This window comes from Streptomyces mesophilus, assembly GCF_040300965.1.
Lineage (GTDB): Bacteria > Actinomycetota > Actinomycetes > Streptomycetales > Streptomycetaceae > Streptomyces > Streptomyces mesophilus_A.
The window spans coordinates 109,210-151,075 of record NZ_JBEPEW010000003.1; the positions used below are offsets into that span (position 1 = coordinate 109,210).

The 41,866-nt window shown below is 69.9% G+C and carries 42 protein-coding genes (1 of these 42 cut by a window edge); 23 read left to right on the forward strand and 19 right to left on the reverse strand.

Annotated features, from left to right (window positions below; translation table 11 throughout):
- Positions 1–197 carry the start of a peptidoglycan-binding domain-containing protein gene (locus tag ABT367_RS02275; RefSeq protein ID WP_352248654.1) on the reverse strand. Its footprint begins 292 nt before the window's first position, so only the first 197 of its 489 coding nucleotides appear in the window; its start codon is at positions 195–197; its stop codon lies beyond the left edge, outside the window.
- Positions 198–456: 259 nt separating this feature from the next.
- Between ABT367_RS02275 and ABT367_RS02280 the strand changes: the two genes are divergently transcribed.
- Positions 457–1,425 (forward strand): helix-turn-helix domain-containing protein, encoded by a 969-nt coding sequence (locus ABT367_RS02280; protein ID WP_352248656.1) that lies wholly within the window; start codon positions 457–459, stop codon positions 1,423–1,425.
- A gap of 75 nt (positions 1,426–1,500) precedes the next feature.
- On the opposite strand, the gene ABT367_RS02285 is transcribed toward ABT367_RS02280, so the two are convergent.
- The 5 genes from ABT367_RS02285 to ABT367_RS02305 all read right to left on the reverse strand — a co-directional run bounded on the left by ABT367_RS02285 (position 1,501) and on the right by ABT367_RS02305 (position 6,656).
- On the reverse strand, positions 1,501–2,439 hold the full coding sequence (locus ABT367_RS02285; protein ID WP_352248658.1) for a TIGR01777 family oxidoreductase: 939 nt from the start codon (positions 2,437–2,439) through the stop codon (positions 1,501–1,503).
- Between the two features lie 82 nt (positions 2,440–2,521).
- On the reverse strand, positions 2,522–3,937 hold the full coding sequence (locus ABT367_RS02290) for a NarK family nitrate/nitrite MFS transporter (RefSeq protein WP_352248660.1): 1,416 nt from the start codon (positions 3,935–3,937) through the stop codon (positions 2,522–2,524).
- Between the two features lie 73 nt (positions 3,938–4,010).
- Complete coding sequence (locus ABT367_RS02295; protein WP_352248662.1) at positions 4,011–4,688, reverse strand: VOC family protein; 678 nt, start codon at positions 4,686–4,688, stop codon at positions 4,011–4,013.
- A 196-nt stretch (positions 4,689–4,884) separates the two neighbouring features.
- Positions 4,885–5,313 carry a hypothetical protein gene (locus ABT367_RS02300; protein ID WP_352248664.1) on the reverse strand — a complete coding sequence of 143 codons (429 nt, stop codon included), beginning with the start codon at positions 5,311–5,313 and terminating at the stop codon, positions 4,885–4,887.
- Positions 5,314–5,450: 137 nt separating this feature from the next.
- The gene (locus ABT367_RS02305; RefSeq protein WP_352248666.1) at positions 5,451–6,656 is read right to left on the reverse strand and encodes a mandelate racemase/muconate lactonizing enzyme family protein; all 1,206 of its coding nucleotides are present in this window, start codon (positions 6,654–6,656) and stop codon (positions 5,451–5,453) included.
- Positions 6,657–6,792: 136 nt separating this feature from the next.
- Between ABT367_RS02305 and ABT367_RS02310 the strand changes: the two genes are divergently transcribed.
- The 8 genes from ABT367_RS02310 (at position 6,793) to ABT367_RS02345 (ending at position 15,550) form a co-directional block, all read left to right on the forward strand.
- Positions 6,793–7,941: a GntR family transcriptional regulator gene (locus ABT367_RS02310; RefSeq protein ID WP_352248668.1), complete on the forward strand. Its 1,149-nt coding sequence runs from the start codon at positions 6,793–6,795 to the stop codon at positions 7,939–7,941.
- A 117-nt stretch (positions 7,942–8,058) separates the two neighbouring features.
- Entirely contained in the window at positions 8,059–9,384 is a 1,326-nt protein-coding gene (locus ABT367_RS02315; RefSeq protein WP_352248670.1) for an ABC transporter substrate-binding protein, read from the forward strand.
- Positions 9,385–9,419: 35 nt separating this feature from the next.
- Positions 9,420–10,361 carry a carbohydrate ABC transporter permease gene (locus tag ABT367_RS02320; protein WP_352248672.1) on the forward strand — a complete coding sequence of 314 codons (942 nt, stop codon included), beginning with the start codon at positions 9,420–9,422 and terminating at the stop codon, positions 10,359–10,361.
- 22 nt (positions 10,362–10,383) lie between these two features.
- Positions 10,384–11,238, forward strand: a complete 855-nt coding sequence (locus ABT367_RS02325) for a carbohydrate ABC transporter permease (RefSeq protein ID WP_352248673.1) — start codon at positions 10,384–10,386, stop codon at positions 11,236–11,238.
- Between the two features lie 65 nt (positions 11,239–11,303).
- Complete coding sequence (locus ABT367_RS02330; RefSeq protein WP_352248675.1) at positions 11,304–12,344, forward strand: Gfo/Idh/MocA family protein; 1,041 nt, start codon at positions 11,304–11,306, stop codon at positions 12,342–12,344.
- Positions 12,341–13,120 carry a sugar phosphate isomerase/epimerase family protein gene (locus ABT367_RS02335; RefSeq protein WP_352248677.1) on the forward strand — a complete coding sequence of 260 codons (780 nt, stop codon included), beginning with the start codon at positions 12,341–12,343 and terminating at the stop codon, positions 13,118–13,120. The genes ABT367_RS02330 and ABT367_RS02335 overlap by 4 nt, the downstream gene beginning before the upstream one ends.
- Before the next feature lie 57 nt (positions 13,121–13,177).
- Positions 13,178–14,089 (forward strand): polysaccharide lyase, encoded by a 912-nt coding sequence (locus tag ABT367_RS02340; protein WP_352248679.1) that lies wholly within the window; start codon positions 13,178–13,180, stop codon positions 14,087–14,089.
- A 153-nt stretch (positions 14,090–14,242) separates the two neighbouring features.
- Positions 14,243–15,550: a carbohydrate-binding protein gene (locus ABT367_RS02345; protein WP_352248681.1), complete on the forward strand. Its 1,308-nt coding sequence runs from the start codon at positions 14,243–14,245 to the stop codon at positions 15,548–15,550.
- An 87-nt stretch (positions 15,551–15,637) separates the two neighbouring features.
- Here the strand turns inward: ABT367_RS02345 and ABT367_RS02350 are convergent, their stop codons facing one another.
- Positions 15,638–17,401 (reverse strand): cation:proton antiporter, encoded by a 1,764-nt coding sequence (locus ABT367_RS02350; RefSeq protein ID WP_352248683.1) that lies wholly within the window; start codon positions 17,399–17,401, stop codon positions 15,638–15,640.
- 2 nt (positions 17,402–17,403) lie between these two features.
- A complete protein-coding gene (locus ABT367_RS02355) occupies positions 17,404–18,048 on the reverse strand; it encodes a CoA-transferase (protein ID WP_352248685.1) in 645 nt (214 codons plus the stop codon).
- A 222-nt stretch (positions 18,049–18,270) separates the two neighbouring features.
- On the opposite strand from ABT367_RS02355, the gene ABT367_RS02360 reads away from it, so the two are divergent.
- Entirely contained in the window at positions 18,271–19,506 is a 1,236-nt protein-coding gene (locus tag ABT367_RS02360; RefSeq protein ID WP_352248687.1) for an LLM class flavin-dependent oxidoreductase, read from the forward strand.
- Between the two features lie 106 nt (positions 19,507–19,612).
- Positions 19,613–22,138 (forward strand): polysaccharide lyase family 8 super-sandwich domain-containing protein, encoded by a 2,526-nt coding sequence (locus tag ABT367_RS02365; protein WP_352248689.1) that lies wholly within the window; start codon positions 19,613–19,615, stop codon positions 22,136–22,138.
- Here the strand turns inward: ABT367_RS02365 and ABT367_RS02370 are convergent.
- From ABT367_RS02370 to ABT367_RS02380, 3 genes are read right to left on the reverse strand one after another with little or no spacing between them, the layout of a single operon-like run.
- Positions 22,119–22,772 (reverse strand): histidine phosphatase family protein, encoded by a 654-nt coding sequence (locus ABT367_RS02370; RefSeq protein ID WP_352248691.1) that lies wholly within the window; start codon positions 22,770–22,772, stop codon positions 22,119–22,121. The two genes, ABT367_RS02365 and ABT367_RS02370, sit on opposite strands and share 20 nt — an antisense overlap.
- A 46-nt stretch (positions 22,773–22,818) precedes the next feature.
- Positions 22,819–23,352 carry a S1 RNA-binding domain-containing protein gene (locus ABT367_RS02375; RefSeq protein ID WP_352248693.1) on the reverse strand — a complete coding sequence of 178 codons (534 nt, stop codon included), beginning with the start codon at positions 23,350–23,352 and terminating at the stop codon, positions 22,819–22,821.
- Positions 23,353–23,385: 33 nt separating this feature from the next.
- Positions 23,386–23,871, reverse strand: coding sequence for an NUDIX hydrolase (locus ABT367_RS02380; RefSeq protein WP_352248695.1), 486 nt, complete (start codon positions 23,869–23,871; stop codon positions 23,386–23,388).
- Between the two features lie 146 nt (positions 23,872–24,017).
- On the opposite strand from ABT367_RS02380, the gene ABT367_RS02385 reads away from it, so the two are divergent.
- The 4 genes from ABT367_RS02385 (at position 24,018) to ABT367_RS02400 (ending at position 27,191) form a co-directional block, all read left to right on the forward strand.
- A complete protein-coding gene (locus ABT367_RS02385; RefSeq protein ID WP_352248697.1) occupies positions 24,018–24,824 on the forward strand; it encodes a hypothetical protein in 807 nt (268 codons plus the stop codon).
- Positions 24,825–24,951: 127 nt separating this feature from the next.
- The gene (locus ABT367_RS02390) at positions 24,952–25,827 is read left to right on the forward strand and encodes a hypothetical protein (RefSeq protein ID WP_352248699.1); all 876 of its coding nucleotides are present in this window, start codon (positions 24,952–24,954) and stop codon (positions 25,825–25,827) included.
- A 108-nt stretch (positions 25,828–25,935) separates the two neighbouring features.
- The gene (locus ABT367_RS02395; protein ID WP_352248701.1) at positions 25,936–26,487 is read left to right on the forward strand and encodes a DinB family protein; all 552 of its coding nucleotides are present in this window, start codon (positions 25,936–25,938) and stop codon (positions 26,485–26,487) included.
- A 191-nt stretch (positions 26,488–26,678) separates the two neighbouring features.
- On the forward strand, positions 26,679–27,191 hold the full coding sequence (locus ABT367_RS02400; RefSeq protein ID WP_352248703.1) for a hypothetical protein: 513 nt from the start codon (positions 26,679–26,681) through the stop codon (positions 27,189–27,191).
- Positions 27,192–27,392: 201 nt separating this feature from the next.
- Here the strand turns inward: ABT367_RS02400 and ABT367_RS02405 are convergent, their stop codons facing one another.
- Positions 27,393–27,698 carry a DUF1330 domain-containing protein gene (locus ABT367_RS02405; protein WP_352248705.1) on the reverse strand — a complete coding sequence of 102 codons (306 nt, stop codon included), beginning with the start codon at positions 27,696–27,698 and terminating at the stop codon, positions 27,393–27,395.
- A gap of 201 nt (positions 27,699–27,899) precedes the next feature.
- Here ABT367_RS02405 and ABT367_RS02410 point away from each other — a divergent pair, with 201 nt between their 5' ends.
- On the forward strand, positions 27,900–28,787 hold the full coding sequence (locus tag ABT367_RS02410; protein ID WP_352248707.1) for a LysR family transcriptional regulator: 888 nt from the start codon (positions 27,900–27,902) through the stop codon (positions 28,785–28,787).
- A gap of 139 nt (positions 28,788–28,926) precedes the next feature.
- On the opposite strand, the gene ABT367_RS02415 is transcribed toward ABT367_RS02410, so the two are convergent.
- Complete coding sequence (locus ABT367_RS02415) at positions 28,927–29,898, reverse strand: zinc-binding dehydrogenase (RefSeq protein WP_352248709.1); 972 nt, start codon at positions 29,896–29,898, stop codon at positions 28,927–28,929.
- A gap of 120 nt (positions 29,899–30,018) precedes the next feature.
- Between ABT367_RS02415 and ABT367_RS02420 the strand changes: the two genes are divergently transcribed.
- Positions 30,019–30,945, forward strand: a complete 927-nt coding sequence (locus ABT367_RS02420) for an aminoglycoside phosphotransferase family protein (RefSeq protein ID WP_352248712.1) — start codon at positions 30,019–30,021, stop codon at positions 30,943–30,945.
- Positions 30,946–31,066: 121 nt separating this feature from the next.
- On the forward strand, positions 31,067–32,401 hold the full coding sequence (locus tag ABT367_RS02425; protein WP_352248714.1) for an LCP family protein: 1,335 nt from the start codon (positions 31,067–31,069) through the stop codon (positions 32,399–32,401).
- A gap of 36 nt (positions 32,402–32,437) precedes the next feature.
- Here ABT367_RS02425 and ABT367_RS02430 read toward each other — a convergent pair whose 3' ends face one another.
- The 4 genes from ABT367_RS02430 to ABT367_RS02445 all read right to left on the reverse strand — a co-directional run bounded on the left by ABT367_RS02430 (position 32,438) and on the right by ABT367_RS02445 (position 35,938).
- Complete coding sequence (locus ABT367_RS02430; RefSeq protein ID WP_352248716.1) at positions 32,438–34,210, reverse strand: SpoIIE family protein phosphatase; 1,773 nt, start codon at positions 34,208–34,210, stop codon at positions 32,438–32,440.
- A 137-nt stretch (positions 34,211–34,347) separates the two neighbouring features.
- Positions 34,348–34,824, reverse strand: a complete 477-nt coding sequence (locus tag ABT367_RS02435; RefSeq protein ID WP_352248718.1) for a macro domain-containing protein — start codon at positions 34,822–34,824, stop codon at positions 34,348–34,350.
- A gap of 28 nt (positions 34,825–34,852) precedes the next feature.
- Positions 34,853–35,470 (reverse strand): DinB family protein, encoded by a 618-nt coding sequence (locus ABT367_RS02440; protein WP_352248720.1) that lies wholly within the window; start codon positions 35,468–35,470, stop codon positions 34,853–34,855.
- A gap of 66 nt (positions 35,471–35,536) precedes the next feature.
- Positions 35,537–35,938, reverse strand: coding sequence for a VOC family protein (locus tag ABT367_RS02445; RefSeq protein ID WP_352248722.1), 402 nt, complete (start codon positions 35,936–35,938; stop codon positions 35,537–35,539).
- Positions 35,939–36,080: 142 nt separating this feature from the next.
- Here ABT367_RS02445 and ABT367_RS02450 point away from each other — a divergent pair, with 142 nt between their 5' ends.
- The gene (locus ABT367_RS02450; protein ID WP_352248723.1) at positions 36,081–37,472 is read left to right on the forward strand and encodes a cytochrome P450; all 1,392 of its coding nucleotides are present in this window, start codon (positions 36,081–36,083) and stop codon (positions 37,470–37,472) included.
- Between the two features lie 34 nt (positions 37,473–37,506).
- Here ABT367_RS02450 and ABT367_RS02455 read toward each other — a convergent pair whose 3' ends face one another.
- Positions 37,507–37,995, reverse strand: coding sequence for an isochorismatase family protein (locus ABT367_RS02455; protein ID WP_352248725.1), 489 nt, complete (start codon positions 37,993–37,995; stop codon positions 37,507–37,509).
- 33 nt (positions 37,996–38,028) lie between these two features.
- Complete coding sequence (locus tag ABT367_RS02460) at positions 38,029–38,499, reverse strand: ester cyclase (protein WP_352248727.1); 471 nt, start codon at positions 38,497–38,499, stop codon at positions 38,029–38,031.
- 169 nt (positions 38,500–38,668) lie between these two features.
- Between ABT367_RS02460 and ABT367_RS02465 the strand changes: the two genes are divergently transcribed.
- From ABT367_RS02465 to ABT367_RS02480, 4 genes are all read left to right on the forward strand, one after another.
- Entirely contained in the window at positions 38,669–39,106 is a 438-nt protein-coding gene (locus ABT367_RS02465) for an NfeD family protein (protein ID WP_352248729.1), read from the forward strand.
- Between the two features lie 137 nt (positions 39,107–39,243).
- Complete coding sequence (locus ABT367_RS02470) at positions 39,244–40,332, forward strand: SPFH domain-containing protein (protein WP_352248731.1); 1,089 nt, start codon at positions 39,244–39,246, stop codon at positions 40,330–40,332.
- Positions 40,333–40,465: 133 nt separating this feature from the next.
- Positions 40,466–41,035, forward strand: a complete 570-nt coding sequence (locus tag ABT367_RS02475) for a peroxiredoxin family protein (protein ID WP_352248734.1) — start codon at positions 40,466–40,468, stop codon at positions 41,033–41,035.
- A gap of 6 nt (positions 41,036–41,041) precedes the next feature.
- Positions 41,042–41,866: cytochrome c biogenesis CcdA family protein (locus ABT367_RS02480; RefSeq protein WP_352248736.1), on the forward strand; the 825-nt coding region annotated here is incomplete at its 3' end.

Genomic DNA, 41,866 nt, shown 5'->3' on the forward strand with positions numbered 1-41,866 from the left:
TTGTTCATGTAGCAGCTGACCGTGGTGGCCGACTTCGGGATCATCATGTAGTACGAGTAGCCGGCCCTCGGCTTCATCTCGACCTGGCGGGTGCACTTGGGCGTCGCGGCAGCCGCCGACGTCGGTGTCAGGGCCACCACGCCGACCGACAGCATGGTCGCGGACAGCAGGCTTGACGCGAGTTTGCGAGTTCCCATGAACGATCCAACTTCCTTGTGAGGACAGGCCGCGGCGCACCCGGTGAATGCCTTCTCCGGGTGCGCTCCTGGACCTTAAGGTCACCGCGGGCTGCGGACTTGGCCGTCCGTGCAGGGAACTTGGTCAGGGGCGCACGGCTTCAACTCGGTGCCGTACCAAGGGAGTAGGTCGGGTGAGCGTCAAGGAAGCCGTTGCGCGGTACGAGAGACGCCCGGCAGACTGAGGCGACGATCACCGAGCCGAACGAGGGTCTGCTGGATGAGCCCGGTCCTGGACACTTCGTTCATAGCGCCGCGAGACCGGGAGGCAGTGGTCCGGGACGCGGTGTGGGAATCCCTGGTGGCGGTCGACATCGACCACGGTCCGGCGGCCGAGGACATCTCCGTCCGCATAGGGCTCGGCGCCGTCGGACCCCTCAAGTTCTGTTCCGCGCGGGCGTCCGCGGTCACCGTGCGCCGTACGGAGCGGCTGGCGCGGCAGGACGAGGAGCCGGCCGTCTTCCTCGGCCTCCAGGCCACGGGCACCAGCCTGGTGGTGCAGAACGGCCGCGAGTGCGTGCTCCGGCCGGGGGAGCTGGCCGTCTACGAATCGATCTCTCCGTACACGCTGCTCTTCGACGAGGGAGTCGACCACCACTTTCTCCGTTTCCCCCGTGCGTTACTCGCGCTGCCGGACCGGCTGCTGCGGGACACCAGCACGGTCACCCTGGGGTCCGACAACCCGCTCGCGGGCCTCGCCTACACCTACTTCTCCCAGCTGGCCGTCAGCGACCGGCTGCACCAGGCCGGGCAGGCCCACAGCGTCGTCGAACCCAGCGTCGAACTTCTGCGTGCCCTCCTCACGACCCAGCACGGCAACTCCGGCCTGGCGGCAGCACCGTTGGAGGCGACGCTCAGCCTGCGGATCACGCAGTACGTACAGGAGCATCTTGCCGATCCGGACCTTTCGGCGGCGCGGATCGCCGCCGCGCATGACATCTCGGTACGGCACCTGTACGCCGTGCTCGCCCGCTCGGGCATCAGCCTCGGGGACTGGATCCGCAACCGCCGCCTGGCCGCATGCCGACGAGAGCTGGCCGGCCCGAACGGGCGGCTGCGTACGGTCGCGGCGATCGGGCGGAGCTGGGGCTTCACGGACGCGACCCACTTCAGCAAGGCGTTCAAACGCGCCTACGGAATCTCCCCCCGGGATTGGCGCGAGCGGAACCGCCCCGGCTTCCGCGCTTGAGGATCTCCGCGAACCGGTTCGACGTAAGGATCTCCGCGAACCGGTTCGTCGTGGGGCCCCCGAGCCGGTTTCCGCTCAGGCCCGCGCCTGTGCGGCCAGCTCCGCGGCCGCCGCACCCCACTCGGGCTGCTCGAACGTGAAGCCCGCGTCGAGCAGCCGGCCGGGTGTCACCCGGCGGCTCTTGAGCAGAAGTTCGGTGTCCGAGCGCAGCACGAACGCGCCGAGTTCCGCCATCGCCTTCGTCGCCGGAAGCCCGACCGGCACCCGCCAGGCGGTCCGCAGCTCCCGCATGAACTCCCGCTGGGGGAGCGGCACCGGCGCGGCCAGGTTCACCGGTCCGTCGATGTCCTCGCGCCCGACGAGGAACTCCACCGCGCGGACGAAGTCCCGCTCGTGGATCCACGACACGTACTGCCGCCCGCCTGCGACCGGACCGCCGAGTCCGAGCCTCACCATCCGCGACAGCACCGAGAACACACCGCCACGGTCCGGGCTCATCACCATCGCGGCGCGCAGCGCGACCTTCCGCGTGTGCGGGGTGGCGGCCGCCTCCTGGGTCTGCTCCCACCGCTTGGCGATCTCGACGCTGTACGCCCAGTAGTCCGGCACCCCGTCCTCGGCGCCGCCGATGACGCCCTGTGCCTCGTCGTTGGCGGCATCGAAACGGTGGGCGTAGATCGTCGCCGTACTCATCTGCAGCCAGACCCGCGGCGGCCGCTCCGCGGCCGCGATCGCCTCACCGACCACCTTCGCGGAATCCACCCGGGAGTCCATCATCGCCCGCAGATTCGCCTCGGTGTAACGGCAGCTCACGCTGCGGCCCGCCAGGTTGATCACGACGTCGCTGCCGTCGATCTCCTTGACCCACGGTCCTGCCGTCCGCCCGTCCCAGGCCACTTCATCCGGCCCGTCGGGGCTTCGGCTGAGCACCACCACGTCATGGCCCGCCGCCTTGAGAGCCCGCCGCAGCATCGCGCCGACCTGCCCGGTTCCCCCTGGAATCACCACGCGCATGAAAACCCCCTCGGTATGGGCCCGAGCCTATCCGAGGGGGTTGAACATGTTCAAAACCGGGGTGGGGTCGCTGATGCCAGGGTCAGCTCGGTGCCTCGGCGCCCTTGCGGGCGTAGAACCACCAGCAGACCGCCAGGCATGTCGCGTAGAACCCGATGAAGCACCACAGGGCGCTGGTCACGGGGAAGTTGGCGAACATCGCGGGGATGAAGAAGAAGCCGTACGCGGCGATCGCCGACGAGAAGCCCGTGACCGCACCGGCCTCCATCTCGGACTGCTTGAGCGCCGCCGCCTGGGCGTCCGGGCCCTTGCCCTCGGCGCCCTTGGTGTGCCAGTCGCGGAAGATCACCGGGATCTGGCGGAAGGTCGAGCCGTTGCCGATGCCGGAGAAGAAGAACGCGCACAGGAAGCCGATGTAGAAGGTCCAGAAGCTGCCCTGGTCGCCGCTGTGCGGCAGCGCGAAGATCACCACGACCAGCGAGGCGGCCATGCCGACGAACGAAAGGAGCGTGACGCGTGCGCCGCCGACCTTGTCGGAGAGCGAGCCGCCGAGCCAGCGGGTGAGGGCGCCGATCGCGGGGCCGATCCAGGCGTACGTGGTGGCCTGGTAGCCCTGCGCCTGGAAGTTGTCCTTGATCAGCAGCGGCAGACCGGCGGCGAACCCGATGAAGGAGCCGAAGGTGCCGACGTAGAGCCAGGTCATCAGCCAGTTGTGCTTGCGCTTGAAGATGATCTTCTGCTGGCTGAAGGGCGCGGCGGCGACCTTGAGGTCGTTCATGAAGAACCATGCGAGCAGCGCCATGATCACCAGAAGCGGGACCCACAGGAACGCGCCGTTCTGGAGCCATACGTCGGTGTTCTTGGCGCTGTCGTGCTGCGGACCGCCCGCGGGGGCGCCGAGCACTGCGGCGGTGATGACCAGCGGGGCGACCAACTGCACGATCGAGACACCGAGGTTGCCCAGGCCGCCGTTGAGGCCGTTGGCGGAACCCTTCTCCTTCTTCGGGAAGAAGAAGCCGATATTCGCCATCGAGGAGGCGAAGTTGGCGCCGCCGATGCCGCAGACCGCAGCGATCAGCGCGAGCTCCCAGTAGGGCGTGCCCGTGTCCTGGAGGGCGAAGCCGAGCCACAGCATCGGGGCGACCAGGATGATCGTCGAGAAGGCGGTGAACTTCCGCTCGCCGAAGATCGGCCCGATGAAGGTGTACAGGATGCGGAAGGTGCCGCCGGTGATGCCGGGGATCGCGGTCAGCCAGAACAGCTGCGACTTCGAGAAGCCGAAGCCCACGTCATTGAGCTTGACCACGGTCACCGACCAGACCTGCCAGACGACGAAGCCCAGCATCAGGGCCGGGATCGAGATCCAGAGGTTGCGGTTGGCCACCTTGCGGCCGGTCGACGCCCAGAAGCCGGTGTCCTCGGGACGCCAGTCACTGATCGTGGAGCCGGGCTTGTAAGTGTCGGCCTCGATGACCTGGCCGGGGCTCGGGGTGCTCATTTCTTCACGGTATGAGCGGGTTTGCCCAGGTGGTGTGTGGTGTCGGCCGAATGGGTTACGCGGCCTCGGCCCGTCAGCCGCGCCCGGTCGCGCAGGCCACGCAGGCTTTGTTGCCCTCCGGGTCCGCCAGGACGGTGTACGAGGGTGCCTCGGAGTCGTCCACCACGGTGCCGCCCGCGGCCAGGGCGGCCGCGATGCGCTTCTCGACGACCTCGGGCGCCAGCCATACGTCCAGGTGCCAGCGCTGGCGGGGTGTCTCGTGCGGGGAGGTCTGCTGGAACCACATCGCGGGGAGACGGTTCAGGGGATCGAAGACCGAATCGTGGACGGTGTTCGCCGCGTCGCCGGTGAGCAGCGCGGCCCAGAACGGGCCCGCGGCCGTGTGGTCGGCCGAGTCGAGGGCGAGCTCGACCTGGGTCACATCCGCGGGCGCAGCCCGCAGCAGGAACTTGGTGGCAAGGCCCGTGATCAGCCGGGCCAGTTCGAGATCCTTCGCCGTGATCCAGCGCCCGCCGGCGGGGTCCACCGTGTAAAGGAAGAGGTCGACGCAGCCGTTGCCCAGTCGGATCTCCGGCACCGGATGACCCGCGGTCGCGGCCACTTGGGCGACGGCCGAGACGAAGGAGGCGGCGACCGTCGGGTCCTCGCCCTCGGTCACGTAGCGGGCCGCCAGGGGCTGGGCGAGCCGACGCCAGTCGCCCAACTCGTCATGGATCGCGGACAGGACTTCCGGGGTGGTGAGAGCCTCCATGGCGCTCATGCTGTCAGTGCCACCACCGCGGAGGCCAGGGGTGGATCGCACTTGCCGCGATCCACGGCGCCGGCCCGAAGCGCAGCGTGAAGGGCGGAGCCGCAGCCGGCCGCCGTGCCGGCCGAGTCGTCAGTGGTGACCGTCCCGGCCGGCGCCCCGAGCTGTGACCTCCGTCGTGGGAGGCTGTCGGTGCAGGTCAGGACCTCGTGGCGTCGCTGCAGTACCAGGAACCGTAGCGGCTTCCGCCGACGCTCGTGTAGCGCGCCTCGCAGGCGCGGACATAGCTGTTCTCGGCGATGTCGTAGTTGCACTGGCGGATCGGGGAGCCGTTGTCGCCGATGCTGGTGGTGTCGTAGCAGCCGGTGCGGATGTCCTGCCATTCCGGGGCTTGGCAGTCGTAGCCTGAACAGACAAGTTCCTGGATCTTGCCGTAGACCGCGTAGCCGTCGGCGTCCGTGTCCTGGATGTACAGCCAGTCACCCGACGGGTAGAACGTCGTGGTGCCCCACGACTTGACGATGCTCACGTTGAGCCCGCTCGCCGAGGCAGCGCCCTGCATGCCCACCACCATGCCCAGGCTCGCCACAAGCCCCAGGACCACTTGCGTCACACGCCGCATCTTCATCAGAATCCCCTCCCGTTTCAAGAATCGAACAGAGGGGATCCCATCGCAGCGGAGATCATTCTGTCAACGGCTTTGCTGCGTGGGCGAGTTGAGCCCTCTGCCTCGCGTCGCGCGCCGGGGCGAGAGGCAACGGCGGCCTACCGCGCGCCTGCCGTGATCCGCCGCCGCAGGAGCCCGTCGAACGGGTAGACCGCCTGTCCGCGCACCGCCTCCTCGTCCACCTCCACCCCGAGACCCGGCCCCGTCGGCACGCCGGCGACACCGTCGCGTACCTCCACCCCGGAGCCCGCGACATAGGTGGACCGTATGAACTGGCGGCCGTTGAGGTCGGCCGGACGGTCCATGCCGAAGGCGGCGAACAGGTGCAAGGACGCGGCAAGGCCCAGATCGGAGTCCGTGAGTCCGGAGCCCGCAAGGCCGATCCCGCAGTCCTGCGCCAGCGCGCACAGCCGCCGGGACAGATGCAGACCGGACGTGCGCTGCACCTTGGCCACGGCGATGTCCAGCGCCTGCAGATGGACGAAGGCGGCCAGGTCGCTGGGGTGGACCAGGCTTTCGTCCACCGCGATCGGGATCTCGCTGCGCTCGCGCAACCGGCGCAGGCCCAGCGGGTCATTGGCCCGCAGCGGCTGTTCGAGCAGGTCGATCTCGTACGGCTGGAGGCGGCGGGAGAGGTGCAGAGCCTGGTTCACGGTGTAGCCCTGGTTGGCGTCCACCCACAGTGGCGCGGTGGGTGCGGCAGCACGTACGGCTTCCACCCGCCGGATGTCCTCCTCGAGGGGGGCCGTGCCGACCTTGATCTTGAACGCTCCGTATCCGGAGTCGAGTCCCTCGGCCACCTCGTCGGCCGCGGTGGGCGGATCCCCGGAGACGATCCACGCCAGCGGCACCCGGTCGATCTGCCGCTGGCCCCACAACTCCCCGATGGACAGGCCGAGCAGCCGGCCGACGAGATCGTGCAGGGCGAGATCGAGCGCAGCCTTGGCGAGCGGAGTGCCGGTCGTGTAGCCGGGGTTGATGGCCCGGTCGAAGACGCGGTGGGCGCCGGCGATGTCCCACACCGGCCGGTTCAGGAGCGGCGGACCGAGATAGCGCTCGATGGTCGCCACGATGCTCTCGACCGTCTCGTACGTCCAGGTCGGGGCCGGGGTCGCCTCGCCCCACCCGACGGCGCCGCCCGCGCCGATGCGGACCAGGACGCGGGGGTGCGTACCGCCGCGCCGCGTCACCACCCCACCGGAGATCACAAAGTCCCGCAGGGTGGGCAGAGGCAGCACAAAACACTCGATGCTTTCGATGACCAGCCCCTGCAATGCGCTGGCGGGCGTGGCTATGGAGGTCAACAGTCCTCCTTCTTCGAGGAATGAATTCATTCCTTGTTTTAGCAGGTCAGAAGCGGTGTCAGGATGCAGAGAACCATGAAAGGAATTAGTCCACAAGCATTGACGGCCAAGAAATGACTGGTGCATCATCCCGGCCATGACAGCAAGCAGTGAGCGGAATTCATTCTCCAAGGGAATGAAATCCGAGGTCGTCGCGGAGGCGCTGCGACAGCGGATCTCCGACGAAGGCTGGGGTATCGGCACCAAGCTGCCCACCGAGCCGGAACTGGCGGAGTCCTACGCCGTGGGTCTCAACACCGTGCGCCGCGCGGTGGGTGTCCTGGTGGACGAGGGGATCGTCGTGCGCCGGCAGGGCTCGGGCACATATCTGGCGAGCCTGCCGCCCACACCGCGACGACGGCTGCTCGGTGTCCTCGTCCCCTCGACGTCGTACTACTACCCGCAGGTCATCGAGGGGATCGAACGGGCGGCGACCGCCGCGGGCGCCGGCGTCATCCTTGCCAGCTCCGAGAACCGCCTCGCCCTGGAGGCGGAGCAGACCCGCCGGCTCCTCGACAACGGCGTCGACGGACTGATCCTGGTGCCCAATCTGAACCTCGCGGACGATCCGCAGGCGCACGTGGACGCCCTGCACCGACTGCCCGTCCCCTATGTCCTGGTCGAGCGCCGGCCGCCGGCCCCGGCTCCCGACGACCCCACGTCGTACGTGGCCACCCATCACGTGGGCGGCGTCTACGCGGCGATACGGCATCTCACCTCGCTCGGCCACACCCGGATCGGCTACCTGGGCCGGCTGCGCACCGGCACCGCCGCCGTGATCACCGAGGGCTACGGACTCGCCGCCGCTGCCCTCGGCGTGGACCCCGTGCCCGAGGCGGTCGTCCGGCGCGTGGAGTGGACGAGTGAGGAGATCCAGGCCTACGCGGCCATGTGCCGTGGCAGCGGCGTGACCGCCGTGTTCTGTCACGGCGACCGGGACGCGGTGATGCTTCTGGGCCATGCCAGGCGGCTCGGCATGCGGGTGCCGCAGGACCTCGCGGTCGTCGCCTACGACGATGACATCGCGGAGTTCGGCGATCCCGCGCTCACGGCGGTGGCACCGCCCAAGACCGATATCGGCGCGCTGGCGGCCGAGTTCCTGCTGCAGCGCATCACCAAGGGGCCGGAGATCCCGGCCCGCCGGCTCGAACTCCAACCCCGCCTCGTCGTACGGGCCTCGTGCGGCGGTGCCCACGCGGCAGCCGAAACGAACCACCGGGTACGCGCCGTCACCGCGACCACCTGACGCGGGCGCTGCGCGCGCACCCGCCACGACCGACACCACGTCACCGGACCGCACCCGTACAGCCCCGGGACTCCTGAGCAGAGAGGCTCATCAGCCATGCCCGACCGCAGCACAACCATGCCCATACGCAGGGCAGTTCGCACCAGAACAGCCGCATCCGTCCTCGCGCTGGCCATGGCGCTCACCGCGACCGCCTGCGGCGGCGACTCGGAAGGCGCCGCCGACGGGAAGACGACCATCACCCTCGGCTACTACGCGGAGGCCGGCGGACCGGCCGACGGCACCATGCGCAAGCTGGTCAAGGAGTTCGAGAAGGCCAACCCGACCATCCGCGTCAAGATCGAGTCGGCCGACTACGACAAGTTCCACACCCGGCTGCGCACCCAGCTCGCCGGCCGCAAGGCCCCGGATGTGTGGCTGTCGGACGGCGTGCTGGTCCAGGAGTTCGCGGGCCGGGGCAGCCTGCGCGACCTCAGCGGATACGCGTCGAAGCTGAACGCCGACGACTACCTGGGCGTCGACCTCATCAAGAAGGGTGATCCCAAGGGCCGCCTGTACGGCTTCCCGCAAGGAGCCCAGTCCACGGCGCTGTTCTACAACAAGAAGCTGTTCAAGGACGCCGGAGTGGCGGAACCGACCGCCGACTGGACGTACGACGATCTGCTGGCCGCGGCGAAGAAGCTGACCAAGGACACCAACGGCGACGGCAAGCCGGACGTCTACGGCTTCCGCTCCTACTCACCGAGCTTCGTCGAGAGCTGGTGGCCGATGGTCAAGGCCTTCGGCGGCGAGGTGCTCGGCGACGACGGCAAGGTCGCGATCGACAGTCCGGGGAGCCGCGAGGCGTTCGACTGGATGCTCAAGACGATGTACGAGGACAAGGTCGCCCCCGACCCGGTGACGACCGAGGCCCTGGGCAAGTCCCAGACCCTGTTCCCCAGCAGTGTGGTGGCGATGCAGTTCGGCATCTACGCCCGGATCCAGACCGCCAACCAGGGCAAGGTCGACTTCGGGGTCGCCCCGCTGCCCAAGGGACCGGGCGGACAGCGCGGTGACCTCGCCAACATCAACGCCTGGGTGATCAACCGGGCCGCGCCCGACGCCCGCGCCGAAGCCGCCTGGAAGTGGATCGAGTTCTTCTCCGGCGAGAAGCCGCAGGCCGACTGGACCGCGATCGGCGAGGCGATTCCGATCAACAAGAAGGTCACGCGGACACCCGCCTTCCTCAGCCCCAAGACCCTGCCCGCCGACCGCAAGGTGTTCCTCGACTCCCTGGCCGGCGCCGACGACTTGGGCCTCAACCCGGTGTGGAGCGAATACACCACGGCGCTCGCCGAGGCCGTCACCGGTGCGCTGAACAAGGAGTCCTCCGTCCCCGACGCCCTCAAGACCGGGCAGGACGCGGCGCAGTCCGCCATCGACCGGTTCCGGCCCGCCCGATGACGCCCGTCGCCACCGAGCAGGGAAGGAGGCGTGACGTGGCAGGCGCACCCCGCAAGACCCTCCGTACACCGCGTCGCGCGCCCCGCTCGGACCGCCCGGCACGCTCCGCACGACGCGTCGAACGCCGGTGGGCGATGCTGTTCGCCACCCCGTACCTGGCCCACCTCGTCCTGCTGACGGCCTGGCCGGTCCTGGCCCTCGCCTATCTGGGCTTCACCGACTACGACACCGTGTCCTCGCCACGCTGGACCGGCCTGGACAACTACTCCCGGCTCCTCGGCGACGAGGCGTTCTGGACGAGCCTGCTCAACACCGGCTACTTCGCGCTGATCTTCGTACCGCTGCAGACGGTGGTGGCACTGGCCCTGGCCGTCGCACTGAACCAGAAGCTGCGGTTCATGCCGCTGTTTCGCGGCGCGTACTTCGTGCCCGTGGTGTCGTCGTGGGTGGTGATGGCGTACGTCGCCGACGCGGTGTTCAACCCCCGTCTCGGCAGCGCGAACGCGGTCCTCGACTGGTTCGGCATCGACCCGCTGACCTGGCTGGACAGTCCCGTCCTCGTGATCCCGACGCTGGCGCTGATCGCGGTGTGGAAGGGCGCCGGCTACATGATGGTGCTGTTCCTCGCGGCCCTGCAGGCGATCCCGCAGGAGCGCTACGAGGCGGCCCGGGTCGACGGGGCCGGCGCCTGGGGCCGGTTCCGGCACATCACCGTGCCCGGTGTCTCCGGGACGACGTTCCTCGTGCTCGTCCTGTCCACCATCACCACCCTGCAGGCCTTCGAGCAGGTCTTCGTGATGACGGGCGGCGGCCCCGGCGACGCGAGCGAGCTGACGGTCCTCTACATGTACCGGCAGGGCTTCGAGTACTTCCAGATGGGCTACGCGGCGGCGATCGCCTGGGTGCTGTTCGCGGTGATCCTCGTCCTCACCCTGATCCAACTGCGGCTCCAGAAGCGGTGGGTGCACTATGCCTGAGGCCCTCGTCGAGCGACCCCGCGTGCGGCCTTCGAACCGGCCACGGACGCGGACACGTTTCAGGTTCGGGCGCGCGGCCGCCTACCTCTTCGTCGGCTCCGGCGCCCTGCTCATGGTGCTGCCGTTCCTGGCTGCGCTGTTCAACTCCCTGAAGACGCACGCGCAGTACATCGAAGTGCCGCCGGTCATCCTGCCGGACCCGCCGCAGTGGTCGAACTACTCGGAGGTGTGGGACCGCGCGCCGTTCGGCACGTACGCCCTGAACAGCTTCGTCATCGCGACGGCGGCGACCGTCGGCAACGTGCTCAGCAGCGCGATGGTGGGCCATGCGCTGGCCCGGATGCGGCTGCCCGCACGCGGCGCGCTCCTGACCGCGGCGCTGGGCACGCTGATGCTGCCCACGGTGGTCACCATCATCCCGTCGTTCCTGATGTTCCGTGAGTTCGGGTGGCTGGACACGTTCCTGCCGCTGATCGTGCCGTTCTGGCTGGCGACACCGTTCGGGATCTTCCTGATGCGGCAGTCGTTCCTGGCGATCCCGCAGGACTTCCAGGAGGCGGCCACCCTCGACGGCGCCGGGCCCTGGCGGATCTTCACGCGGATCCATCTGCCGCTGGTCAAACCGGCGTTGGCGACCCTGAGCGTGTTCACGTTCATGACGTCCTGGGGCGCCGTCCTCGAGCCGACGGTGTACCTGACCTCGCCCGACAAGCTGACGCTGCCGCTCGGAGTGATGGGGCTGCGCGGCCAGTTCATCGGCAACGACCAGCTGGTGACCGCCGCGGCGCTCATGTCGCTGGTGCCGATCCTCGTCCTCTTCGTCTTCGCCCAGCGCTACTTCGTACGCGGAGCCATGTCGGCCGGGGTGAAGGGCTGACCGCGTCGCGGCCGGGCGGCCGGACGCAGGCAACCACCACCCGCACAGAACCCAAGGAGTCATCGGTGCGAACCAACGAGCCCGGATTCAGGCTCGGCATCATCGGCACAGGCATCGTCGGCGCGCTGCACGTCCAGGCGGCGCGTGCGCTGCCCGGCGTCACCGTGGCCGCGGTCTGCGACATCAGGGCCGACGCGGCCCGCGCGATGGCGCAGCAGGCCGGCGCCGCCGCGTACACCCGCCACGAGGACATGCTCGCCCGCGAACCGCTCGACGGCGTGATCATCACCGCGCCGCACGCCCTGCACGCCCAGATGACGCTCGCCGCGGCGGAAGCCGGGGTGCACGTCCTGGTCGAGAAGCCGATGGCGACCTCCGTCGCGGACTGCACGGCGATGATCGAGGCCTGTGACACGGCAGGTGTGCTGCTGGCGGTCGGACACGTCGTGCGCTTCGGCGCCGGCGCCCGCCGCACGGAGGCGGTCCTGCGCTCCGGGGAGCTCGGTCCGGTGCGCGCCATCGCACACCGGCGCACCTCGCACTACGCGAAGGGTTCGCGCCCCGACTGGTTCTTCGACCCCGTGATGGCGGGCGGCGGCATCGTCATGAACGTCGGCACCCACGGCCTCGACCGCATCCAGTGGCTGGCCGGAAGCGCCGCCGAGACCGTGCACGCCCACACATGGAGCCGCGGCGGCCTGGAGATCGAGACGGACGCGGTGGGTCTGGTCGACCTGACCAACGGGGTGAAGGCGAGCTTCCACCTCACCAGCGCTCCGGTCCCGTACACCGACGAGACCGTGGTGCTGTGCGAACAGGGCTCGGTGCGCTGGTCGGCGCCCGAAGGGATCTGGGTGAGCCGCGGGGGAGCGGAGACCCCGCTCGCGCCGCCCGACGAGGAGCCGGCGGACGCCTTCACCGCCCAGCTCGCCGACTTCACCGAGGCCTGCCGCACCGGACGGCCACCCGTCGTCGACGGCCGCTACGGGCGCTCGGTCGTGGCGACGGTGCTCGCGGTGTACGAGTCCGAACTCAGCGGCCGGCCCGAGTCCGTGACCGGCGGGCCGCATCCGCTCCCCGGCGGCCTGCTGCGGAACTCCGCATGAGCCGCCTCGCGTTCAGCACCCTCGGCTGCCCGGGCACTCCTGTGGAGCAGGTGACCGAACTGGCCCGCCGCCACGGCTGCGGAGGTGTCGAACTGCGCTGCGCCGACGGCGAGATCCTGCCGCCCGACGCCACCCACGCCCACGCCGCGACCGTCGGCCGACAGCTCGCCGACGCGGGCATCGACGTCATCTGCCTCGCCTCCTACGTCCAGGTCGGCGCCCCGGCTCCCGAGACGGGCGAAGTCCTGGGCCGGCACCTGGAGCTGGCTCGCGCCGCGCGCGCCCCGCACCTGCGGGTGTTCGGAGGGGACCCGGACGACCCCGGTACCGCCGACCGTGCCGCCGAACGGCTCGCAGGGGCAGCCGAGTTCGGCGCGGACACCGGTGTACGGATCCTCCTGGAGACCCATGACGCCTTCCTCACCGGACGCGCGGTCGCCGACGTCCTGCACCGGGCCGGCAACCCACCGCAGCTGGGCGCCCTTTGGGATGTCGTCAACCCGTGGCGCGCCGGCGAATCCCTGGCCGGCACCGCCGCCGCGCTGACCGGGCTGCTCACCCACGTACAGCTGAAGGACGTCGCCTCACCGCAGGACCTGGCCCCCGTCCTGCCGTCTTCGGGCGCCGTACCGCTCGGGGAGTTCCGCCGGCTGCTCGACGAGATCGGCTACCGCGGCTGGTTCTCCCTCGAATGGGAGGCGGCCTGGTACCCGCAGGCGCCGCCGCTCGACCAGGCACTGGCCGCCTTCCGCTCCCTGATGGACGAAACCGCCTGACCGCCGCCACACGAACGCCGTACGCCCCACCACCAACAACCCGGAACGAGGCCCCCGTTGAACCGCAGGAAACTGACCCTCACCACAGCCATGGCCGCGGCCCTGCTCGCCCCCGCGATGCTGTACCCGCAGCTCGCCTCGGGCACCACGGTGGAGGCCGAGGGCAAGCCCGGCACCCACCTGACCAACTCCTTCGAGCAGCCGCCCGCCGGAGGCCCGTACACACTCGACGAATGGGCGAAGGAAGGGTTCACCGCACCCTGGCAGCAGGGCATGGACACCCGGACCGTGGTCGACGGCACGGAACCGGCCCACAGCGGCGACAAGTCGCTGCGGGTCCTCTACCCGAAGGGGAAGATCGGCCCGGAGGACTCCGGCGCCCAGGCACCGTTCCGGCTCGACAAGGCGCGGCAGTACTACGTGTCCCAGTGGGTCAAGTTCGACGAGAACTTCAGCTGGGGGACGGTGTACAACGCCGGCAAGGTCGGCATCGGCCTCGCCGGCGGCGCCTCCTGCTCCGGCGGACAGATCTGCGACGGCACCAACGGCTTCAGCTCGCGCTTCATCTGGCGGCTCAACACCGGTGAAGCGGCGCTGTACTACTACCACATGGGCCACGAGGGCCAGTACGGCGACTACGTCACGCTGCAGCAGAACGGCGAGACCGTCCACTGGCCCAAGGGGAAGTGGGTCAACGTCGTCCAGCGGGTCAGGGTCAACACCGTCACCGACGGACAGGCCAATCCCGACGGCGTGATCGAGGTCTTCTACAACGGCAAGCCCGCGGCCAAGGTGACCGGCCTGCGCTTCGTCACCAACGACGACCAGGTCGACCGGGCCTACTTCTCCAGCTTCGCGGGCGGCGCCACCTGGGAGTTCGCGCCGCAGAACGACAGCTACATCTGGTACGACGACATCACGATCTCCACCAACCGGGCGGACATACCCGAGCTCAAGGGCCGTCCCTGACCGTCCCGTTCGCCGTGCTGGGAGATCGGCCACCACGCCTGCCGTGCCGCCCCTCTCCCCGCAGGGGCCGACTCCGGAAGGAGGTCACCGCACCACCGCACCGTCCCTGCAGTGGTAACAGCTTTCGAAGCGGAGTGATCCATGAGAACGACGATGAGAACGACGTTGCTCAGAAAGGCAGCACTGCTCGCCACGCTCCTGGCCACCCTCGTCGCCGGCACCGCCTCGGCCGAGGACCCCTCGCCGCCCGGCGACACCGCGACCGCGGCCGCCTCGCCCTCCTTCAGGTACAACACCTTCGAACGCCCCGAACGGGGCAGCGCGTACGACCTCGGCCAGTGGTCCCAGGACGGCTGGTACGCCCCCTGGGAGGAGGGCATGAGCACGCGCACCTGGATCGACGGCTACAACTTCCACCACTCGGGCGGGAAATCGCTGCGGGTGTTCTACCCGAAGGGCAAGATCGGACCGGCCGACTCGGGCGCGCAGGCACCTTTGCAGCTCACCCCGGGCCGTGAGTACTACCTCTCGTACTGGGTGCGCTTCAGCAGCGACTTCAGCTGGGGCACCACCGAGTACGCCGGGAAGGTCGGCATCGGTCTTGCGGGCGGCGCCTCGTGCTCCGGCGGACAGGTCTGCGACGGCTACAACGGCTTCAGCTCGCGGATGATCTGGCGGTCCGGCGGCAAGGTGGCGATCTACTACTACCACATGGGCCACGCGGGCCAGTACGGCGATTACGCGGACCTGAAGGACGCCGCCGGGAACCTCATCAACTGGCCCCGCGGCCAGTGGGTCAACATCGTCCAGCGCCTCAAGGTCAACACCGTCAGCGGCAGCAACGCCAACCCCGACGGTGAGATCGACATCTGGTACAACGGCGCCCAGGCGGCCACGATCCGTGGGCTGCGCTTCGTGCGCAACGGCGACCTGGTGGACCGCGCGTACTTCTCCTCCTTCTTCGGCGGGGCCACCCCCTCCTTCGCCCCGACGAACGACTCGTACATCTGGTACGACGACCTCAAGGTGTCCACCCAGCGCTCGGACGTGTGCGAACTGGCCTCCGGCGGCTGCCACTCCCGCAGCTTCCAGGCCGAGGACTACTCGGCCATGAAGGGCGTCACGAAGAAGACGACGTCCGATGCGGGCGGCGGCCAGACGGTCGGCAGCTTCGACAGCACCGACTGGATCGCCTTCCAGAACGTCGCGGTCCCCAGAACGGGCCGCTATCTCGTCGAGTACCGGGTCGCCTCGCCGAACAACGGCGGCACGCTCTCCCTCGACATCGGCGGCGGGGCCACCCCGCTCGGCAACGTCTCCGTACCCGACACCGGGAGCTATGACAGCTACCGCACCATCTCCCGCGAAGTGGAACTCCCGGCCGGAACGCACCAGTTCGGCCTGTACGCGGTGACCGGCGGCTTCGACCTCAACTGGTGGAAGATCACCCAGATCTCCTGACAGGTCGGGAGCCGGCGCGTCATGGCCGAGGGGCCCTCCGGCAGGAGAGCCCCTCGGTCCATGGCACCGGGCCGTCGCGCGACAGCGTCAGTGCCCGGAGCTCTCCAACTGCTCGAAGCGCGCCGCGTCCACATCGAGGACGTGCTGCGCCTTGCCGAGCGTGAGGGAGCTGTAGGTGCCCGACGAGCGCGCCTTGAGCAGTTCCTCCCGCTGTACGGCCAGGACCCGCAGCCGCAGTTCCAGGAACTGGTCGCGGCTGCCGGCCTCGTACCTGCTCGGCGCACCCTCCCGCTGCTTGCGGCCGTCGCCGGCCTTGCGCTGGGCCTCCACGCGCGCGTCGCTGCGTACGAACTCGATGAGCCGCTGCGGATAGGGCTCGCCCGCCTTGTCGGTGAGCGCGGGGTTCTCGAGGAAGTCGGTGGCGGACTCGCCCAGAGCGTTCATCAGCCGCGCCCCCTCCTCACGCAGTTGCTGAGGATCGTCCTCGGGCACCCCCACCTTGCGGATCACCATCGGCAGCGTCAGCCCTTGGAGCAGCAGCGTGGTGGCCGCCACCACGAAGGCGATCAGGATGAGCTGGGCACGGTCGGGTGTGTCCTCGGGGAGCGTCTGCGCCGCCGCCACCGTGATCGCTCCGCGCATGCCCGCCCAGCCGAGGATGAGGCCGCCGCGTGCGCCGAAGTACTGGTTGACGGTGAACTCGATGTCGGCGGACTTCCTGGTGACCCGTTTCCTGAAGCCTTCGATGCGCTTCTCCGGGAGGTTGCGCATCCGTTCGGCGAAGTCCGGATTCTCCTCGGGGTTCTTGAGCACCTGCTGCAGCGCTTCGATGCGCTCCTTGGACTGCGAGGCCTTCGCCACGTCCCGTCGCATCCCGGCCACGAGCGGGACGATGAACAGCAGTCGCGCGAGCATGACGAACGCCGCCGCCACGAGACCGATCAGAAGGGCACGGGCGACGCTCAGATCCTCGGCGCGCACCTCGTCGACGAGGGTCTTCACGCTCAGGCCCATGAGCAGGAACATGCCGCTCTCGAGCAGGAACGCCGCCGTATGCCAGTTCGTCGACTCGGCGATGCGGTCGTTCGCCCGCAGATAGCGCGGGCTCTGATGTCCGGTGACCAGACCGGCGATCACGACCGCGAGGACTCCCGAGGCGTTCAGTTCCTCGGCGGGCAGATACGCGATGAACGGCACGACGAACGAGATCGCCGTGTTGAGCACGGCATCGTTGAGCAGCGCCCGCAGCCGTACGTTGACCAGGCCCACGACCAGACCCACGGCGACCGCCACGACCACCGCGTACAGGAACTCGCCGACCGTGGCCCAGATCGAGAAGGAGCCGGCGAAGGCGGCGACGGCCGTGCGGAGCAGGACCAAGGCGGAGGCGTCGTTGACCAGGCCCTCGCCTTCGAGCACGGTGAGCAGCCGGTGCGGCAGCCCGAGGCGTTTGCCCACCGAGGTGGCGGCGACCGCGTCGGTGGGGCTGATCACCGCGCCGAGCGCGAAAGCCGCCGGCCAGCCGATCTCCGGCAGCAGCCAGTGGAACAGCACACCGGCCCCGAGCGTGGAGAGCGCCACCAAGGTGACCGCGAGCCCGCTGATGGTCCCCAGATCGCGCCGGAAATCCGTGACCGGCATGTTCACCGCGGCGGAGTAGAGCAGCGGCGGCAGGACTCCCGCCAGGATCAACTCGGGTTCGACGTCCGGATGCGGCACGCCCGGGATGAAGCTCAGCCCGATCCCGACGAGCACCAGACTGAGCGGGGCGGCGAGCCCGAGGCGTTCGGAGAAGGCGGCGACCGCGACGATGCTGATCACGCCGAGCACGGCGACAAGGGTGAACTCCATGGTCAGCCGCGCACCTTCGCGGCCGCCCCGACCACCGACTGCACATGGCGCGCGGGGAGCTGCACGAGCCGCGGATGCAGTACGGGAATCAGTGTGTCGATTTCGGCCAACGTGCGGTGCGCGGCCCTGGCCACCGAGAGGACCGCTTCCCGTACCTCGTCGGCGAGGACGAGATTGCCCTTCGGGTCGCCCTGTACGGCACGGACCAGGGCGAAGTCCGGGGTGAGCGCGGGCACGGGGCCGAACTCGTCGTCGCCGAAGAACATCGCCCGCGTACCGTCCTCGACCGGGCGCTCATGGGTGCCGACCGGCCCGAGGAACGTGGGCGTGCCCGCCGCGCTCGCCTGCAGCCGCTGCTTCAGCAGGGCGGGCGGCACGAACTCGGCCTCCACACCCTCCAGTCGGCCGCCCGGTGCCGCACTGTCGACGATCAGCCGTGAGATCTGGCCGCTGCCGAGCCACTTGCGCAGGCCCTCGACGGCGCGGACGGCGCCCGGGCAGATCACGGTGAACCCCTCGGCGGGCACCGAGGCCAGTGCCGTCACGAGCCGACTGGGAAAGCCCGCGCCGTCGGGGTCCGGCAGCACCAGCGTGCTGCCCGAGGGGATCGAGGAGACGGCCGCGGACGCGGTGACCAGTTTGTCCATGGGCGGATTCTCCGCGACGCGCGCCCGTGCAGTGGCCAAGGCCACGGCCGATTTCGTATTTCGATCTGTCCTACCCATGGCCCCTTGCAGGCTTCTGGTGCATCCTCCGCCCAGCCATAGTGATCGGCTTGATCGACATCAGTGACAGAGCGCCATCGACATAAGCGGACAGCAGCGCCCGGGCAGTGCCCGTGGAGCGTGATCGATACGGGAGGGCTCCTCATGGAGTTCGGACTCTTCCTCAACGGGTTCATCCCTGGCATGGCGGCCCACCACCGCCCGTCGGAACACACCGCCCTGATGCGCGAGTTGGAGCTCGCGATCAAGGCGGACAAGCACAACTGGAAATACGTGTGGTTCGGTGAGCACCACTCACTCACCGAATACAGCCATCTGTCCGCACCCGAGGTCGCGATCGGATACGTCGCCGCCCAGACCGAGCGCATTCACCTCGGCACCGGCATCAACAGCCTCTCCCCGCGCAAGGAACACCCGGTCCGTTACGCCGAGCGGGCCGCGATGATGGACCACATCACCAAGGGCCGCTTCGAGTACGGCACGGGCCGTGGCGCGGGCAGCCATGAGCTGAAGTCCTTCAACATCATGGACCCCTCGACCACCAAGGCCGAATGGGACGAGGTCGCTCCCGAGATCGTGCGGATGTGGGAGCAGTACGACTACGAGTTCCACGGGGAGCACTTCACGGTGCCCACGCCGCACAACATCCTGCCGAAGCCGTACGGGCACTCGCACCCGCCCATCTGGATGGCCTGCGGCAACCCGTCCTCGTTCGCGAAGGCAGGCTCGCTCGGCATCGGTGCGATCGCCTTCAACTTCGAGCCGATCTTCGAGCTCAAGGGCCGTATCGACCAGTACAAGGAGGCGGCGGCCAACCCGAAGGAGATCCTCGGGGACTACCAGAACAACAACGTGATGATGACCAACACGGTCATCTGCCTCAACGACCGCAAGCGGGCCCGCGAGATAGCCCTGCACGCGGGCATCGGCTACCTGGTCACCCTGGTGAACCTGTACCACGACACCATGCCCAAGTCGATGGACGAGCGGACCTGGCCCACCCCGCCGATCGCTTTCGGCGAGCTCGCCGGCAGCGACATCAGCAGCGACGAGGTCCTCGACGAGATCATCAAGGCGGGCCTGCTGCTCTGCGGCACGCCCGACGAGGTGTGCGAGCAGGTCGCCGCGTACCAGACGGTCGGCTGCGACCAGCTGGTCTTCGGCATGACCGGCGGCATGACCTTCGAGGAGCACCAGGAGATGGTCGAGCTCTTCGGCGACAAGGTGATCCCCGAGTTCGACACCAACCCGGAACACTCCACGTCGGTCTACCGCCGCAACGCGGCCGGCCCGAAGTACCCCTCGCACAACAACCCGGTGCCCGAGGACCTCAAGCACACCGTGCTCCCGCCGAGCGCGATCCTGCCGCTGGATTCCTGAGCCACTCGCTGGGGCAAGCGGTTTCTGCAGGCCCCCTTGTTGCGTACGGGCATCACTGGTTGACTCCGCGCCGCCAGTTGATGCCCGTACCGGCAAAGGACGTGCCATGGAACTCACCCGCAGACAGCTGATGTCCGCCCTGTCCGCGGCCGGACTGCTCGCGGTCCTTCCGGCGCGGCCGGCGGGCGCCGCCGCCGCGGCCGAGGGGAGTGCACAGCTGCTCGCCAACACCGTGGCGGTCTTCGCGGGCACCGCCGCGTCCAACGCCCGCCCCGAGACGGCCGCCAAGCTCGCCGCGCTGGTGGCGACGGCGAAGGCGGGTCTGAAGTCCATGGACGAGGCGGGCCCCGACGAACTGTTCGCCGGTCTGGCGCTCGGGACGAACGACGCCAACCTCAACACGGCTTACCGCCAGCTCTACGAGATAGCCCTGGCAACCCGGGCCCCCGGCAGCGCACTCCTCGGCGACGTGACGGTGCAGCGGCGCGTGCTGGACGGCCTGGTCTGGTTGCACGAGCGGTATTACGGGGACCAGTCGAAGGGCTACTACGGCAACTGGTTCAACTGGGAGATCGGCATCTCCCAGTCCGTCACCAAGACCCTGGTCCTTCTCGCCGACGCACTCGCCGACCACCCCGGCCTGCTCACCACGTATGTCGCCTCGATGGACGCCTACTTGCGCAACGGCACCGACGGCGACGTGAACCTGGACTCCCGCTTCCACACCGGCGCCAACCTCGCCGACATCACCACCAACCGGATCCTGCAGGGCGCGCTACTGGGTGACGAGAACAGGATCCGCAAGGCCCTGACGGACCAGCTGACGGTGTTCGTCACGATCGACCCGTACCACCTGCGGCACAACGTCACCGACGGGCACTACGCGGACGGTTCGTTCATCCAGCACGGCTCCGTCGCCTACACCGGCTCGTACGGGAAGGGGCTGCTCACCCGTGTCGTGCAGACCCTGAAGATCCTGGACGGCTCGGGCTTCGCGCACGGCGAGGAGCTGGTGCCGACGGTCTTCACATGGGTGCGCGACGGGTTCGCGCCGCTCATCTTCGAGGGCTGGATGATGGAGATCGTCAAGGGCCGCGCGGTCTCACGGACCGCCGGCGGCTACACGGACGTCGCGGTGATCGTGGAAGCGGTGGTCGACCTCGCCTCGCTCGCGCCTCAGGCGGAAGCGAAGGCGCTGGGGCAGTACGTCAAGTACATCCGCTCGACGTCGAAGGCAGCCCTCGATCCGGCCGCGTTCGTCTCTCCGGTCAGCGTCGCGCGGTACGCGGACATCCTGGCGGACAGTGCGCTGACCCCGGCCGATCTCGGACCCGCGGCCCGCAGCGTCGCCTTCAACGCGATGGACAAGACCGTGCACCGCAGGCCCGGTTACGCGTTCGCGCTGGCCCGGTCGTCCGCGCGCATCAGCAAGTACGAGTACATGAGCGGCGAGAACCTGATGCCGTGGTTCCAGGGCGAAGGCGCGCACTATCTGTATCTGGCCGGCCAGGACCAGACCGAGGCCTTCGGCGTGGACTACTACACGACCGTCTCGCCGTACGGACTCGCCGGGGTGACCGCGCCGGTCGAACAGCGGCGCACGATCCCGGAGTTGTACGGGAAGGCGTACTACGACAACCCCGGCCACCCCCTCAACTTCACGCCCTCGTCGGAATCGCAGAACGCCTACGTCTACTTCCCGCGCGGCCTCGCCGACCACAGCGGAGGCGCGGTGCTCGGCACCTACGGCGCGGCGGCGATGGTGCAGTCGAGCGATGTGGGCGTACGGGACCGGGATCTGCTGCCGGACGATTTCGTGGTCTACCGCAATGCGGCGGCGACGAAGTCGTGGTTCCTGTTGGACGACGAGATCGTGGTCCTTGCGGCGGGTGTGGGCGGGGCCGAGGGGCGCGCGGGCACGACGACGGTGGACGCGCGGACGGCGCGGGCCGGTGACCAGGTGACCGTCACGGGCGGACGCCGCGACGGTGCGTCCCTCACCGGCCCCGGAGAGGCCGAACTGTCCTGGCTGCGTTGGGCGAACGGCACCCGGGGGAGCGCGGTCGGCTATGTCTTCCTGGGCGGGGGACCCGTGCGCGTCGGACTGGAGAATGTGACGCGCTCACGGCGTGTCGTCCGTACATCCAACCCCGACACGCCCGTCACACGCTCGGTCTTCTCGGCGACGTACGACCATGCGGCCGGCGCCCAACCTGCCACGCTGGCCTATGCGTTGGTGCCCGGCGCGTCCGACGCCGACCTCCGCTCGTACACAAGCAGTGGCCCCTTGAAGGTCCTGTCGAACTCCACGCGCCTGCAGGCCGTGGAGCACGCGGACCTGCACCTGCTCGGGCTCAACTCCTTTACGCAGGGCCGCCACCACGCCGTCGGCGTGAGCGTGGACGGTCCCGCGTCGGTCCTCGTCCGGCGCGAACGCCGCGGCCGTACGTCGATCGCGGTCTCGGACCCGACCACGCGCCGGGGCACGATCTCGGTAGTCCTGCACGGGCGTCGGCTCCGGCTCGACGAGGGGGACGCGGGGGTCCGGGTCAGCCCGGTGCCGGGCGGCACGCGCGTGGACGTGGACGTCCACGAGGCTTACGGACGCAGCTTCACGGCGACGCTGCTGTAGCGCCCAAGTGGCCGGTGTCGCCCAGCACGGCGACCTGCCGGTTGTGGAACCAGTCGTCCTCGCGCAGCGTCGTGATGCTGCCCGACGGCGCCCGGAAGCTGACGTATCCGGCAGCCTCGTACGGCATGCGGATCCACGCCGCGAGGACGAAGGTGAAGGACCCGCCGTGCGTCACGACGATCTGATGCGCGGCGGGGCGCCGCACGATCTCCTCGGTCGCCTCGTACACCCGGCGTACCCACTGCGCCCTGGTCTCGGCGCCCTCGATCCCTTCGTCGTGATCCATGCGTTCCCCGGTGGCGGGCGGCGGCACGAACCGCCGGTCGAGCCACTCCTGCGGCCGCCCGCCCGCCTCCCCGTACGACTTCTCCCGCAGCCGTGCGTCGAGCGCGACCGGCACCCCGAACGCCTCGGCGATCGCGTCGGCGGTCTGCCGGGTACGCAGCAGATCGGACGAGTACAGCTCGACGCCGGCCCCGGCGGGGACGGCCTCGCGCAGCGCCCGTGCGATGGCCTCGGCCTCCCGCTGCCCCTTCTCGGTGAGCGCGGAGTCGAACCATCCGCCGACCAGTCCGTCGACGTGGTGGGTGGCTTCGGGGTGGGTGACGACGTGGAGGGTGCGGACGGTGCCCATGCGGGAGGATCGCCTTTCTGCGGACGGCTTCGCAGCACCGTACGGGCTATGCCGGATGGAGAAGGAGCCTGCGCCCCTGCCGGTCCACCATCGCGACGACCACCGTCAGCTCTTCGCCCGGCTGCGGACGGTCGCCGGGCTCTTCCTCGGGGATGCGGATGAGGCCTTCGATGCCTTCCTCGACCCGTACGAAGACGCCCAACGGCGGCGCCACCTTGGTGACGACGCCCGGCATGATCCGGCCCACCTCCGTGCGGTCGGCGAACGCTTGGAACGGATCCGGCCGCAGCGCTTTGAGTGACAGCCGGGCCTCCGCGTTGTGCGTGTCGAACTGGAGGAACTCGCCGGTGACACGCTGCCCCACCTGGACGGCGTCCGATATGGCCTCGATATGCCGCCACGTCAGTTCGGCCACCGTGACAAAGCCGACCCCCGGGAAGATCGGGTGGGGCGGTCCGTCGTCCAGGGAGACGAAGACGCCGAAGCTTTCGATGGAGGCGACGGTGCCGGACAGCAGTTCGCCGTGCCGCAACGAGCCCAGAAATTCCCATAGTTCGGGTGACTCGGCCTGAAAGTCCATGGCGGTCAGCGTGCCATCCCGCCGCCGGCCCGCCTACAGGCCGAGGATCACCGGCTGTTCCGGGGCGCCCCCGGTGAGCAGGGCGGAGAGTGGTGTGGCGAGATCACGCGGCGCGAAGACGGAAGGCCCGCGGTGGGTGGCGATGTCCTTCAGGCTCCACCAGCGGAACTCCGCGATGCCCTCGGCGGCCAGCTGTTCCTCGGTGAAGGTGCCCGCCGCGTCGAACGCGTGGGTGCGGACGAGGAAGTAGTCCTGGAGCGCCCCGTCGTAGCCCGGCCCGTAGCCGGCCACGACGACTTGGCGACGCCATACGTGGGGCGGCTCGTGGTCGAGTTTCAGACCGACCTCTTCGAGGAGCTCACGGCGCAGAGCCTCGCGCACCGTCTCGCCTGGCTCGACGCCACCGCCCGGCGTGGACCACACGACCAGATCGGGGTTGTCGAAGCGGCACAGAAGGATGCGGTCGTCAGGGTCGAGGATGAGGCCACGGGCGGAATGGCGAAGCCTGAGCGAGGACATCGTGGAACTTTATCCAGGCCGGCTCGGGTGCCTGCAACCCCCACGGAACTCATCCCAACGGCCGCATCAGCGCGCCACCCGACAACACCTACCCCTTGAGTGGTGCTCACGACCAAGGGGGGTCCGCCACGCCCTGGGAGACACCCGTGAGATTCGCCAGAACGACCGTAGCCGTCACCGCCGCGGCCCTGCTGTCCCTGCCCGTCACGGCCGCATCGGCCGCGGACGCCGATCCCGAGTACCCGAAGGGGAACCCTCCGGCGACCAACTGCCTGCCGTCCTTCTACAACCCGCCGACCGGGCAGAAGGACAAGCCCGCCGGGCACTACTACGACGACGCTCCGGACAAGAAGACGGCCTTCTGGTTCTTCGCGCAGTCCGGTACGGGCAGCCTGCCCCTCGCGCCCGCACTCCTCTCCGAGTTCAAGCGCGTCGGCGTCAAGGCCGAAGGGATCTGTCCGGTCGGCGTGCTCAAGGACGGGGCCGGCCTGTGGACCCCGGTCGGCGCCGAGGGCTACAGCAACATCAACTTCGTCAACGGCCGGATCTGGTACCCGGGCGGCTGGAAGTTCACGAACACCAAGACCGGCCGCTCGCTGCGCACGGACGGGTTCTGGCTGCACGACTTCCCCCTGATCACCAAGGCCAGCGGCAACATCTACGTGGACGAGAAGCGGTCCCCGATGATGATCGAGATGGCCCACTACAACACCGCCGAGTTCTACGCGGACCTCATCAACCCCCGTATGAACGACGGCAAGTTCTCGGCCGGCCCCCTCGACTGGAAGTTCAAGATGTCCGAGCCGTACTCCAAGCTCTTCAAGGAGGTGCTCGGTGTCACCATCGCGCCGGACGAACACGCGATCAGCCTGCAGATCAACGCGGCGTTCGTGCCCGGCCAGAACATGCCGCTGAAGCCGGGCCTCGCGAAGGACGAACCGGGCGCGAAGTAGCGCCGGCCCACAGGCCGCGCCGGAGCCCCGACGGGGGACCCCGGCGCGGCTTGCTTGCGTGTGGGGGCCGAACGTTTCACGCCCTGCCCGCGTCCAAGCGATGAATGCCGGGAGACGGGGGAGTGGGATGCGGGCTGGCAGAGGGTTCGTCGCCATCGTGGCGGGCGTCATCGCGCTGTGCGGGTGCGGGGGAACCGATGTCCCGAAGGGGCTGGTCGCGAAGCCGGAGTCCGTGGTGTCCGCGCCGCCTGCGTACGACGGCCCGCTGAAGGCGCGCACGCCCGGCTGGGTCCGGGAGGACAGCCCGCTGGACGGCGGGGGCGCGGCCCTGGGGACCCTCGAGTGCGCGGGGGATCCGTACGAGGCGGGATCCCCGCACGAGCGCGGCAGCAGCGTCAGTGCGGAATCGGCGGAGGCGGCGCTGCAGAAGCATCTGGACCAGGACCCGTCCTGGCAGATCGCACCGGAGCGCGCCTACCGCGTGGAGAAGCGCGACGGCAAGCGGGTGCTCTTCTCGTACGACGTCGACGGCCGCACCCGCGCCGGGATGATCGCCGCCGAGGACGTGCAGGGCACGGACGGCTGGACCGTCGAGACCTACGCGCTCTGCGACCCGTCCGAATACGGCGCGCGTGAACGGGACGACCTGGACCTGAGGGTGTGGTCCGACGCGATGGGGCGTGCGGTGGACACCCGCAAGGTGCACAGCACGATGGGGCCCGAGCACTGCGACTGGCAGTCGGCGGAGTTCCTCACCCTCGGCGAGGGCAGGGACGGGCGTGGCTACTACCGAGACCCCGAAGGCGCGCTGGCCGACATCGACGGGCTCCACTCCTCGTACTCCGCGGATACGAGGCTGCCCGCCGACGCGGTCGACACCGGGTGGCGGCACGACCGGCGCGAGTTGTGGCTGTCCGCCGACGAGAAGAACGCCTACGTGCGCGGGGACGGCGGCAAGGTGGAGCGGTGGCCGGGAAGCAGCGAACGGATCCTCTGCAAATGATTGCTGCGCGTCTTGTACGCCTGCCGCCGCACCCCTGTCCGGCAGCTGCGCATCCGAACTGGGCCACCCCACGGACGTGTTCGGCACGCTTCGATACCGTCTGCCGTCATGACCGCATACAACGCAGACACCTGGCCCGAGCCACCCCTGGCCGGCAGCGAGGCCGAAGCAGTCCTCGGCGCACTGGAGCGGCAGCGGGCAACCCTGGAATGGAAGTGCTCCGGCGTGGACGCGGCCGGGTTGCGGGCCACGCTCGGCACCTCCACCGTCACGCTCGGCGGACTGCTCAAGCACCTGGCCCACGTGGAGGACGGCCACTTCACCCGCCTGTGGCTCGCCGCCCCCGCGGGCGAGCCCTGGGACTCCGTGGACTGGAAGAGCGACCCCGACTGGGCGTTCCGCACGGCTGCCGACCACAGCCCGGACGAACTGCTCACCCTGTGGCGGGACGCTGTGGCCCGCTCGCGAGCGATCGTCGACAAGGCGCTCGCCCAGGGCGGCCTCGACCAGCTGGGTGCCTACGTGACGCGCAGCGGAGAACGCCCCAATCTGCGGCGGATCCTCCTCGACCTGCTCGAGGAGTACGGCCGCCATGCCGGGCACGCCGACCTCATCAGGGAGTCCGTGGACGGCCTTGTCGGGGAGGACCCGCCGAAGTGACCGTCGAGGGGTGACGTTCGGCCAACCGTGGTGCGGCGTTCCATCGTTCGGGGGGCCCGAGGTGCGGGCTTCGGCGTGTTGCGTTCGGCTGGACGTGGCACCCGCAAGCAGCGGGCTGCCCCACGAGGTGCCAACGCTGTGACTCGGTCAGTCCGGGGGCAAAGGGCACAGGACTGAGAACGAGGTACGCCATGTACGCAAGAACTCTGGCCGTCGGGACCCTCCTTGCCGGCGCCGCCCTGGGACTGGCGGGCCCGACGGCCCAGGCGGTCGAGGCCGGCGCGGTCGCGGTGACCCCGAGCAGCGCGGCCCCCGGCCAGTCCGTGCGCATCGGTGCGTCCGGCTGCGCGAGCGCCAACCCCAACGCCTCGGCCCGCGCCTACTCGGACGCGTTCCCGACCGCGTCCCTGTCGGCCGTCGGCGGTGCCGGTGAGGTCAGCGGCACCTCGAATGTCTTCAGCGGAGCCAAGGCCGGTACCTACACCGTCACGGTGGTCTGCGACGTCTCCAACCCCAGCCAGAAGTACACGGGTTCCTTCACGGTGACCGGTTCGTCCACCACCCCGCAGGGCGTACGCGGCGGTCTCGGCGGCTCCTTCGAGGACGCGGGCCCGGGCACCATCGCCGCGGGCGCGGCCCTGGTGGCCGTTGGCCTCGGCGCCACCGCGTACACGGTGCGGCGCAGGATGCAGCGCTCTTCCTGACCTGACCTGGCCCGACCTTCCCGACCCGCTCTTCCCGACCCCCTGCTCGGCCTGCGTCCAGCGCTCCATCCGGACGCAGGCCGTCGCGGTTCGGGCCGCGCCAGTGTGGCGGTGCAGTGCTCGGTGCGGTCGGGTGAGCCCGTCCTCGCTGACGCGGCCGGCCGGCCGTCTTTCTCGCTCGGCGAGGGCTGGGCCCGCCGGTCAGTCGATGCCTTCGACGATGCGGAAGTCGCGCTCGAAGCCGTCGGGCAGGGCGACCAGTGCCTTCTGGTATGCCTCGCTCTCATAGGCCGCGACGGCCTCTTCAAAGCTGTCGAACTCGATCAGCACGACGCGTTCGCTGAGTCCGGCCTCGTGGGCGACGACTCGACCGCCATGGGACGGGATCAGGGACAGGACGCGTCCGCCCCCTGCCTGGACGGCCGGACCGGCCAGCTCGTCGTAGGCGCTGAGCATCTCAGGGTCGGAAATGGCGGGGTAGACACTGACCCAGTAGCCCTTGGCCATGGAAACCTCCTGTGCTCGGCCGGACGCATCCGGCTTCGAATCGGCACGCAGATCGATCGGTCCCGGCGACAGGTACTGCGGTCGGTTGGATCGTCATATGCGCAGGTTAGGGCTTGATCCACGGCCGAGGGAAAGACCGGTACCGGATAGGCTCAGAACGGATCGTTATCAATCGGCAGGGGGCATGTGGCGCCGGATACGGTGAGCCTGCGGTACTTCCTGGTGCTGGCGCAGGAGTTGAACTTCACCCGCGCGGCCGCACGGATCGGCATCGCACAGCCCGCACTCAGCGCCCGCATGCGCCGCTTGGAGGCAGAACTCGGTACGGCCCTGCTGGTCCGCAACACACGTAGCGTCGTATTGACCCCGGCCGGTGCGGCGTTGGCGGAGTCCGCGCCGCCCGCGCTGGCGGCGCTGGACCGGGCATGGGACACCGCCCGGAGCGCCGCCGCCGGTGAACTGGGCACGCTGCGCATCGGATACAGCCTCAGCGCCGGGGCCGAGACCGCACCGGCCCTCGTGGACAGGCTGATGCGCGACAACGGCGGACTCGAGGTCGGCGCGGTCCCGATGGCGACTCCGGAGATCTCCCCCGCGGTCGCCGACGGCCGCATCGACGCCGGGATCACCCGCGGTGAACAGCCGGGCCGTGACGTGCGCCGACTCCTGCTGCGGCGTACGCGCATCGGGGTCCAGCTGGCGCGGCACCATCCGCTGGCCGAACACCCCGAGATTGAGATCGCCGACGCGGCCGCGTATCCGCTGCGCCTCCCGGACCGTACGGCCAACCCCGTGATCCACGATCAGCTGTCCGCACTGTTCCGGGACACCCGACCCCACCCCCGATTCCACACGCCTGCGGTCTCGTTCGACATGTCCCAGCGCGACCTGCGCGACGGGGTCACCCTCGCCCCGGCCGGAGAACCCGCGGCCACGGCACAACCGGCCGGTCTCACCTGGCGACCGCTGCGAGGCGCGCCCAGCATGACGATCCACCTGGTCCTCCCGCGCGAGCAGTCACCGCTGCACCGCCGCATCCGTGCCGCCGCAAAGACCCTGGCGCACGAGCTGCACTGGCTGCCGGACTGACGCGCAAGAGGCCGAGTGGGACGGACGCCTGCGGTGGCGAGGCCGAAGGCCTTGCGCCCGGCGCACTTCGCGGTGACGGCGAGGGAGGACTCGCCGAAGGTCCGACACGAGCTCGCCATGCCGGCGGATCGGCATCCGACTAGATCAGCAGCAGGGTCTTGCCCAGAGCGGTGCGGTTCTCGATCGCGGCATGCGCCTCCGCGGCCCGGTCCAAGGGGAAGGTCTGCCCGATGAGGGGCCGTACGAGCCCTCGCGCCGCCTGGGACATGATCTGTTCCGCCCAGCGCGGGACGTGCGGACCGAAGCCGAAGAGCTGCTCGATGCCGATGACCTCCACCCCTTGGGCGTGCGCTTCCGCGGGATCGATCAGCGTGGTCCCGCCGCTGGCGGCCCCGTGTACCGAGAACCGTCCGCCTCGGGCGGTCACCTCGAACGCGGCGCGTCCGATCGTGCCTCCCACACCGTCGAACACGACGTCCGGGCCCGCGCCCCCGGTGATCTCCAGCACCCGCTGGGTCCAGTCCGGCGCGGAGTAGTCGACGGCCGCGTCGGCCCCCGACTTCCTGATCGCGTCCAGCTTCCGCCGGCCACGCGCGGCGCCGATCACCCGTGCGCCCGCGATCCGGGCGAGCTGCACCAGCAGGTTGCCCACACCGCCGGCCGCCGCTTCGACCAGCACCCAGTCACCGGGGCGCAGGCGTGCATGCTCGGCCAGGCCCTGTGCCGTGCTGCCGTCGCTGTACAGGGCGACCGCCTCGGGCAGGCCCAGACCGTCCGGCACCGGGAACAGATCGGCGGTCGATGCCACCGCCCGCTCGGCGAAACCGCCGGTCTCTCCCGTTCCGGCGAGGACGCGCCGACCGAGCCACGTGGCATCCACCCGCGGTCCCAGGGCGCTCACCCGGCCGGCCACCAAACCGCCCGGAACATAGGGCAGTTGAGGCGGCTCGTGCCAAGGGTCGGTGCCGCGCCGGATCTGTGTCTCGACGAAGGTCATGCCGGCCACCGCCACATCGACCACGACCTGACCGGGTCCGGCCACCGGATCCGGCGCCCGCCCCGCGACCAGCTCCTCCGGCCCTCCGAAACGGTGCACTTGGACGACTCGCATCGTGCCCCCTCTTGTTGCCCGTCGAGTGCGAACACATGGAGCATGCAAGATCAACCAAGGTTGAGGTCAAGGACGCAGGGGGCATCGTTCCGCGCGGGCGAGCGTGGCTAGAGTGCCGGGATGATCGGGATTCCGGAGGAGTTCGCGCAGAGCACCGTCGCCCGCGAAGGGGAGCAAGGCGCTGCCTGGGTGGCCCGACTGCCGCATATCGTCGACGCGTTGCTGCGGGACTGGGGCTGCGCACCGGACGGGGCGGTGATGCACGGCGGGGTCGGCGTCATCGTGCCGGTGCACAGCACCGATGCGGGGCCCGCCGTCCTGAAGGTGTCCTTTCCGCATCCGGGCAATGTGCACGAGCCCGACGCCTTCGCCGCCTGGGGCGGACGCGGTGCCGTGCGGCTGTACGCGAGGGACGACGAGCAGTACGCCATGCTGCTCGAGCGTGCGCACCCCTCGACGCTCGCCCAGAGCGCCGACCCGGATGAGATGGTCGTCGTCGCCGGCCGGATCAGCAGACGCCTGGCCGTGCCCGCCCCCGCGGGGCTGCCGCGGCAGAGCGAGCGGGCCGGGCAGTGGGAGCGCCGACTGCTCGTCGACGCAGAGGAGTTCGAGGGCGCGCTGCCCGGCCGGGTGGTCCGGGCCGCCTTGGCGACCGTGCGTGAACTCGGTTCCGTACAGCCCGAAGTCCTCATCCACGGCGATCTGCATCCGCGCAACATTCTGCGCGCCGAGCGGGAGCCCTGGCTCGCCGTCGATCCCAAGGGATACGTGGGAGATCCGGCGTGGGACGGCGGCACGCTTCTGAAGTCCATGGGGCTGGTGTTCATCGCGGCCGACGACCCGGGCAAGGAAGTCCGTCGTGCCCTGGAGCTGTTCGCGGACGCGGCGGAACTGGAACCCGAGCGGGTGCGCCGCTGGGCGCAGCTCCATGCCGTGGAAGCCGCCTACTGGGCGCGCCGGCACGGGTTCCGGCGCGCTCGCGGCGGACCCGAACTCGACCGGCTCACCGCCCTCGCCGGCCACCTTGCCGAAGCGCTCACGGTGTAGCCGTACGCGCGCTGTGCCTCCCACGGGGCGCGGTGTCCTCGGACAGCCCGGAGCGCAATGCGCTCGGCCGTGTGGCGCACTCCCGGCGGCGGCGAAGCCGAGGGTGCGGCAGCGTGCTGACATGCGCCGCCTACTGACTTCCGCCGTGCTCCTCGCCACCCTCGCGGGCGGCACCGTCACGGCCGCGGCAGGCCAGCCGGTGCGGGCCCCGGACGAGCCCGACCACCGGCAGGACCGCTCCGGCCGCATCCTGGACACCCCCGGCAGCGACGGCACCAACATCCTGCTCGTCGGCCTCGACAGCCGCTCCGGCCTGACCGTGGAACAGCGCAACCGGCTGCACGTGGGAGGTGTCGCCTGCGACTGCACCGACGTGATGATGCTCGCCCATCTCTCCGAGGACGAACAGCGGCTGAGCGTGGTCTCGGTGCTGCGGGACTCGTACGTGGAGTACGCCGCGCACGACCACCCGCGCCACTCCGGCAAGATCAACGCCGCCTGGCAGCACGGCGGCGGCGACCTCACCCGGCGCACGGTGGAGCAGGCCACGGGCGTACGGATCGATCACTACATGGAGACCGACTTCCAGGGGTTCGCCGGTGTGATCGACCGCCTCGGCGGCGCCACGGTCTGCACCAGGAAAATGGTGTACGACCGGGCTGCCGGACTGCGCCTGACCCCGGGCACGCACCGGATCAACGGCAACAAATCCGTGCGCTACGTCAGGGCCCGCCACGTCAACCCGCCCGGCGACGGCGGCCGGGTCCGCCGCCAGCAGCGCCTGGTGTCCGGACTGCTCGACCGGCTGCGGCACTCGGGCGCCCTCGACGACCCGGCGCGGGCCGTCGCCACCGTCGGTGCGCTGCACGGACTGATCCGCACGGACCCGGGGACCACCCCGGCGGAACTGGCCGCACTCGCCCTGACGGTGGGCCGACTGCGTCCGGAGCAGACCGAGTTCATGAACGTACCCGTCGCCGACGCCGACCACCGTGTCCCGGGCCATGGCTCCACCGTCCTGTGGGAACGCGAACGCTCCGACGCGCTCTGGTCCGCCCTGCGCGCGGACCGCCCCATCACCGGCGACCGGCGCATCCAACCGACGGGCGCGACGGCGGTGGGTGTTCCGCTGCCGGCGATCCAGCTGCGGGTATCCGACGCGGCGATCGGCTTCGCGCTGCTGCGTATGGGCTTCACCGTCCTGAGCGGCGAGCCCCGCCATACGCTGCCGCACGACCAGGACAGCACGCTGATCTTCTACGGACCATCGGCCGCCCGGCACGCCGAGGCACTGCACGCCGCACTGCCCGAAGCGCGGCTGCGGATGGTGCGTGAGCTCGGCCGCACCATCGAGGTACAGGTCGGCAGGGGCGGACGCACGGTGGTGCCGGTGGTGTACGACCGTACGGGCTTCGAGGGCCCACCGGTCACCGGCGACCGGCTGCGGTGTCCTTGAATGTGAGGTGCGAGCCGTCCGTGACCCGAACGCGGATCAGCCTTGGCGGGAGCGGCAAGGGCGGGCCGCGATCAAGGCGATGTCGTCCCTCGCCGGGCCGTCTGTGAGTTGGGCGAGGACGGCGTCGAGGATCTGGTCGAGGGTGTCCTGCGGGCGCAGGTGCAGACGGGTGAGGCGGTCGAGGGACGTGTCGATGTCCTCGTCGCGGCGTTCCACCAGCCCGTCGGTGTAGAAGATCAGCGTCCCGCCGGGCAGTCCCGGCCTGGTGACGGTGGTGTATCCGCCGAGACCGGTGCCGAGCGGCGGGCCGGCGGGGACCGGCACCAATTCGGTGTCGCCGTCGGGCGAAAGCCGAAGGGGCGGCAGGTGGCCGGCATTGGCATACGTCACCGTGTCGGTGCCCGGGTCGCCGAGGGCGAGCAGACAGGTGGCGACGCGTTCGAATCCTGACTCGGCGACCATGCGGTCGGCGTGGAAAAGTACCTCGTCCAAGGGGAGTTCCGCGGCGGCCATGGCGCGCACCATGGAGCGGTAGTTGCTCATCGCCACGGCGGCTTCCACGCCGTGGCCCATGACATCGCCGATGACCAGCAGATTGCGGTTCCCGGGCAGGGCGAGAATGTCGAACCAGTCGCCGCCGACCAGGGTGCCGTCGGTGGCGGGCAGATAACGGGTGGCCGTCTCCACGTTGGGGTTCGGCAGATGCGGCTCGCTGAGCAGTGCCCGCTGCAGTTCCAGGGCCATGGTGTGTTCGCGGGCGAACTGGAGAGAACGCTCCAGCGCGCGAGCCGCGCGCGCCGCCAACTCCTGGGCCACCGCGGTGTCTTCGCGGGTGAACGCAGGGGCGGGCGAACAGCGCACCATCGACAGCATGCCGAGCTGGCGTGACTCGGTGGCGAGGGGCACCACGAGCGCGGAATGGACGCCTGCGGCAACGTACTGGGCCATCCGCTGTGCGTAGCGGCCGCTGTCGTCACCGGGCAGGGTGGGGTCGGTCCGCAGGTTGTGCACCCAGGGGCGGCCGCTTTCCAGACGCGTGCGGAGCGGCGAGCTCGCGTCGTACTCCACGAAGCCCTCGAGGTCGGTGAGGCGGGCCAGGGACTTGACGAGGTTGGGCGGTGCGGTGAAGGCCATGCGGCGCAGGCGCATCACCCCGGGTTCGGAGTGCAGGCGGTGCCCCGGCCGGTCCTCGTCGAACAGGTCCACGGAGGCGGCGTCCGCAAGCCCGGGCACGACGAAGTCGGCGACCTCCTTGCACGTGGACTCGACGTCGAGAGTGGTGCCGATGCTGGTGGCGGCGGTGTCGAGGAGCGCCATGCGCTCATGGGCCCGCTCCAGGCCGTGCAGGTACTGACGCGGTTCGGTGATCTCGAGGCCGATGCCGGCGATGCCGATGATCCGGCCGCGCTCGTCCTCGAGGCGGTGGTAGGTCACACGCCACTCTCGACGCTCGTACGGTGAATCGACCCGGGTGTGCCCCGTGCCGACCAGCTCACGGGGCTTCCCGTCCGCGAGGACCTTGTGCAGGACGGCGTCGGGCCGGTGTACGCCGGGCAGCACCGCGCTCAGGGTCCGCCCCAGGTGCGCTTCGGCCGGAAGCCCGTTCATCCGGGCCATCCGGGGATTGATGTAGAGGTAGCGCAGGTCGGTGTCCATCACCGAGATGCCGGCGTTCGTCCCCGCCACGATCTGATGCAGGATCCGGTACTCGCGGGCGAGGGGGGAGGCGGTATGCACCGGCTCCGCCGCGACGGCTTCGTCGGCACCTGCCGAGATGAGCGGCTTGGGGAGGGCGTCGTCCACTCCCACGACGACCTCCTAGGCGTTGCCTGCGGACACGAACGCAGACTCCATGGTCCGCCAGTCCCGCCCCGGCCGCACGCCGCGGCCCTTTACCGAGGCCACCCGAGAGCGCCTGGGGCAGGGTGAGCCGCATCAGTCGCTCCTCACCCCTGGTCGTACACGGTCACCGCGATGTCGCGCGCGCAGAGCTCCTCCACGATCAGCGGCTCGATCCGCTCCCACTTGCCGCCGGCGAGGCCGCAGCCGATACGCGGCATGTGCACGGAGGCGCCCTTCTCGGCGGCGTGGCCGGCGAGTGCGGTGAGGCATCGGCGTACGGCGTCGTAGCGGATCGGCGGGCCGGCGCTGCCGGTGCGCATGCCGCGCTGGCCGACCATGTTGGCGACGTGGATGTCGTGGCGGACCTGGACGAGGCGGACCGCGCCGAGTCCGAAGTCGTTCTTCGAGCGTTCCCGATGCCAACGGCGGTAGTCGCGCTCGGGCTCGGGCCAGCGGCGGGACAGGGCGAGCACGAAGCCTTTGCCCCAGCCGCCCAGGTCGTTGCAGACATGGGCGATGATCTTCTGCCCCTTGGCCTGCGGTTCGGTTGCGTCTCCGCGGATGACCGTCAGCGCACGCATGTGTCCCCCTCCTGAATCCCGCCCCGGCTCACCGGCCGTCCGCGGCCCTGGCCGCCTGCTCGACTCGCTGCCGATGCGCCTGCCACTCGGCCGCTTCAGTGGTCGGCAGACTGCTTTGGTTCGGAGTCCAGCCCGCCGTACCGTCGATCAACTCCCGCACGATATCCGCATGTCCGGCGTGCCGCTGTGTGTCGGAGAGCACCCGCACGATCAGGTGGTGCAGGGTCGTGGCCCGCCGGTGCTCCGGCCACCACGGCACATGGCCGATCGCGTCGAGGCCGCGTGCGGCGAAGGTCTCGTCGGCGTGCGCCCATGCGGCCCGGTACAGCGAGACGATCTCCTCGCGCGACTCGTCCGCGGTGGCCCACATGTCCGCGTGCGGGTCGTCGCCGAGCTCGGTGTACCACCACGGCGGCGGATCGCCCTGGAAGTACGGGCGGCCGAACGAGTCGCCGAAATAGCCCAGTTCCACACCTGCCAGATGCTTCACCAGCCCCAGCAGGTTCGTCCCCGTGGGCGTCAGCGGCCGTCGCGCGTCGTACTCGGACAGGCCGTCCAGCTTCCACACGAGCGCGTCGCGGGCCGCCTGCAGATACTCGAGGAGGTCTTCCTCGGGGGTCGGGGCGTGGGGCTTCGGCGTGTTCATACGGGAAGTCTCGCAGCCGCCACTGACAACGGACCGTGCGGCGGGCAGGGGGTGCGGGCTTCCGGGTCAAGTGGCGTCGGTGATCGCGGTGGGCTGCAGGAACTCGAGCCGGTTGCCCACGGTGTCGAACGCGTAGAAGCGGTCGTGGCCAGGGAAGTTGTCATCCCAGGTGACACTCGCTCCGTGGTTTTCCAGCCGCTCGGCGAGCGCGTGGAGCGAGCTCACGAGGATGCCCGGATGGGCCTTCCGGTTCGGGCGGAAGTCCTCTTCGACCCCCAGGTGCACCTCCAGTCCGCCACCCCGGAACCAGCACCCGCCGCGTGCCGCCAGCACGGGCGGCTTCTCCAGCTCGGTCATGCCGAGAACACCACCCCAGAACTCACGGCACCGGTCCTCGGCGCCCGACGGGATCGCGAGCTGCACGTGATGCAGGCCGACCAGGGTGAAGCCGGGTGTTTCCAGAGCCACGTCTTCTCCTCCGCCAAGGAATCTCGACGTCAAGATAATGAGGGCTCAGGTGGTGCGGCAAGGGTGCTGACTCGCAGAGGAGCACGGCAAGTTGAGAGGGCGATGGGCGAGAACGCCTCGCAGGAAAGGTAGATTCCGCGCCGTGGACACCCGCCAGATACCGCACCCGCCCCGCCGCGTCCCCGTGCTCGGCGACATCCTCGGCGTCTCGCCCCGCACACCGGTCCAGGACTCCGTCCGGATCGCCCGCGAACTCGGCTCCCCTCTCTTCGTACGGAAGATCTTCGACAAGGAGATCGTCTTCGTCTGCGGAGCGGGACCGGCCGCCGACCTCTCCGACGAGAGCCGCTTCGCCAAACACGTCGGCCTCGGCATCGAAGCGCTGCGCAGGCTGGGCGGCGACGGTCTGTTCACCGCCTACAGCCACGAGCCCAACTGGCAGGCGGCGCACGACATCCTGGCCCCCGCCTTCACCCAGTCCTCGATGCGCGCCTACCACCCCGTCATGCGGGAGATGGCCCACCGTCTGCTGACCCATTGGGACGCGGCCGCAGGACCGGTGGACGTGGCCGCCGACATGACCAAGCTGACCCTGGAGACCATCGCCCGCACCGGCTTCGGTTACGACTTCGGGTCCTTCGACCGCACCGCACCGCACCCGTTCGTCACGGCGATGACCGGAGCCCTGCGCCACGCCCAGCGGCAGACGGTCCGCCTCCCGGGCCTCGGGAACCTGCTCGCCCGGGGTGCGGACCGCCGTAACGCCGAGCGCCTCACGTACCTCACCGAGATCATCGACGACGTGATCCGCGCCCGGCGCACCGCCGGCGACGACCGCACGGACGACCTGCTCGGCCTGATGCTGCACACCCGTCACCCGGAGACCGGCCTCCCACTGGACGAGGTCAACATCCGCAACCAGGTGATCACTTTCCTGGTCGCCGGCCACGAGACCACCTCGGGCGCCCTCTCCTTCGCCCTGTACTACCTGGCCCGCAACCCGGACGTCCTCGCCAGGGCCCGCGCCGAAGTCGACGCCCTCTGGGGACCGCCCGGTGAGGCGCCGCCCAGCCCTGCCTTCGAGCAGATCCCCAAACTCCGCTACGTCCGCCGCGTACTGGACGAAGCCCTGCGCCTGTGGCCCACCGCCCCCGCGTACGGCCGCCAAGCACGCGAGGACACCGTCCTCGACGGCAAGTACGCGATGCGCAAGGGCGATTGGGCCCTCGTCCTGCTCCCGGCCCTGCACCGCGATCCGACCGTCTGGGGCCCGGACCCGGAGGCGTTCGACCCGGACCGATTCGCGCCCGCCGAGGTGCGCGCCCGTCCCGCCCACACCTACAAGCCCTGGGGGACGGGTGCGCGGGCCTGCATCGGCCGCCAGTTCGCGCTGCACGAGGCGATCCTGGTGCTCGGGCTCCTGCTGCACCGTTACGACCTGTCCGGCGACCCCTCGTACGAACTGAAGGTGACCGAACTGCTCACGATGAAGCCGGAGGGCTTCACGCTGGAGGTGCGCCGCCGCACGTCCTAGGCGGAGCCGGCGCACGTCCTGGGCGTCGCCGGCGTCAGCGGTAGTCGGCGGTGCTCCGCACCTCGCCGAAGCGCGGGAACGTGCGCTCCACGGCGAACGCGTGCTCGTCCGCGGCGAGGCCGGACATCGCGTCGGTCACGAACTCCACCTCATAGCCGTGATCCGCCGCGGCCCGCGCGGTGGACTCGACGCCCATCGTGGTGACAAGGCCGGCGAGCACCACGGTGTCCACGTCCCGCTTGCGCAACTGCTCGTCCAGACCGGTGCCGTAGAACGCGCCGATGGTGCGCTTGACCACCACGATGTCGCCGTCGCGCACCAGACCCTCGGCGAAATCGCTGCCGGGCGGCTGTTCCGCCACGTTCGGGCGCTCCACCCGCACCTGGACCACCGGCCGCCCGTTCGCCCGGAACGACGTGGCCAACTCGCGGCACCGCCCGAGGACTTCCGCACCGGAGTGCGGGGCGAGCGGCATGTCGATGATGCGGGGCATCAGGTCGATGAGGATCAGCGCGGAGGTCATGGCGCCCGATCCTAGGGCTCCCCGGGCAACGACTCAGCCGGGCATCGCCCCCAACTGCCGCAACTGGCCGAGGACATCGACCACGCCCCACGCCTCGGCGATACGGCCGTCGACGAAGCGGAAGACGAAGATCTCGTCGTATCTGACGGGCCGGCCGGTCGGCGCAAGGCCGCGGTAGTCGCCCAGGTGGGTCCCGGTCACCGTGTTCCGTGCGACGACCTTGTCGCCCTCGGCGATGAGGTCCTCGATGTGGACCTGGATGTCGGGGAACGCCCGCAGCAGCGTCGGCCACACCCGGCGGAACGCCTCGAGGCCGGGGAGCTCGGTCGGTACCGGCGCGTGGAAGACGACCTCGGGGTCGACGTGCTCCTGAATCGTCTTGTCGATCGCGTCGGCGTCGCGGCTGTTCACGACGTCGTGGAAGCGCCGGAAGACCTCCTTGTTGCGCGTGGTGGTGTGGTCGGTGGTGTGCGCGGTCTGCGCCGGGGTTTCGTCCTGTGCCATGGGTTCCTCCGCCGGGCTCGTCGAGGCGACTGTCGCCTGTCACCTTGGTGACGAACCCCGGCGGGCCGCTGTGACATCGAGGGGCCGGGCCGGGAGCGCGATCAGTCTGTTCCGGCCGGGTTCCGGGGCGTAGCGTGGTGAGCAGGTCCCCCTGAGGGAGGCTGATTCCATGCCGTGGTTCGTGTGGCTGCTCGCAGCCGGGGTGCTCGGTGTCGCGGAGTTCTTCACTCTGACCCTGGTTTTCGGGCTGCTGGCCGGCGCCGCCCTGGTCGCCGCCGTGGTGTCCGGAGTGGGCATCGGCCTGCTCGGCCAGCTGCTGGCACTCGGCGGGGCGGCGGCCGCGGGGCTCCTCGTCGTCCGGCCGATCGCGCTGCGGCAGATCGAACAGGCGCCTCTGACGCGCGACGGCACCGATGCGCTGGTCGGCCGACGGGCCGAAGTGCTCAAGGAAGTCACCGCGACCCGCGGCCTGATCAAGATCTCAGGCGAGGAATGGTCCGCCCGCACCCTCGACGAAAGCCAGGTGATCCCGGTGGGCGCGCTCGTGGACGTCATGGAGATCGACGGTGCGACCGCCGTCGTCTACCCGCGTGAGCTGCTGCCATGAACGCCGGGGAGGCCGAGAAGTCCGGGAAGGCCGAGAAGTCCGAGAAGGTCGAGAAGGCCATGCGCGCCACGTAAGCCATGTGCCCCATGCACGCCGAGAGCTCCGTGAAGGACTGAACCGATCACGAGGAGGCAGCTATGGATCCGGTGGTCATCCCCATACTCGTGGCGGCGATCGTCGTCGTGTTCCTCGTGGCCGCCACGGTGCGCATCGTCCCGCAGGCGCGCCGGTACAACATCGAACGGTTCGGGCGCTACCGCCGTACGCTGCAGCCCGGCCTGAACTTCGTGCTGCCGGTGGCGGACCGCATCAACACCAAACTCGACGTGCGCGAGCAGGTGTATTCCTCCGACCCCAAGCCGGTGATCACCGAGGACAACCTCGTGGTGAACATCGACACGGTGCTCTATTACCAGATCACCGACCCGCGGGCGGCCGCCTACGAGGTCGCCGACTATCTGCACGCCATCGATCAGCTCACCGTGACCACGCTGCGCAATGTCATCGGCTCCATGGACCTGGAGGAGACGCTCACCTCGCGCGAGGAGATCAACACCCGGCTGCGTACGGTCCTGGACGACGCCACCGGCAAGTGGGGCATCCGCGTCAACCGTGTCGAGATCAAGGCGATCGATCCGCCGCACACCATCAAGGAGGCGATGGAGAAGCAGATGCGGGCCGAGCGGGACAAGCGCGCGGCCATCCTGCACGCGGAGGGGGAGCGGCAGGCCAAGATCCTGACCGCGGAGGGTACGAAGCAGAAGGACATCCTGGAGGCGCAGGGCACCCAGCAGGCCATGATCCTGCGGGCCGACGGCGAGGCGAAGGCGGTGGAGCGTGTCTTCCAGGCCGTGCACCGCAACAACGCGGACGCGAAGGTCCTCGCGTACAAGTACCTGGAAACGCTCCCGCACTTGGCGAACAGTGACAACAACACCTTCTGGGTGATCCCGGGCGAGCTGACGGAGGCGATCCGCACGGTCACCACCGCTTTCGGCGACAAGTCGAGCAGCGGTCGGCCCGCCCCCGAGCAGGTGGACCTGGCTGAGAGCGAAACGGGGACCGGTGAGCTCGAGAAGGGTTCGACGCTGTCGCTTGACGCCGCGAAAGCGGCCGACCAGGTCGCGGAGCAGGCGGCCGCCGCGGTCAGCGACGCCAAGGCCGAGGCAGAGGCGGCCAAGACGAATCGGCTGCCGGGCCGGGGCGATGGAGCCGTGAGCGCCTGAGCCGGACGGGGCGCGCTGCCGGCGGCGGGGTTCCGGCGGACGTCAGCGAACCGTAAGGTTCGGGCCCGGCTGCCCGCGCGCGCGTCGTGCATAAGGTCGGCTCCGACAAGGAACTTCCCTGCCAGGAGGAGCGATGCGCCCCCGAACTGCCGTCCCCGCGGCACTGTTGACCGTTGCGCTGACGGCCATGGTCGCCGGCTGCGGCTCGGACGAACCGTCCGCCGCAGGCGCTGATACGCCTTCCGCTGCGAGGAGTTCCTCCCCGGCGGCCTCGATGCCCGAGGGCAGCCCGCAGGTGCCCGAGACGCTGCGCTTCACCGGTACCACCGTGGACGGGAAGTCCTTCGACGCCGCGACGCTCGCGGGGAAGCCCGTCGTGCTGTGGTTCTGGGCACCGTGGTGCCCCAAGTGCCGTGCCCAGGCGGCCGAAACGGCCAAGGTGGCCGAGGAGTTCGCGGACAAGGCGCATGTGCTCGGCGTCGCCGGACTCGACAAGAACGACGCCATGCGGGATTTCGTCGCCGAGACGGGGGCCGAAGGCTTCCCGCACCTGTCCGACGAGAACGGCGAGGTGTGGCAGCGGTTCGAGGTCACCGAACAGAGCCGTTACGTCATCCTCGACCAGAACGGCGAGCAGGTCTACGAAGGTGTCCTGCCCGCAGGCGAGGGCTTGGCGGACAAGCTCACCGAACTCACCGGCTGACGCGCGGTGGCCGACGTTCCCTTCGCCTTGGCGCTCGGCGCGGGCCTGCTCGCGGCCGTCAACCCGTGCGGCTTCGCACTGCTGCCCGCGTACCTCTCCCTGCTGGTACTCGGCGAGCGGCCCGCGAGCCGTGCCACCGCGGTGGTACGTGCCCTGACCGCGACGCTCGCCATCACGCTCGGGTTCGGCGCGGTGTTCGGCATCTTCGGCCTGGCCGTACAACCGGCGGCCGGCCAGGTACAACAGCATCTGCCCTGGTTCACCGTGGTGTTCGGGATGCTGATGGCCGGGGCGGGCGGCTGGCTGCTCGCCGGCCGGGGCCTGCCGTCCCTGATGCCGAAGGTGCGCCGCGCGCCGGCCGTGAGCCGTTCCCTGCCGTCGATGGTTCTGTTCGGGATGGCGTACGCGATCGCCTCGCTCGGCTGCACCATCGCACCGTTCCTGGCCATCGTTGTCTCCGCGTTCCGCGCCGGCTCCACGGTCGAGGGCATCGTCCTGTTCGTCGCGTACGCCGCCGGAATGGGCCTCGTCGTCGGCGCCGCCGCACTCACCGTGGCCCTGACCAGCAGCACCGCCACCACCCGGCTGCGCCGCTTCGGCGCCCTCGCACCGAGGGCGGGAGGAGGTCTGCTGCTGCTCATCGGCGCGTACGTGGCCTACTACGGCTGGTACGAGATCCGGATGCGGCGTGATCCGACGGTCCAGGACCCGGTGATCGACGCGGCCGGTACCGTGCAGCGCTGGATCGCCGACACCGTGGACGCCGCCGGTCCCTGGGCCTTCGCCGCACTTGTCGCGCTGCTCCTGTGCGGGGCGTCGGTGATACGCCGT

What these genes read in the sequence shown, in the direction of transcription:
- ABT367_RS02335 (WP_352248677.1), top strand. Translation starts at nt 12,341, where the DNA reads ATGAGCCGCCTCGCGTTCAGCACCCTCGGCTGCCCGGGCACTCCTGTG.
- ABT367_RS02415 (WP_352248709.1), bottom strand. Translation starts at nt 29,898, where the DNA reads ATGCGAGTCGTCCAAGTGCACCGTTTCGGAGGGCCGGAGGAGCTGGTC.
- ABT367_RS02470 (WP_352248731.1), top strand. Translation starts at nt 39,244, where the DNA reads ATGGATCCGGTGGTCATCCCCATACTCGTGGCGGCGATCGTCGTCGTG.
- ABT367_RS02370 (WP_352248691.1), bottom strand. Translation starts at nt 22,772, where the DNA reads ATGGGCACCGTCCGCACCCTCCACGTCGTCACCCACCCCGAAGCCACC.
- ABT367_RS02350 (WP_352248683.1), bottom strand. Translation starts at nt 17,401, where the DNA reads ATGGAGTTCACCCTTGTCGCCGTGCTCGGCGTGATCAGCATCGTCGCG.
- ABT367_RS02405 (WP_352248705.1), bottom strand. Translation starts at nt 27,698, where the DNA reads ATGGCCAAGGGCTACTGGGTCAGTGTCTACCCCGCCATTTCCGACCCT.
- ABT367_RS02395 (WP_352248701.1), top strand. Translation starts at nt 25,936, where the DNA reads ATGACCGCATACAACGCAGACACCTGGCCCGAGCCACCCCTGGCCGGC.
- ABT367_RS02460 (WP_352248727.1), bottom strand. Translation starts at nt 38,499, where the DNA reads ATGGCACAGGACGAAACCCCGGCGCAGACCGCGCACACCACCGACCAC.
- ABT367_RS02390 (WP_352248699.1), top strand. Translation starts at nt 24,952, where the DNA reads ATGCGGGCTGGCAGAGGGTTCGTCGCCATCGTGGCGGGCGTCATCGCG.
- ABT367_RS02455 (WP_352248725.1), bottom strand. Translation starts at nt 37,995, where the DNA reads ATGACCTCCGCGCTGATCCTCATCGACCTGATGCCCCGCATCATCGAC.
- ABT367_RS02475 (WP_352248734.1), top strand. Translation starts at nt 40,466, where the DNA reads ATGCGCCCCCGAACTGCCGTCCCCGCGGCACTGTTGACCGTTGCGCTG.
- ABT367_RS02310 (WP_352248668.1), top strand. Translation starts at nt 6,793, where the DNA reads ATGACAGCAAGCAGTGAGCGGAATTCATTCTCCAAGGGAATGAAATCC.
- ABT367_RS02285 (WP_352248658.1), bottom strand. Translation starts at nt 2,439, where the DNA reads ATGCGCGTGGTGATTCCAGGGGGAACCGGGCAGGTCGGCGCGATGCTG.
- ABT367_RS02355 (WP_352248685.1), bottom strand. Translation starts at nt 18,048, where the DNA reads ATGGACAAACTGGTCACCGCGTCCGCGGCCGTCTCCTCGATCCCCTCG.
- ABT367_RS02290 (WP_352248660.1), bottom strand. Translation starts at nt 3,937, where the DNA reads ATGAGCACCCCGAGCCCCGGCCAGGTCATCGAGGCCGACACTTACAAG.
- ABT367_RS02440 (WP_352248720.1), bottom strand. Translation starts at nt 35,470, where the DNA reads ATGAACACGCCGAAGCCCCACGCCCCGACCCCCGAGGAAGACCTCCTC.
- ABT367_RS02380 (WP_352248695.1), bottom strand. Translation starts at nt 23,871, where the DNA reads ATGTCCTCGCTCAGGCTTCGCCATTCCGCCCGTGGCCTCATCCTCGAC.
- ABT367_RS02375 (WP_352248693.1), bottom strand. Translation starts at nt 23,352, where the DNA reads ATGGACTTTCAGGCCGAGTCACCCGAACTATGGGAATTTCTGGGCTCG.
- ABT367_RS02300 (WP_352248664.1), bottom strand. Translation starts at nt 5,313, where the DNA reads ATGAAGATGCGGCGTGTGACGCAAGTGGTCCTGGGGCTTGTGGCGAGC.
- ABT367_RS02435 (WP_352248718.1), bottom strand. Translation starts at nt 34,824, where the DNA reads ATGCGTGCGCTGACGGTCATCCGCGGAGACGCAACCGAACCGCAGGCC.
- ABT367_RS02360 (WP_352248687.1), top strand. Translation starts at nt 18,271, where the DNA reads ATGGAGTTCGGACTCTTCCTCAACGGGTTCATCCCTGGCATGGCGGCC.
- ABT367_RS02420 (WP_352248712.1), top strand. Translation starts at nt 30,019, where the DNA reads ATGATCGGGATTCCGGAGGAGTTCGCGCAGAGCACCGTCGCCCGCGAA.
- ABT367_RS02365 (WP_352248689.1), top strand. Translation starts at nt 19,613, where the DNA reads ATGGAACTCACCCGCAGACAGCTGATGTCCGCCCTGTCCGCGGCCGGA.
- ABT367_RS02295 (WP_352248662.1), bottom strand. Translation starts at nt 4,688, where the DNA reads ATGGAGGCTCTCACCACCCCGGAAGTCCTGTCCGCGATCCATGACGAG.
- ABT367_RS02315 (WP_352248670.1), top strand. Translation starts at nt 8,059, where the DNA reads ATGCCCATACGCAGGGCAGTTCGCACCAGAACAGCCGCATCCGTCCTC.
- ABT367_RS02465 (WP_352248729.1), top strand. Translation starts at nt 38,669, where the DNA reads ATGCCGTGGTTCGTGTGGCTGCTCGCAGCCGGGGTGCTCGGTGTCGCG.
- ABT367_RS02400 (WP_352248703.1), top strand. Translation starts at nt 26,679, where the DNA reads ATGTACGCAAGAACTCTGGCCGTCGGGACCCTCCTTGCCGGCGCCGCC.
- ABT367_RS02280 (WP_352248656.1), top strand. Translation starts at nt 457, where the DNA reads ATGAGCCCGGTCCTGGACACTTCGTTCATAGCGCCGCGAGACCGGGAG.
- ABT367_RS02345 (WP_352248681.1), top strand. Translation starts at nt 14,243, where the DNA reads ATGAGAACGACGTTGCTCAGAAAGGCAGCACTGCTCGCCACGCTCCTG.
- ABT367_RS02425 (WP_352248714.1), top strand. Translation starts at nt 31,067, where the DNA reads ATGCGCCGCCTACTGACTTCCGCCGTGCTCCTCGCCACCCTCGCGGGC.